Genomic DNA, 56195 nt, shown 5'->3' with positions numbered 1-56195 from the left:
CCAAATCGAACTCACTGTCCATGACGGGGGCCACCTTCCCAGCCTCCAGCAATGGCCAGACAGCCTCGCGCAAATCCTGCGCAATCTTCGCCTTTGCCAGATCGCTTTGCGGGCGCAACGTGCTGCCCGTCAGGGTCAGGCGTTTGACCATCATCATCGCAAAGTTCAACTCGACCTTCGGACCTTGCAGGAAAGCGATCTGAACCAGACGCCCATCCTCGGCCAGAGCTTTCACGTTGCGCGGGATGTAATCGCCGCCGACCATGTCGAGGATCAGGTTCGCCCCACCCTCAGCCCGCATGACGCCCACGAAGTCCTCATCCCGGTAATTGATCGCCTTCTCGGCCCCGAGGTTCACACAGGCCTCGCATTTCTCAGCAGATCCCGCGGTTGCAAACACCCGCGCACCAAACGCGTTCGCCAGCTGGATCGCAGTTGTGCCAATGCCGCTGGACCCGCCATGCACCAGAAAACGCTCACCTGCCTTCAGACCGCCGCGCGTGAAAACGTTGGACCACACAGTAAAGAAGGTTTCGGGCAGGCACGCGGCCTCTTTCATCCCCATTCCCGAAGGAACTGGCAGACAATGCGCAGCGGGTGTGACCACATATTCCGCATATCCGCCACCGGGCAGCAAAGCACAGACCTGATCGCCGATGGCCAGACCCTCGACCCCGGCACCAACGGCAACAACCTCACCCGATGCTTCAAGCCCCGGCAAATCGCTGGCGCCCGGCGGCGGATCATAGGCCCCGGCACGCTGCAGCGCATCCGGGCGGTTCACACCCGCATAGGCCACTTTCAGGATCACCTGTCCGGCTTGTGGTTCCGGCACCGGGCGTTCCGTCAGTTGCAGAACATCCGGACCACCGGGTTTGGTGATTTCGACAGCGCGCATCATCTGGGTCATGGGCAAATCTCCTTTGCCCAATGCCTAGCAGGCAATTTCTGGAAGGCCCAGACGCTTACTTGCGCGGGTTCAACATACCCGGCAAATCAGCCCGCATCCTCGTCGGCGCTTTTACCTGACCAGCCAACCAGTTCGGCACCGCCAAAAACGGTTTGAACAACGGGTTGTCATTGACCTGCGCCTTGATCTTTTCGAACTGCATGACGTTGTCTATCCGCCGATCCAGAAACTCCCAAGTTTTCTGGTGATCGGGGGAATCGTCGCCCAGCCAGAACAGCAGAGTCGTGGAATAGACGCCCGACAACGTCGCCCGTTTCGTGTACCAGTTCACGTCTTCCGAGGAATCGCCCAGCGTGTCCCAGATCAGATCGCAGGTCTTCCACAAGGCTTTTGCCCCATCGGCTGCGTGGGTCGGCAGCGAAAACAACGTCATGCCCCGGCGAACAAGCTCTTTGTCCGGAACCGCCTCAAGCCGGAACCGAACTGCAGCGGCGATTCGCTCGCGGAACTTCAACTCGCTCAGGTCCGAGGACTTCAGCCGATCCTCCATCGCCGCGTCGCCGCGCGCGTGAAAGGCCAGTGCCAGATCAACCGCGCCACGGGGACAAATCGCGCGCGCCAGCGTGTCATCCATATTGCAATCTAAGATAGCTGCACGAAAGCTGGCTTCGGACCAGCCGTCAAACGGCACATGGATCAAAATCGCGTCCAACAACTGCTGCTTGGAGTCTTCATATGTGGTGGTCATGGCGGTTCTCCGGTTCTGGGGACCAGTACTAGACAAGATAGAACGGCTTTGCTATACGGCCAATTCCTGCAATTTCCTTGCAACTCTATCTAGAAAGGTGGTGACAACCACATGCAGGTTAGTGTTCGCGACAATAACGTCGATCAGGCGCTTCGTGCCCTGAAGAAAAAGCTGCAGCGCGAAGGCGTGTTCCGCGAAATGAAGCTCAAGCAACATTTCGAGAAACCGTCCGAGAAAAAAGCGCGCGAGAAAGCTGAAGCGATCCGCCGTGCCCGTAAACTGGCACGTAAGAAAGCACAGCGCGAAGGTTTGCTCTAAAACCTCGTTCGTCCAGCTTTGGATGACACTATTTGACGACCCCCGAGGCATCGCCCGGGGGTTTGTCGTTTCTAGGGTCGGATGATTTACGCCGACTCGAGCCGCCCACGCGCGACAAGCTGCCATTTCCCCCTCAGCAACATTTTGCCCGGCATTTTGCAGCGCAGCGAATCCCGTGGCGGTAGCACTGACCCGCCAAAACTCGCCTCTGAACACGCCATCCCTATGAAGGTCGTATCGAGCCTTTGTAACTGGCGCCGTCTACCACGACAAAAAACCAATCGGAGGCAAAAATGTCGACTGCAAGTAGTATCGAACAAGAAATGCTGGCGCTGATTAACCAAGAGCGCACATCCCGCGGGCTGGACCCCCTACAGCTTGAAACGCGGCTGAACGACTCGTCTGAGGATCACAGTGAATGGATGCTGGAAACGGACAGGTTCAGCCACACCGGCTCGGGTGGTTCCAGCGCCACGCAGCGGATGGAAATGGCCGGGTTCGACTTCTCGGGCAACTGGCGGTCAGGTGAAAACATCGCCTGGCAATCCGAGCGCGGCGCGCCAGGCATCAGCGATGACGTCGCCCAGCTTCATCAGAACCTGATGAACAGCCCCGGTCACCGCGCCAATATTCTGAACCCGGATTTCAAATACATCGGAATCGGAATTGAAACCGGCGACATGCAGGGTTTCGACGCTGTGATGGTGACGCAGAACTTTGCTGCCACCCAGGGTGAAGTCATGCTGGACAACGGCTCTGCCACTCCGCCGGCGCCGACGCCACCGGTTGAAGAAACCCCGCAGCCCGAAGAGCCGGTTGCCGAAGTGCCAGAACCCGAGGTTACCGAGCCTGAGGAACCGGTGGCCGAAGTACCTGACCCCGAAGTTACCGAGCCCGAGGAACCGGTGGCCGAAGTGCCTGACCCTGAAGTTACCGAGCCCGAGGAACCGGTGGCCGAAGTGCCTGACCCTGAAGTTACCGAACCCGAGGAACCGGTGGCCGAAGTACCTGACCCCGAAGTTACCGAGCCCGAGGAACCGGTGGCCGAAGTGCCTGATCCTGAAGTTACCGAACCCGAGGAACCGGTGGTCGAAGTACCTGACCCAGAAGTTACCGAGCCCGAGGAGCCTGTGGCCGAAGTACCTGACCCAGAAGTTACCGAACCCGAGGAACCGGTGGCCGAAGTACCTGACCCCGAAGTTACCGAGCCCGAGGAGCCTGTGGCCGAAGTACCTGACCCAGAAGTTACCGAGCCCGAGGAGCCTGTGGCCGAAGTACCTGACCCAGAAGTTACCGAGCCCGAGGAACCGGTGGCCGAAACGCCCGGAACGGAAGAACCCGAAGAGTTTGCCTGTTTTGACGTTCAGGAGTTTCTTGCCGAGATCCGGACATTCGTCCAATCGATTCAGGCGCAGTTCGACCAGTTTGATTGGAACGACACAGACTATGCCGATGCGGAACCCGAAACCGACGATTTCGATATGGTGATGACCGGCGATGACAATCCTGTGGACGATGTCGAGACTTGCTCTGACATGACCGGGGACAATTCAGGTGATGTCTTTGTGTTCAACTATTATGATTTCGACTGCATGATGGACGCCGCTTAACGGATACCATGGTGCGGGGCGGGGGCGACCCTGCCTCGCACCAATTTCAACTTCAATAGTTCAATAGACCTTTGGAACATACAGATCGTCAGGCAAAATCCGGCGTTCATATTCCGGGTTGTACTTTCGATCCGGCAGATCGACCTTTTCCTGCGGCACATCCGAATACGGGATCTTGGTCAGCAGGTGTTCAATGCAATTCAGGCGCTCGCGCTTTTTGTCATTGCCTTCGACGATGTACCAGGGCGCTTCGGGTATGTTCGTGCGAAACAACATGTCCTCCTTGGCCTTGGTGTAGGATTCCCACCGAATGCGCGATTCCAGATCCATCGGCGACAGCTTCCACTGCTTCATCGGATCGTGAATGCGCATCAGGAATCGCAACTGCTGTTCTTCGTCGGTGATCGAGAACCAATATTTTAGCAGGATGATACCCGACCGCACCAGCATCCGTTCGAATTCAGGAACGTCCTGAAAGAACTGTTCGACCTGATCTTCACTGGCAAAACCCATGACCCGTTCGACACCCGCACGGTTGTACCAGGACCGGTCGAACAGAACGATTTCGCCAGCTGCTGGCAGATGCGGCACGTAGCGTTGGAAATACCACTGGCTTTGTTCCCTGCGACTGGGTGCGGGCAACGCAACCACACGTGCAACACGCGGGTTCAGGCGCTGGGTAATCCGCTTGATTACCCCCCCTTTACCGGCACTGTCGCGACCTTCGAACAGGATGCACACTTTGGCACCGGTGTGTTGCACCCAATCCTGAACCCTGATCAGTTCGGCCTGCAATCGCAGCAAGTTCTGGAAATAGACCTTGCGGTCCAGCATGTCCGGATGCTGTTCCTTATAGATCTTGCGAACTTCCATCGACAGCATCGGCTCGCTGAATTCGATTTCGAAATCTTCGTCCAGCGTGTCTTCGAGCTCGGCTTCCAGCCAGTCTTTTGGGGCGTCATTTTGTTGGTAAGCCAAGATCTGCTCCTTATCAGTCAACGGGTTCCGACCATACCCAGAGAGTGTGACCGCCTGATGTCATCAGATATAATTGATGAACGCTCCGCGCCGGTTCAATTTCAAGTTGGTGCGGGGCCGTAAAACAGGCAGACGTTCGGTCATTCCTATAATTGAACCGACCTGCGCCTAGATACAAGCGTCTGATTTGACGCAACGCTGGCAGTAAGGCACAGGCTAACCCTTGCACGGCCTTGCCATTTGGGGGCGTCCGACGGCATCAATACGCACCTGAATACATGAGAGAGCCGTGGCGTATTTTTTATCCCTTCTGCCATTGATATGGCCCTGGTCCATACTGATCGCCGGCATGGTCAGTGCGGCCTCGGGCCGGCGGCAACTTGGCCTGACGCTGCTGTTGGTGTTTGGTCTTACCGCCCTCGCCCTAGGGCTGGTCACACCTTTGGCTGTTGGAGTTGTTGCTGCCGGATTGCTGGGGGCTGCGGCCCTGAACCATCTTACAGGCACCGGCGCGGCGGTTGGCCACGTGATGTTGATCGGCTGGTGTCTTGCATTGGGCGCACATCTGGTGCCCGGATTTCAAAACCTGATGGTACTGGACCGGGTCTACGCCGGACCGGACAGTTCGGCGTTTTCAATGTACTTGAATCTGGACAAGCCAATGGTGCTGTTTGCGGTCCTGCTGGCCTGGCCGGGAATGACCGATTCAGCGAGACCTGTCCGAAGAACACCGTTGCTGGTGGGCCTTGCGACCTTGCCCGCCCTCTTCGCCGTTGGGCTGGCCGCGCAGGCCATCCGGCCAGAACTCAGCCTACCGCCTTGGTGGCTGATTTTTGCATTGTCGAACCTGTTTCTGACCTGCCTGACGGAAGAGGCTTTTTTCCGCGGGTATCTGCAGTCGCTTATTGCGTCCAAACTTGGTGCAGCACTTGGTGTGACTCTGGCCGGCCTGCTGTTTGGTCTAGCTCATTTTCCGGGCGGTCCGGCCCTAGTCGCTTATGCCGCGATTCTTGGTGCCGCCTGTGGCTTGGGATTTTATGCAACCGGTCGGTTGTGGGTACCCGTTCTGATGCATTTCGGCTTCAATGCAGTGCATCTGTTCCTGTTCACCTACCCGACCCCAGCCTGACGGTCACACCGGTAAGGCCGTCGTCTTGAACACAGTGCGCAAAGCAAATGAGCTTTGCATTTGCGCCACGCCGGGCAAGCGCGACAGGTACTGACGGTGAATTCGGGCGAAATCCTCGGTATTCTCGGCGACAACCTTCAGAATATAGTCCGCCGTCCCCGCCATGAGATGACACTCCAGAACGTCAGGAATACGCGCCACCGCCTTTTCAAACGCGTCCAGAAGCTCTTCGGCTTGCCCCTGCAAGGTGATCTCAACAAACACGGTGGTCGGGACGTTCATCTTGCGTGCATCCAGCAGCGCAACATAGTTTCGGATGTACCCTTCGGCCTCAAGCCGTTGGACGCGCCGGTGACACGCCGACGGCGACAGATTCACCTGATCTGATAACTCGGCATTCGACATCCTGCCGTTTCTCTGCAGGGCGGCCAGAATCTTTCTATCGGTCGTATCGAGGCTCATACGCGCAAGTCCTTTGCAAGAAACTCCAATAATACCGAAGATTCTCGCAAAGAAAACCCGAATGACGGGCAGAGTTTCACAGAAATTGCATCCCGAATTGCACATAATTTGGGCAGTTTATGAATGGAGGAGCGAGAAATGAAAATCGGTTGCCCCAAGGAAATCAAACCCCAGGAATTCCGTGTTGGGATGACCCCCAACGCTGCGCAAGAAGCTGTTGCGCGCGGCCACGAGGTCATCATTGAAACCAATGCCGGCATGGGTTCCGGCTTTGACAACGACTCGTATGTCGCTGCAGGTGCGCGCATCGTCGACACCGCAGAAGAAGTTTTTGCGACCGCGGACATGATCGTAAAGGTCAAAGAACCCCAGGCGGTCGAGCGCAAGATGCTGCGTGAAGGCCAGCTGCTGTTCACCTACCTGCACCTGGCACCTGATCCAGACCAGACCCACGACCTGCTGGCGTCGGGCTGCACGGCGATTGCCTATGAAACCGTAACAGATTCCAAAGGCGGCCTGCCGCTGCTGGCGCCGATGTCCGAAGTTGCCGGTCGTCTGGCACCTCAGGTCGGTTCGTGGACCCTGCAAAAGGCCAATGGCGGCCGCGGTGTTCTGATGGGTGGCGTTCCCGGCGTTGGCCCGGCCAAAGTCATCGTGATCGGCGGCGGCGTTGTTGGTACCCACGCAGCCAAGATCGCGGCCGGCATGGGCGCTGACGTCACCGTTCTGGACCGGTCTCTGCCACGCCTGCGTTACCTCGACGACGTCTTTGGCGGCACGTTCAAAAGCCAGTACTCGACAGCCGGCGCAACGGCCGAGCTGATCCAGGAAGCCGACATGGTCATCGGTGCGGTTCTGATCCCCGGCGCTGCGGCACCCAAGCTGATCTCGCGCGCGCAGCTGTCCACCATGAAACCCGGTGCGGTTCTGGTTGATGTTGCGATCGACCAGGGCGGCTGCTTTGAAACCTCCAAAGCGACCACCCATGCTGACCCGATCTATGAAGTGGACGGCGTCATGCACTACTGCGTAGCCAACATGCCGGGCGCGGTTGCGCGGACTTCGACTATCGCATTGGGTAACGCGACCATGCCGTTCCTGCTGGCACTGGCGGGTAAAGGCTGGAAGAAAGCATGTCAGGACGACCCGCATTTGCTGGCAGGTCTGAACGTCCATGCCGGTCAGCTGACTTACGAAGCTGTTGGTACGGCGCTGGGTCTGGACGTTGTCTCGCCCGAGGCAATCGTCAACGCCTGAAGCACTCCCGCCCCTGTAAGGAGCCGCTGAAGCGGCTGCTTTGCAGCGTTGGGTATGGCGGCGTGCCTTTGGCGCGCCGCTTTTCTTTTGATCGAACGACTTTTGCACCAACAAAAAAACGCCGCGCTAATAGCGCGGCGCCGGGCCCAACCGGAGGAGGGCATTTCCAATGCCCGCTCGACGGGCGGGAGAGTTCAGCCCTCTTTCCGAATTTCCACGGTATGTGGGTACGGAATCGACACACCCTTGGCGTCAAACGCCTCTTTCACGGCCTTAGTGATCTCAAACTTCAGGTCCCAGTAATCCGCGGCGTTGCACCACAGGCGTGCGGTCAGATCTACCGAGCTGTCACCCAGGTTGGTCACGCGCACCCACGGCTCTGGATCTGAGTGAATTCGGTCATCGGCCTTCGCGACATCCAGAATGATCTTCATCGCCTCATCAGCGCTGTCACCGTAATCAATGCCGAACACCAGATCGACACGCCGCGTGTCATGCGCCGAGTAGTTTGTGATGATCGATCCCCAGGATTGTCCGTTGGGAACGATGATCTGCACGTTATCCGGCGTCACCAGCTCGGTCGTGAACAGGTTCAGATCCTTAACAGTGCCTGCGGTGCCGCCGATATCAACATACTGACCCAGCTTGTAAGGGCGGAAGACAACCAGCATAACGCCCGCAGCAAGATCGCTCAGCGTTCCTTGAAGGGCTAAACCAATGGCCAGAGAAGCAGCACCCAAAATGGCGACGATGCTTGTCGCCTGAATGCCAAAGATGCCCAGCACTGCAACCAGTACCATGGCCAATATGACCCATTTTACCAGACTGGCGACGAAATTCCCAAGCGTCTGATCAATATGCGGTGTCGCATTGATCCTGCGCCGGACTACACCGGCAATGGCGCCAGCAATGATCCATCCAAGGATCAGTACGACCAGCGCTTTGACTGCGCTTATGATCAGCGGGGCAAAGGCACCCACCTGTGTTACGACATCATCCACGCGCATCTCCTTTCGATTCACGGCAAACCCGCGTCTCTCAGCGCGGGATTGGCGGAATAGTGATCCATAAGCGCGCTTCGGTCTAGGTGTGAGATACGCAGGTTTTCCCCGTTGTTCTCACGCACACAGCCCCTGACCTTGTATGCACAGCCCGGATACTGGCAAGACTGGGCAGGTGTACCTAACTATTGCTGGCAACCCATGACAGGAGCCCCCCCCATGCTGGACACCGCCTCTCACCCGATAACAGCCCGCTGGCCTGCGCAGTTTCCCGACAGGATTCAGCTCTATTCTTTCCCCACGCCGAACGGCGTCAAAGCGTCGATCATGCTGGAAGAAACCGGCCTGCCCTATGAAGCCCATCGGGTTACGCTTTCGGACTCGGATGTCAAAAGCCCCGAATTCCTGTCATTGAACCCCAACAACAAAATCCCGGCGATCATCGACCCGAATGGTCCGGACGGAGAATCCATTGGTCTGTTCGAAAGCGGAGCGATCCTGATATATCTCGCCGAGAAAAGCGGTAAGTTTCTGGGTCAGACCAAAGCCGACAAATATCGCGTGATCCAATGGGTGATGTTCCAGATGGGCGGCATCGGTCCGATGTTCGGGCAACTGGGCTATTTTCACAAATTCGCAGGCAGCGAGATCGAAGACCCGCGCCCCCGCGAACGCTACGTGAACGAGGCCAAGCGATTGCTGAATGTCCTGAACCAACAGCTTGAAGGCCAGGATTGGATTGCCGGAGACTATTCGATTGCCGATATCGCAATCGCGCCGTGGCTGCGCGGGCTCGAATTCTACAATGCCCACGACCTTGTTGGTTGGGAAGACCACGCCAATCTGGTGGCGTATCTCGACCGGTTCCTAGAGCGGCCCGCGGTGCAAAAAGGCCTGGTTACGCCGCCCCGGGACTGATTGCTTCGGCGATCTTTTCAGCAATCATGATAGTGGGCGCATTGGTATTGCCGCCGACCAAAGTCGGCATGACTGAAGCGTCCACCACCCGCAGCCCCTCGACCCCATGAACCCGACCTTCGGTATCGACAACGGCCATATCGTCGATCCCCATCTTGCAGGTGCCCACCGGGTGATAGATCGTGTCGGCACGGCTGCGGATATCAGCCTCCAAGGCCTGATCACTGCCGTCATGGGCATAGAGTCGCTTTTTGCGCCAGGGTTCCAGTGGTTCGGATTCGAGAATTGATTCCATGATACGAGCCCCACGCTTCAACAGATCCAGATCGCGGTCATCGCTGAGATAAGCCGGATCAATACGCGGCGCCTCTCCGGCCCGGTCCGAGGTTAGACCCACGCTGCCCCTGCTGAACGGGCGCAACACACAGACATGGCACGAAAACCCGTGCGGCAAGTGAATCTTGCGCATGTGGTCGTCAACGATTCCGACAACAAAGTGCAGCTGAAGATCCGGTTTGGAAACGGATGGATCAGATTTGAAGAACGCGCCGCCTTCGGCAAAGGGAGTCGCAAACAGCCCCTCTCCAGTGCGGCGCCAGTCCAACCCTGCCTTGGCCAGGTTCCATAGCCCGCCCGGGGTCAGCCCGATGACATCCTTACGTTTCGAATGATAGCTGAGGACATAGTCCAGATGGTCCTGCAGATTCTGACCAACGCCGGGCAAGTCGTGCAGAACAGGAATACCGTGCTGTTTCAACTCGTCTTCGGGCCCGATACCGGACAACATCAGCAATTGTGGCGAACCAAATGCACCCCCCGAAAGGATGACTTCCCGGCGGGCGCGAATTTCGACTTCTTTGCTTTTCTGACGCAGCAAAACCCCGGTTGCGCGCTTTTTGTCAAAAAGGATCTTCTGGGCTTCTGCCCTTGTCATGATTGTCAGGTTCGGCCGCGATTTGACGCCCCGCAAATAGGCCGCAGCTGCCGAGCAACGTTCACCCTTATGCGCCCCGTCGTGGAACTGCGTGACCTGATACAGGCCTGCGCCTTCCTGCTCCGGCCCGTTGAAATCCTTTGTCTCGCGAATTTGTTGCTGGCCGCAGGCTTCGACAAACGCATGAGAGATGGCACGCGGCTCAGACTGGTCCGACACCTGCAAGGGACCATCACCGCCGTGGAGATCATCCGCACCGCGCGCATTGCCCTCGGTCTTGCGGAAGTAAGGCAGGACATTCTTCCAATCCCAACCTTCGCACCCCAAATCTGCCCATTCATCATAGTCGCTGGGATGACCGCGCACGTAAAGCATGGCATTGATCGCCGATGAGCCCCCAAGCGCTTTGCCGCGTGGCTGAAACCCTTTCCGACCATTCAACCCGGGCTGGCGCACCGTTTGAAAGGCCCAATTGTTCAGCTTGGGTCGCCCCGAAACCATGGCCGCCACCAGGGCCGGAGCCCGGATCACCAGATCCTCACCTGCCCCGCCCGCCTCGATCAGGCAAACGCTTGTGTCTGGTTGTTCGCTCAGCCGCGCGGCCATCACACAACCAGCGGACCCGCCGCCCACGATGACGTAATCGAATTCCATGGCTGCTCTCCCCCACTGTCCTATCGGACGGTAGAAAGCGCCCTGAAATCAGGCAAGCGGAACGTAGCGTGAGTTATTTTGGCAGGGCGCCCGTCAGAACATAACGCAGCACATCAACCACTTGGCCCGGGTGCTCGGCCACAGCCAGCGCCGCAGCATCCACTTCTTTCAGCGCGTGCTGGTGATCAGGACCGTGCAGTACGATCAAGGACTTTCCCAAAGCCGCAGCATAACCCGCATCGAAGGCTGCATTCCACTGTTTGTACTTCTCGCCGAACCGGACCACGACCACATCGGCATCCGCAATACCCTTGCGGGTGCGGATCGCGTTGACCATCGCGCCCTTGTGGTCATGCCAATACTTGTTCGACTCGGCCCCCAAAATGGCTACACCGCAATCGTCGCTGGCCGCGTGATCGGTGACCGGACTGTTGAAAGTGACATCCAAACCCTGAGCACCCTCAATGATCTGTTCCCGCCAATCAGTGTGGATTTCGCCAGATAGGTAAACGTTCAGCATCTTTTGTCCTCCGCAAAAACAGAAAGGGCGCGACCGCCCCTTCATCTTTTCAAAAACACTCCCGCCAGCGGCGGCCAAGCATCAACCGCGTAATGTACCGCCTGTTGCCTTGGTAACCTTGGCGATGATCTTTTCGGCGACCGCTTCGATGTCTTTTTCCTTCAGCGTCGCATCCGTCGGCTGCAGGCGCACGGTAATGGCCAGTGATTTCTTGCCTTCACCCAGGCTGCCGCCGATGAATTCGTCAAAGACGCGGACGTCCTCGACCAGGGCTTTGTCGGCGCCGGCTGCGGCATTCACCAATGTCAGCGCCTCGACACTCTCGTCGACGACGAATGCAAAGTCACGCTCGACCGCCTGCAAATCACGCAGTTCAAGCGCGGCGCGGGTAGCGCCGGATTTACGCGGCAGAGGCACCTCTTCTGGCCAGATGGTGAAGGCCATCGCCGGGCCTTTGATGTCCATCGCCTGCAACACCTGTGGATGCAGTTCGCCAAAGACACCCAACACCTTTTTGGGACCCAGACAAATTTTGCCGTGACGACCCGGATGCCACCAGGCGTCACCGTCGCGCAGGACCTGCACCTTGGCGGGTGCACCAATGGCCGTCAGCACGGCCTCGGCATCTGCTTTGGCATCGAACACGTCAACTGGGCGTGAGGCACCGTGCACGTCCTTGGGGCCGTTGCGACCGACAAGCAGCCCGGTAATCTGGGTTTTCTGATCGCCAGGTTCGCCGTCATGGAAAACCGGGCCAACCTCGAACAGCGCGATATCTGCATACCCTCGCGCCTGATTACGGGCGGCGGCCTGCAGCAGACCGGGCAGCAGATCCGGGCGCATATGGCTCATCTCGGACGAGATCGGATTTTCCAACTGCGTCGCTTCATCCCCGCCACCGAACAAGGCAGCCGAAGCCTGATCGATGAACGTATAGCTGACGCATTCATTGTACCCCAGCGCCGCACAAGTGCGACGCGCCATCGACTGCCGCCGCTGCGTCGGGGTCATCACCGCCTTGGGAATACCATCCGTCACACGCGGCAGTGGCTTGCCCTGCAGTTTGGTCAGGGATGCGATACGCGCGACCTCTTCCACCAAATCAGCTTCGCCCATGATATCGGGGCGCCAGCTGGGGACATGCGCCATCTCGCCTTCCAGACGGAAACCTAGGCGGGTTAAGGTCTGGCGTTGCTCGCTTTCCGGAATGTCCATGCCCACCAACGACTGCACACGTTCAGCATCCAGCTTGTAGGCGCGCGAGTGATCCGGTGCCTTGCCAGCTTCGACCACTTTCGAGGCTTCGCCACCGCAGATATCCAGGATCATCTGCGTCGCATGTTCTAACCCTTCCAGCGTGTATTCAGGGTCCACGCCACGTTCGAACCGATAACGCGCGTCCGAGTTGATCTTGAGCGCACGGCCGGTCAACGCGATCTGCACATGATCCCAAAACGCGCTTTCAAGGAACACATTCACAGTGTCCTCGGTACAACCAGTTTCCTCACCGCCCATGATCCCGGCAATCGACTCCGGGCCCTTATCGTCCGAAATCACCATCATACCGGGCTGCAGAGTGTATTCTTTCTCGTCCAGCGCAACCAGCTTTTCACCGCCCTTGGCACGGTGAACACGCAGGTTGCCCTGCACCTTTTCCGCATCGAAAACGTGCAGCGGGCGGCTCTGGTCGAACGTCATATAGTTGGTGATATCCACCAAAGCCGAGATCGGACGCAGGCCGATTGCCTTCAACTGATCCTGCAGCCATTGCGGGCTGGGGCCATTCTTGACCCCTTTGATCAAGCGGCCGGTGAAATGCGGCGCACCGTCCAGCGTATCTTCGTCGATCGTCACCTTGATCGGGCTTTCGAACTCACCCGGCACCGGTGTATAGCCGCGTTCTTTCAGCGTACCGACGCCACGTGCAGCCAAATCGCGAGCGATCCCGGCCACGCCCAGCGCGTCGGGGCGGTTCGGCGTGATCGCGATTTCGATCATCGTATCGACTTTCGCCGGCTCGTTCTCGGCCAACCAGTCGACGAATTTGTCGCCGACTTCGCCCGAGGGCAGCTCGATGATGCCGTCATGTTCTTCTGACAGCTCCAGCTCCCGCTCCGAGGCCATCATGCCAAAGCTTTCGACGCCGCGGATTTTGCCCACGCTGATCGTAAGATCCAGACCGGGGATATACATGCCCGGTTTACAAACCACGACCGTGATACCTTCGCGTGCGTTGGGCGCGCCGCAGATGATCTGCAGATCGCCTTCATCAGTCGCGACCGTGCAAACGCGCAGCTTATCCGCATCCGGGTGCTTTTCCGCGTGCTTCACATAGCCCAGCGTAAAGCCTGCCAGACGGTCCGCCGGGTTCACGATCTCTTCGACTTCCAGTCCAAGATCGGTCAGCGTCTCTGCAATCTCATCCACCGACGCATCGGTATCGAGGTGGTCTTTCAGCCAGGAAAGAGTGAATTTCATTGCACGGGGCCTTTTTTGGCAAACATCCAGTCGGCACAGGCAATGGCAAAGATTACGCCAAGGTGCAAGCGCTGTAAGTCACGGATAGGTAGGGGTGCGGCCCAAAAGCTCGTCGAGTTGCCGCCCAATCCAGCCATGCGGGATGAAGTGCCCGCCGGGATGCGTATCCAGCGAAACCTGTCCCTGTGCGCAATCGGTCCATTCCACCCGGCTGAGTGTCAGGATCGGCACGACGCTCCAATCCCCGCGCGGCGTCGCTGTTTCACACCCGAACTTCTGCCGCCACAGTGCCACCGGATAGGTCGTATCCCCGCCCGGCCCAAAGGGGAAATCCATTACGGTATCGCTGGTTCCGTGCACATGTCGCACTTCGGCCGGGGCCTGCGGGCAGTCCTCGGTCTGCCGGATCGAGCCTGCGACCGCCAGCAAAGCGGCCGTGTCATTGCCCGACTGGCACACATAGCGCCACGCCATCGCACCGCCAAAGGAATAGCCCGAGACATAGATGCGGTCCGGGTCAATTGGATAGCGTTGGGCCACATCCTCAAGCACACGATCAGCAAAAGGCACGTCGCCGGTGTCCGAGGTCCAGAAATCCCAGCTTTTGCCCAACCCGTTCGGGGCCACCAGCAATACGCCGCGCAGCTTCGTGGCCCCGGCGATACGTTCGTGGTTCACCACCACCGTCCCCTGCCGCGCCCAGCCGTGAAAATGCAGCAACACTGGCAAAGGCGTTTCACCGTCCCAGCCATCGGGTTCCAGCACATGGTATGAGCGGTCACCGACCTCACAGGCGGTATCGCCATGGCAATTGGATTTCCAAGGCCCCATTGCAATGGCCGGAGCAGAGGAGAGCAGAAGCAGGCAGAGCAAACGATAAATCATTGGACGGAGCCTAGCTGCCTAACACCACCTGTCACGTCACAACCTCGTGGGGGAGTGTAACAAGCAGCGCCGTCGCTAGACGGAGGGATGTCCAGGGCGCGGCTTATCGATTTTGCTCAGCCCTGCCTTGCGCAGGCAAAACCGATGGTTAGCTCACTTGAAGCGGCCGATTAGCTTTTTAGTCTTCTGCAATTGATTTTGCTGGTCGCGCCAGATTTCATCACGTTCTTTCCAAACGCTGTGATGCGCTGCGCCAAAAACACTGACCGGGCCACACACGATCACCCAATAGGTAAACAACACCCAATTAGGCGCAAGTATGGCCACTGCGATAAAGCCTAAGGCAGCTAAAATCTCAATAACGTAACCTTGCCAGCGCGGCATGCTTTCAGCGCGAGTAAGGCACCAGTTGTAGCACCAAGCCATTACCGCGCTGAGCTGATACACTTAACGGCTCAAACCACCATGCAGGTTCGGCATATCCAGCGCGGCAAACCCGTAGTGCCGCAGCCAGCGCAGGTCGGAATCAAAGAAAGCTCGCAGATCAGGGATACCGTATTTCAGCATCGCCAGACGGTCGATGCCGATGCCAAAGGCAAAGCCCTGATAGACATCCGGATCAATTCCACCGGCGGCGATCACCTTGGGGTGGACCATGCCCGAACCCAGAATCTCCATCCAGTCGTCGCCCTCGCCGATCTTCAGCTGACCGTTATCCCAGGAACAGCGGATATCGACCTCAGCCGATGGCTCGGTGAACGGGAAGTGCGAGGCGCGGAAGCGCAGTTCGACATCGTCGACCTCAAAAAACGCCTTCACGAACTCTTCCAAAACCCATTTCAGGTTCGCCATCGAGATGTCCTTGTCGATGGCCAGCCCCTCGACCTGATGGAACATCGGCGTGTGGGTCTGGTCATAGTCGGCGCGGTACACACCGCCCGGACAAATGATGCGGATCGGCGCGCCCTGTTTCTCCATCGAGCGGATCTGGACCGGCGAGGTATGGGTGCGCAGCACATGCGGCGGGCGATTGTCGCCCTCGGCGCGGTGCATGTAGAACGTGTCCATCTCGGCCCGCGCGGGGTGGTGGCCGGGGATGTTCAGGGCGTCAAAGTTGTACCAGTCGTCTTCGATCCGCGGCCCTTCGGCCACCGAAAAGCCCAGTTCGGCAAAGATCGCGGTCAGCTCCTCAGTCGCCTGGCTGACCGGGTGGATCGAGCCCTGACGGCGGGCGCGGGTCGGCAGGGTGACGTCCAACCATTCTGTGCGCAGACGCTCATCCAGTGCGGCATCGGCCAAAGCGGCTTTCTTGGCGGACAGGGCCGAGTTGATCTCATCCTTCAGGGCATTCAGCGCGGGGCCCGCAACTTGGCGTTCCTCGGGCGTCATCTTGCCCAGCTCGCGCATCTTCAGCGCGACTTCGCCTTTTTTGCCGACAGCCGCGACACGGATCGCTTCGAGCGCGTTTTCGTCGCCTGCATCGGCGATCTGACCCAGATATTTTGCCTTAAGATCGTCCATGACGGTTCCCTGAATGCTGTTGAAGCTCTGCTATCACAGCAGTCTGCGAAAGCAAGAGGGGCGGATCAGATCGCCCGCAGCATTGCCACTTGTGGGCCGCACCGGACCGGGCGAACAGTCGGGCCATAATTTTGCGGCTGATCCAAAAGCTCGGGGAACAGGGCGAACAGCTCGTCTGCGGCTTCGCGATCAAGGCTCGACAAGCCCTGCGCCCCGGGAAAGAAGCTTTCCGAGATCAGGCCAGAGGTCGACACCAGTTGATGCCGGTCAAAGAACAGGTGGACATAGTGGACAAGGTCGCAAGGCGCGGATGTGATGGTCGTGTCATTGACCATTGATTTGGCCGCCACAAGAACCTCATCTTCTCCGAACAGCAGCTGCGCCTGCCAACCTGAGACCAGCAGGCGGTGTTGCGGCGAGACGTAAATGTCCCTTTCCGCCCCCAACGCGCCGGAACGGATGCGAACGGGCGCAAAACGACCCCGTCCTGAAACAGTGCAGCCACCGGTCCAGCGAATGATGCAAGCGCCATCGTCCTGCGTCAGCACCAGGTCACCCGGCCCCAGAGTTTCAACCCTGCGCGGACCATCCGGCGTGTCGACCAACGTACCAGCCGCGAAACACGGCGCGCCTGAATCGCCGGGCGAGAGCGGCGCATGCACCAGTGTGTCCGGTTTGGGCTGATTGAATTGCAGGGTCGTTGTGGTTTGGTTCGGCCCGACAAGAACCGGCAGATTTTCCGAAGTTTCCCCGGCGGCCAACCCGTTTTGAGCGACGATATCTGTGGTTCCGCCACCGATATCGTAGAAATCAATGACCTCGCCCGTCGACGTATTGGTCAGCGCATAGGCTTCATAGTTGGTAGAGCCACCGCCATTGGGATCGGTCAGCAGGATCGGAAAGAAATCCGCTGAAATCACAAAGACCTGTTCGTTATTGTCAGGGTCTGTCGAGACCTGAACTGACGGGTGATCCAGCGGAATTTCGATCCCGACCTGACCATTCGCCTGATAGAAGGACACAGTGAAATTGGCCGGATCCTCATCGGATCTCAGCGCAACCTCTAGGAACTCGGACACACCGCTTTGGGCGGCGTAGGCATTGGAATAATGCAGTTCGCTGATACGGGCCATGACGCCATCACGCTCGGGAATATCCCGCCAATCATACTCGCAAGACCCTGCCACATGGCAAGGTCACATCGCGTTAGTTGGCAAATACTCTCCTAAAAAGGCAACAGACCTAAAAGACAGTCAGTAACTGAAATCGGGGTAAATCCGGGTCAGATCGCCGTTCCAGTCGCCGTTATAGTGATCCAGCAGTTCATCCGCCGGAACCTTGCCTGTTTCGATACTGTCCTTGAGCGCATTCAGGAAATGCGTCTCATCCGGTACCAACCCACCTGCACCGGGAAAGGCGCGGGATTTCAGGCCGGCTTGGGCGATCGAAACCACCTCACCAGCCAGATCGTGCATGTTGATGTCGCCGACCTGCGCCTGCAAACCGTCCCGGGCCGCGGCAACCCGCAGCTCTTCGCGCGTTTCGGCGTCCCAGCCTTTGACCAGATCCCAGGCCGCATCCAACGCACCCTGATCATAGGTCAAACCCACCCAGAATGCGGGCAAGGCACACAGGCGCCGCCATGGGCCACCATCGGCCCCGCGCATCTCCATGAACTTCTTGATCCGCGCCTCGGGGAAGGCTGTGGTCAGGTGATCCGCCCAGTCTGACAAAGTCGGCGTTTCGCCCGGCAATGCAGGCAGTTTGCCTTGCAGAAAGTCACGGAAGGATTGGCCCAGCGCGTCGATATACTTGCCGTCGCGATAGACGAAATACATCGGCACATCCAAGGCGTACTCGACCCAAGCCTCGAACCCGAACCCGTCTTCGAACACAAAGGGCAGCATACCGGTGCGCGCATCATCCAGATGACGCCAGATATAGCTGCGCCAGCTTTTCTGACCGTTTGGCTTACCCTCAAAGAACGGCGAATTGGCAAACAGTGCGGTTGCCACCGGCTGCAACGCCAGCGCGACGCGCAGTTTCTGCACCATGTCGGCCTCGGATCCAAAGTCGATATTGACCTGAACCGTACACGTCCGGCGCATCATCGACCGGCCCATGGTGCCGACCTTTTCCATGTAGTCATTCATCAGCCGGTAACGCCCCTTGGGCATCAGCGGCATTTCTTCATGGGTCCAGATCGGGGCGGCCCCAAGGCCGATAAATCCGACGCCGATCTTGTCAGCGATATCCTTCACGTCGCGCAGATGCGCGTTCACCTCGTCACAGGTTTCGTGAATGGTCTCAAGCGGCGCGCCTGACAATTCCAACTGCCCACCGGGTTCCAGCGAGACATTGGCGCCGTCTTTTTCCAGCCCAATCAGCTTGCCGGCCTCTTCCACCGGGGCCCAGCCGTGCAGATCGCGCAGCCCCTGCAGCACCGCAAGAATGGAACGCTCACCCTCAAAGGGCAGCGGTTTCAGCGTGTCCTTGCAATAACCGAACTTCTCATGTTCGGTTCCGATACGCCAATCCTGTTTGGGCTTGCAGCCCGATTCCAGATATTCGGCCAGTTGCTCATGGCGTTCGATCGGTCCGCCGCCGGACTGGGGAATGGACATGAACCGTGCTCCGATCCTGATGTGTCTGTCGTTTGGTCAGTCGTGGTCTTAAACCGCGCCAGTGTCAATGCAGCCTCAAATGGGCCGGACGCAGAGGAGTACGTTCCCAAATAACCACAGGATGCGTCGCACCACCGTTCAGTTCCGACAGCATTTGTTCGGTTTTCAAGCCCGGAAGGGCCGAGAACACATCGAACAGCGCTTCGGCACCTTCCGCATTCACAGGAATGTGAAGCGTCGGCTGCCCCTGTTGATCCAAAATCCAATGCGCCGGGGACGATGTCGGGTCCAGCGCAAGGCGCTCGATTTCACGTGTCGCAACGATGCCGCCTGTCAGCGGCCCTAGGTAAGTGATCTGACCTTCATCGATTGTCACCAGACCGGGGCCACCTGCACCGGAACGGAACCGGGCGCGCTGAATGCCAATAACGGCCAGCGCCACCGAGACCGCGATCAGAACCCAGCCCAGCCAACCGAGCAATCCACCGGGTCCGCCGATCCAGCTGAGGCCGACCAACAAGACGACCCCTGCCACCAGCACTTCGCGCCAGCGCCACAGGGCCAGTTTGGCTTCGGGTCGGATGAAACTCATGCCGTGTCCTCGGGGTTTTTGAACAGAATCAGGGAATAGTGGCCTGCTGGCCGGAACCCAATTGCTATATAGGCACGCGCGGCAGCATCGCTAGCGGCAAACAGAACAGCGCGGGTTGCGCCGTTGCTGTGCGCCTCGCGTAGATGCAGCGCCACTGCCAGTCGCGCGTATCCATGCCCCCGAAGATCGGGCGGCGTGTACACGCCCCCAATCTGGACAACCTCTGGCAAACGCGAGTTGAACCCGGTCATTCCTACCGGCTGGTTATCCATCAACAAGGCCCGATGAGAATCGCGTTCGATATAGGCAGCGATATCTTTTTGTGCCTGAGGTTGCGCGCGTTCGGGGTCAAAGCCCATTGCTTCGATCAGATAGTCTTGCCGCCATCCCACTGTTGTAGATCGGTCCAGTTCATCCAGCGGCACCAGTTTCGCGCCGGTGGCGTCCGGCATGACAAGTCGATTCAGATCCAGCGAGAACCCCGGCTCGTCGCTGTTTAGGGTTGCAGGCCGGTCTTCCCATCCCGCAAGCTGCATGATCCGACCGGCTTGAGTGGCCTCAGCCGCCAGACCGAACAGCTTGCGCCCCCGGATCAGGCGAATCGCATGGCTCAGTTCATTATCCGAACATTCAGGGCATTGCGGCAGGACCATACCTTCGTTGGTAATTCCAAAAACCGCCCGTGGGCCATCACCCAATATCCACAAGTTCACGGCGCGCGGGTCTGAGCCGCGCAAGCCGAAATCCCGCAGGTTCGCCAGAGGGAACATGGACGTCTGGATGTGTTCGAACAGGAACCTGTCGATCTTTGGAACGTCTGCGCCTTGCGCTTCTTGCCAGTTCACACCCAGTCTCCCAGCGCCTGCTGCCACATGGTCAGCGCCGCTACGGCAGCAGTATCGGCGCGCAGGATGCGCGGGCCAAGGCTGACCACATGTGAATAAGGCAACGCGGCCAGCCTCGCGCGTTCACGCTCGGAAAAGCCGCCTTCGGGGCCGATGAGAATAGCCCAGGGTTGGTCCGTTTCATTGGCAGCCAACCGCAGGGCCGAGCCTACCTCGGCCTCATCGCAGAACATCAGTTGCCGCCCCTCGGGCCAGCTTTCCAAAACGCGATCCAATCGCTGCAGATCAGCCACCTCGGGCACAAATGTTCCGCCGCATTGCTCGGTCGCCTCAACGGCGTGCGCCTGCAAGCGGTCCTGACGAATGCGTTCCGAATTGGTGAATTCCGTCTGCATCGGCATGATCCGCGCTGCGCCCATTTCCGCTGCCTTTTCAACGATAAAGTCAGTGCGCGCCTTTTTGATCGGCGCGAACAGGAACCACAGGTCTGGTGGCAGTTGCAGCGGTTTGGATTGCTCAACGCATGACAAGACACCGCCCCGCTTGCCTGCCTCTATTACCTCGGCCAGCCACTCTCCGTCCTGCCCATTGAACAGCGCGACCTGTCCACCAACGGACAGGCGCATGACGCCAAACAGGTAATGGGCCTGCTCGCGCGTCAAAGGAACCGATTGCCCCTGACCCAGAGGGTGCTCTACATACAGTCTGATCTTTGCACTCATGAGACCTTACATATGCAAGGCAATGCCCCAACACCAGACGGTCAGGTTGCCGACGCTGTCAGCGGCAACTGGGTCGATACATATGCGCCGGCGTTCACCCGTCCCTACCTGCGCCTGAGCCGCGCTGACCGGCCCATCGGCACGTGGTTGCTGTTGATTCCCTGCTGGTGGGGATTGGCACTGGCCATCCTCAGTGACGGCACCCCGCGGTGGGAGGATCTGTGGATCGCCATCGGCTGCGCCTTCGGAGCCTTTCTGATGCGCGGTGCGGGCTGCACATGGAATGACATCACCGACCGCGAATTTGACGGTCAGGTGGAGCGCACCCGATCCCGCCCGATTCCATCGGGTCAGGTCAGCGTGCGGCAGGCAGTGATCTGGATGGGGCTACAATGCCTGCTGGCGCTGATGATTCTGTTGACATTCAGCCAGGCCGCAATTGCGATGGGCGTACTGTCGCTGTTGCCGGTGACGATCTACCCCTTTGCCAAGCGATTCACCTGGTGGCCGCAGGTGTTTCTGGGGCTGGCCTTCAACTGGGGCATCCTGCTGGCCTGGGCTGCCCACACGGGAACCGTGGGTATACCCGCAATCACGCTGTACCTAGCCGGGATCGCATGGACGCTGTTCTACGATACGATCTATGCCCACCAGGACGCCGAAGATGACGAACTGATCGGGATCAAGTCCACCGCCCGGCTGTTTGGCACCGACACTGCGCGATGGTTGAAGTATTTCCTGATGGCCACAGTGGCGCTTATGGGACTGGCAATCATCGACGCCGCGACGACCCAGGCGTCAATCATTGCCTTGGTAGTGGCCCTTGGCGGGCCTTGGGCGATGGGGTGGCACATGGCATGGCAATTGCGGGGGCTTGATATTGAGGACAACGCCAAACTGCTGCAATTGTTCCGCGCCAACCGCGACACCGGCCTTATTCCGCTGATCTTCCTTTGCGTCGCCTTGCTGCTCTGATTGCACCCGGGCCTAGGCCTCTGTAAGAGTTCTGAACACTCACCCGAGGAGTCGATAGTTCGCACATGCGTCTGCCTTATTTCTTCGTCGTTGCCTTTGTCTTCCTTGCGTCCGTCGGGCTGTCTCTGCTGGCGGCAAGCTTTGCCGTAACAAAGGTCGAAGAAGCCTCGGAATTCGCCGTTCGGCGTGCGCTGGACCTGAAAGGCCATAACTGGGCCGAGGTCCAGTCAGACGGGCTGCGGGTGGTTCTGACCGGCACCGCCACGGATGAGGCCACACGATTCAACGCTCTGACGGCGGCGGGGACCGAGGTCGACACCTCGCGCGTGATTGATGAAATGGAAGTCGCGCCCTCGACGCAGTTGGCCTCCCCGCGCTTTTCAGCCGAAATTCTTCGCAATGACAGCGGTATCTCGGTTATTGGCCTGATCCCGGCCAGCGAAGACCGCGACGCACTGACGAAAAGATTGCGCACGCTGAATGACGGGCCGATATCTGATTTGCTGGAAACCGCCGACTATCCAAAGCCCAAAGGCTGGGACGATGCGATCGCTTTTGCTGTTGAGGCGCTGACCCGACTGCCGCGGGCCAAAATCTCGGCCAGCCCCGGGCTTGTAAAGGTGACAGCAATTGCCGACAGCCAGCAGGAAAAAGAACGGCTGGAGCAAGAGCTGACGCGCGCGGCACCGCCCAGCCTGCGCATTGGCCTGTCCATTTCCGCGCCGCGCCCGGTCATTACACCCTTCACCCTGCGCTATCTGATCGACGAAAATGGCGGGCAATTCGACGCCTGTTCGGCCCAGGATGAAAAGGCGCGGGACCGGATCGTCGCAGCCGCCCAGGATGCTGGTCTGACCGGGCCTTATTCCTGCACCATCGGTCTGGGTGAACCCTCGCCTCGCTGGCCCGACGCCGCCGTGTTAAGCATTCGGGCGCTGTCGGAAATCGGCCAGGGTACGGTGACTTTGTCAGATGCGGATATCACTCTGGTCGCGGCCGAAGGTACTGGTGCCGCGCTGTTTGATCAGGTGATCGGTGAACTGGAAAACGCGCTGCCCGAGGTCTTTGCCCTGCACGCGGTTCTGCCGGAACCCGAAACGGAAAACCAATCCGGCCCGCCCGAATTCTCAGCAACACGAAGTCCCGAAGGCCTGGTGCAAATGCGCGGCCGGCTAGGGGATGAAACCCAGCGCGACATGGTCGACAGTTATGCCCGTGCAGCCTTTGGTTATGAACACGTCTATACCGCAACCCGCGTGGCCCCTGACCTGCCCGCTGATTGGCCAATTCGCGTCCTCAGTGGGCTTGAAGCGTTGTCGCAACTGCACAATGGCGCGCTGACCGTGACACCGGACGAAGTGGTTCTAAACGGCATCAGTCACGACCCCAAAACCCGGGCCTATATTTCGGGGCTCTTGTCGGAAAAATTGGGCGAGGCACAAGATTTCAGCCTGTCGATCACCTATCAAAAGCCACCCGAGCCCGCAGACAAGCTGCCCGACCCTGATGTTTGCGAAGAGCGCATCGCCGAGGTTCAGGCGGGTTCCAAAATCGCCTTTGAACCAGGTTCTGCCACGGTCGCCGCCGAATCGCGCGATACGGTCAATCAGATCGCCGACATCCTGCGGGAATGCGGACCCATCCGGCTGGAGATTCAGGGCCACACTGACAGCCAAGGTCGCGAAGAGATGAACCAGCAGCTCAGCCAGTCGCGTGCACAATCCATCTTAAATGAACTGCGCGCGCGGCGCGTGCCCACAGCCAGCTTTACCGCCTTGGGCTATGGTGAAACCCAGCCAATCGCCGACAATGACACCGAAATCGGGCGGGAAGAAAACAGACGCATCGAATTCCGCCTGATCCGGCCCGAATCCACCGCCGAATCTCAAACCGCGCTGGAAGCGATGGAAGACGAAACAGAGACGTCACAAGACGCAGAGCCAGAGGCCGAAGCCGCGGAAACGGATGCGGAAACCGACTCGGGCGCAGGGGACCAGTAAATTGAACAGAATCGAATTCATTATCGCGACCGCCGTCATATTGTTTGCCGCCTTTAGCATGGGATGGTTCGCCAACTGGCTGGCCCATCGCCTGTCGCGCGTCCGCCAAAGCGACGTCGCCGATCTGGACCGCATGAGCCAGGAGCTGCATGAGGCAGAAGAAACCCGCGACCAGGCCATCACCTATCTGCAGCAGCGCGAGGCCGAACTGACCAACCAGCTGACCCAGACCGAGGCCGAATTGGCCGCCGCCATGGACGGCCTGCGCGCCGCCCGGCAAGAGGCGGAAGAACTACGCGGGCGTATCAACAACGCGGATTGATCCCAGCCCCGGGCTTAATAGCTGACCCCGGTTGGGGCCGACTGCACCTTCGGCACAAATCAGCCGATCCGAGGCAATCGCCTTCAATTCTTACAACAAATTCAATATTAGGAATTGGTGCATTTTTTACACATGCACATCACTGTTCACTATCCAGAAAATTGGAGTGTACTATGAATTTCAAATCATCATTAACAACCGCTGCGACTCTAAGCATCTTCTCTGCTGTAGCCGCTTGGGCTTCAAGTGACGTCATACCGTCAGAGAACGATACCTTCACCAACTGGGGCGAAGAATCCGGTTGGACTATCTTTGTGGATGACTCCCGCGGGTCCTGCCTGATCGAGCGTATGGACGAAAACCAGAACGTCGTTCAGATGGGTCTGACCAAGGACCACGAGATGGGCTATCTTGGTGTGTTCACGAAGAACGACATTGGCCTGAAGGGTAAGAAGGAAAAGATCTTCCTGTCACTCGACGGCAACGTCTACGAAGCTGAGGCGCACAAGAAGACTAAGCATCTCGCCGACGGATATACAGGCGGATACATCCTTGCGAACAACGCCCAGTTTGTGGATGACGTCATGAACAAATACGAAATGACCGTGTTTCCGAAGAAAGAGTTCGCATTCACCGTTAGTCTGGATGGTACTAAAAAAGCCATCGAAGCGGCACGGCAGTGTAACACCGAACAAAGCACCTAACTCGCTATGATAGACCCGGCACCAGATAATCCGGTGCCGGGCACAGAACCTACCACCGCGTCAGCGCATCTTCATCCTCATCCTTGGCTGCGACCCATTCCGCGCCGGATGTGGTGATTTCCTTTTTCCAAAAGGGAGCGCGGGATTTCAGGTAATCCATCAGGTATTCTGCCGCCTCAAACGCATCCTTGCGGTGCCGCGCGGCAGTGGCCACCATCATGATCCGATCCCCCGGGGCAAGGCGCCCGTGGCGGTGGATCACCAGCACATCGCCCAACGACCAGCGCTGCTGTGCCTCTTCGGCGATTTTGGTTAGCGCCCGTTCGGTCATACCGGGGTAATGCTCGATCTCCATCACATCCAGATCGCCGGATGCCAGATCGCGCACCACGCCGGTAAAGGTCACAATGGCGCCGTTGGCATCGTCTCCGGCGGCGAAGGTATTGGCTTCGGCCCCAAGATCAAATTCTTCTTCCTGAACCGCGATGCGCATGGATTTAGCCGCCGGTCATCGGCGGGAAAAAAGCCACTTCGCGCACGCCAGAAAGCGATGCGTCAAAATCGGACAGTTCCTGATCCAGTGCCACGCGCAATGCGGACAGGTCCGCAAATGCGGCAGCATAGCGGTCTTCACGCGCGCTCAGCTCGGCGACCAGATCGGATACGGTTGCGGCCTCGGTTTCGATCCGCTCTTTCGGCAGGCCGATCCGTTCGCGTACCCATGCAAAATACAGCACGTCCATCCCTTAGCTCTCCTTCAGATGGGGCATGGCTTTACGTAGGTAGTCATAGCCGGTGATCAATGTCAGCGCTGCCGCGATCCACAACAGCCACAGCCCAATGCGACCGGACCAGAACATCGCCTCAAGGTGCCAGCGCATATGATTCAGGTCTTCCAATTGACCCGTCAGAACTTGATCCATCGTTGCGGCATCCATGCCGAATGTAGCCATCACAAAATAGTGCTCGAAAATCCCCTGCGAAAACAGAATGGCAATCGCCACCATCTGCGCGGTCGTTTTCCATTTCGCCAGCTTTGTGACCTTCAGCGTTCCGGCCGTATCGCCCAGATATTCCCGCAGGCCCGAGACAAAAACTTCGCGGAACAGGATGACCGTCGCTGGCAGCACTAGCCAGGGCGTCCAGTGCTCAGCGGAGTAACCCACAAGGATCATCAGCGCGATCACCACCATCGCCTTGTCCGCAATCGGGTCCAACATGGCGCCGATCTTGGTTTCCTGTTTCCACGCGCGCGCCAAGTACCCATCAAACCAGTCGGTAATGGCTGCGGTCAGAAACAGGATCAGCGCAAACCAATCCGCATAGGGTCTGGTGAAATACAGAAACATTACGGCCAGACCGGGCGCGGCCAGCAGGCGCAGGACGGTCAGGATATTCGGCAGGTTCCACTTCATGAAGCAGACCCTACATCGCTGGCCGGGGACAGGAAAGACGGGGCGGAAAAAAACTGTACCGATCACAGAGGCTTGGTCAAAGCGCCGCAGTCCGGCGCGGCACCGGTTATTGGCCTTGGCCCCGGGTCGGATTGTCGTCAGAGTGCAGCCGACCAAGCCCAATGGCAAAGACGAACCGATGACCCCGAATATTGAGACCGACGCGCGCGCCAACCTGATCGGTAGCGCATGGATGATCGGCGCGATGGCATGTTTCGCACTGGAAGACGCGCTGCTGAAAGCGGCGGCGGTTGCCTTGCCCGTCTGGCAAATACTTGTCCTGTTCGGATTGGGTGGCGCGCTCATCTTTGCCTGTGTCGCAATGGCACGTGGCACGCAGCTGCTGCAACCGGATGTGCTGTCGCCTGCAATGAAGATCCGCGCGGTTTTCGAGATTCTTGGGCGGCTGTTCTACGTACTGGCCATCACATTGACGCCCTTGTCATCAGCAACTGTTATCCTGCAGGCCACCCCGCTTGTGGTCGTCGCCTGTGCCGCGCTTCTATTCGGAGAGACTGTTGGCTGGCGGCGGTGGAGTGCCATTCTCGTTGGCCTGATCGGCGTTGTGATCATCATCCAACCAACCGGAGACAGTTTCACCATCTTGTCTCTGTTGGCCGTGCTGGGGATGTTGGGATTTGCTGGTCGCGATCTGGCCAGTCGGGTCGCACCCGCCAGCCTTGGAACCGAAGTTTTAGGGTTCTATGGCTTTGTCAGCGTGATTGTCGCCGGGTTTGCCTACAGCTTTTGGGAACAGGCCCCCATCGCGCCTGTGCCGTTGCTCACAAGCCTGCATATCGCCGGAGCTGTGGGCCTTGGCGCAATCGCATACACATCCCTGATGAAGGCCATGCGAACCGGAGAGGTGTCCGCCGTCACGCCCTTCCGCTATTCCCGCCTGCTGTTCGGTGTTGCCTTGGGCGTGATCTTTTTCGGCGAGGATCTGGACCAGACAATGTGGATCGGTAGTGGTCTGATCGTGGCCTCCGGCCTCTACATCCTGTGGCGCGGGCGCAAGGTCTAGCCCTTGTCGTGGAAGAAATCATAAACTTTCTGCGCCAACCCGGCTGAGATCCCCTCGACCGCTTTCAAATCCGCCAGATTGGCCCGGCTAACAGCCTTGGCACTGCCGAAATGCGCCAGCAATGCCCGTTTGCGCGCAGCACCAACTCCGGGGATTTCGTCCAACGGCGTCGCGCCGACCGCTTTGGCCCGTTTGGCACGGTGAGTACCGATTGCAAACCGGTGCGCCTCGTCGCGCAGACGCTGAATAAAATACAGCACCGGGTCATTGCGTTTTAAGGCAAAGGGGCGCTGGCCGGTACGATGGAACTCTTCCTTGCCGTGATCGCGATCAACGCCTTTTGCAACACCCACCATAGGAATATCTTCGACCCCATGTTCCACCATGATCTCGCGCACAGCACTCACCTGCCCCGCGCCGCCGTCGATCAGTAACAGGTCGGGCCACAACCCCTTGTCACGATCCGGATCCTCTTTTTGCAGGCGAGTAAAGCGGCGGGTCAGAACCTCTTTCATCATACCAAAGTCGTCACCGGGGGTCAGGTCATCACCCCGAATGTTGAACTTTCGATAGGCGTTTTTCATGTACCCTTCTGGGCCTGCCACGATCATCCCACCAACGGCGTTGGTGCCCTGGATATGAGAGTTATCGTAAACCTCAATCCGGTTCGGTGGGCTGTCCAGATCAAACGCTTCGGCCACACCACGCAGCAGCTTGGCCTGCGTGGCACTTTCCGACATCCGACGGGCCAGGGATTCCCGCGCGTTGCGCAAGGCCCCTGCAATCAGTTCTTGTTTCTCGCCGCGCTGAGGCACCAGGATTTCGACCTTGCGGCCCGCCTTCTCGCTCAGCGCCTCGTGCATCAGATCGGCATTTTCAACCGCATCCGAAAGGATCAGCTGCCGGGGCGGTTCCTTGTTGTCGTAGAACTGGCCAAGGAAGGCCTCCATCACTTCAGCCGCGGACACATCCACACCGACACGAGGATAGAAATCTTTGTTCCCCCAGTTCTGATTTGCGCGGATAAAGAACACCTGAACACAAGCCTGCCCACTGTCCATATAGAGGCCGATTACATCCGCCTCAGCCACGCCGCGCGGATTGATACCCTGGGACGTCTGCACCTGCGTCAGCGCCCGGATGCGATCTCGTAGCCCGGCGGCGCGTTCGAACTCCATCGCCTCGGACGCGGCCATCATCTGTTCGGCCAGCTCCTCTTGCACTTTGGTCGACCGCCCCGACAGGAACCGCTCGGCATCTTTGACGCTTTCGCCGTATTCGTCTTCCGAGATCAGGCCAACGCATGGCCCCGAGCACCGCTTGATCTGATAAAGCAGACAGGGCCGCGTGCGGCCGTCAAACATGGAATCCGAGCAATTGCGCAACAGAAACGCCTTTTGCAGCTGGTTCAACGTTCGATTGACCGCGCCAGCACTGGCGAAGGGGCCAAAATAGGTCCCCTTCTCTTTCTTCGCGCCACGGTGCTTTTTGATCTGCGGAAAGGCATGGTCCTTGGCGACCAGAATATTGGGAAAACTTTTATCGTCCCGCAGCAGCACGTTGTACTTGGGCTTGAGCTGCTTGATCAGGTTCTGCTCAAGCAGCAGCGCCTCGGTCTCGGTCCGCGTGGTCAGGAACATCATCGAGGCTGTCGCCGCGATCATCCGCTCAATCCGCCCCGAATGCCCCGGCCGCGCATAGTTCGACACCCGCGCCTTGAGGTTGCGCGCCTTACCGACGTACAGCACCCGGCTGTCCGCATCCAACATCCGATACACACCGGGTGAGCTGTCCAGCGTCTTCACGTACCGCAAAATGCAGGCATAGCCGGTCAATTGAGTGTCAGGGGTCGAGTCGCTGTCTGTTGTCATTTGCTTGAGATATGATTCTCTGACCATGGCTGCAATCTTGTGGCCCCCAGATCAAGAGAAAACAAATCCACGGTTTCTGTGGATAAGTGTGAAGATAAGTTTCTGAGCGTGGCGAAATTCCCTTGATTCATTAAGGAATCCTTGATTTGCACAAAAAATAAGCAAATATTTAACTCATTGTTTTCATTGTATATAATTTCATTCACAAGGCAAGTGTATGAAAAAAAAGACATTTTTGTAACGCGAAGGTAACAGAACCGAGAGCGGTGCAAAACTTGCAGCAGTTTTACTTATTCAAGCCCCAGAACATCCGGTGTTTTCCACCCCAGATGCTGACCTCCGTCGACGCACAATAGTTGGCCTGTGACCGCATGCGCATCCAGGAAATAACCCAGAGCCGCGGTGATATCGGATGGGTTTGACCCGCGCTCCAGCACCGTGTTCGCGCGCTGCGCATTGAAGTGTTCTTGGCTTTGCCGATGACCCTGCATCGTTGGACCAGGCCCGATCGCGTTAACCCGGATCGCTGGCGAAAGCGCCTGCGCCGAGGTGCGCGTCAAGGCCCACAGACCCATCTTGGCAATCGTATAGGTCATGAACTCTGGCGTGAGCTTGCGCACCCGCATATCCACCATGTTCACGATCAGCCCGGTGGCAACAGGCTCACCCGCCTCGTCCGTGCCCGGCTGCAGCCCCTGCTCGGCCATGGCCTGCGTAAGTACGAAAGGCGCGCGCAGGTTGCTGTCGAGGTGTCGATCCCAGCTTTGCCGCGTGGCGGACTGAAGGCTGTCGTATTCAAAGATCGACGCGTTGTTCACCAGACAGGTGATTGGTCCGCCCAACGCCTCTGCCGCACGGGGCAGCAAGGTCAGGACCTGCGCCTCATCCAGCAGATCGGCGTGCAAGGCGACCGCCTTGCGCCCAAGCGCCTGCACCTCGGCAACGGTTTCGGAGGCAGGTTGTTCAGACGTCGCATAGTGCACGGCGACGTCATATCCCCGGTTTGCCAGATACAGGGCCATTGCCCGACCAAGACGAATACCTGCACCGGTCACCAACGCTCGGGCCATCGATTTCCCCTATCTTCAGGTCACGCCAACAGCGAGACGATGTAGACGGCATACAGCAGCGTCAACACCAGACCCCAGCCGCGTGTGATATCTTGTTTCAAGAACACGAACGGGATCAACAGAAGCGATGCGCCCAGCATGACCCACAGATCGAAACGCAGGAATTCCGGGTCCACCGGGATACGTCCAAACAAAGTGGCGATACCGACGATGGCCAAAAGGTTGAACATGTTCGACCCGATCACGTTACCCAAGGCGACATCCGCTTGCCTACGTAAGGCCGCCATCACAGTCGTTGCCAGTTCCGGCAGGGATGTCCCAACTGCGATCAGCGTCAGTCCGATAATCGTTTCGCTGACGCCGTATGTGCGGGCAATGATCGTGGCGTTGTCGACCAATAGATGCGCACCCATCGGCAGGCCTATCAGGCCCAGGACCAGATAGATCGATAGTTTCCAATAGGGCATGTCCGGATCGGCCTCTTCCAGACCTTCCAACTCATCCTCTTCCGCGCAGGCTTCACCGCAGGCTTTGCGATGCGCGCGCGCATCGCGGAACGCGTTAAGCAGGACCAATCCCAAAGCAGCCAGCAAGATCGCACCACTGGCAATGTTGAACACGCCGCAAAATGCCAGGCCGATGAACAGCACCGTGGCCAGCAGCATGAAAACATAGTTTCTTCTGGTGTTGCATTCGCTGGTGTGCAGCGTGGCAAGCAAGGCTGGCAAACCCAGAACCAGCAAGATGTTTGCCGTGTTCGACCCGACCACGTTACCCAGCGCAATCCCCGGCGCGTTTTCCTTGATCGCACTGATCGCGATTAACAGCTCGGGGGCCGAGGTGCCAAAGGCCACAATGGTCAGGCTGACGATCAGGGCTGGTACACCCAGGCGCAGGCTCAGGTTCACTGCGCCGCGGACCAGAGCATCACCTGCGAGAAGCAAGATCAGCAAGCCGAGGCCGGATAACAGCCATGCCGTCATGTACGGCCTCCTTTTTCGCAGGAGCAAGGCCCCTTACCGATACTGAACCGTCCACAGCGCGGACATCTTGCAGATTGCAACTTCTTCTGCCCCGGAAAGCGCAGCTTGCCGAACATAGCCAAGACACCCATGGCAATCAGGAAAAGGGTGACAATCTTGACAATCACGTCACAAACCAAAGCGCGCGTAAGCCGCCCGCTCCTCAATTCCGGTTATGGCGTCTTGCGCAAGTGTGGCACCGAACCGCGACCAGAACGGTTTGCGCAGGCCATAGCGGCGGAACTTCACCTTGTCGCCGAACCGCTCCTGCATTTTCGGCCTCAGGTGCGCGACGCCGTCAATCAGGCCCAGTTCCTGCGCACGCCTGGCAAGCCAGACCTCGCCGGTGAACAGATCCGCACTTTGATCCAGCTTGTCACCGCGACGGGCTTTGACATGGTCAATGAAGTTCGCGTGGATATCACCCAGCAACCCTTGCAGCCGCGCGACATCTTCTTCTTTCTCCGGCGAAAACGGGTCGAGCATTGATTTTGATTTGCCCGCCGTATGTACGCGCCGCTCGATGCCTTGCCGCGCCAGAAGGACATGCGCGCCAAACCCAGCCGAAATCACACCGATCGAACCCAGGACCGAGCTGTCATCCGCCCAGATTTCGTCGGCGGCAGCGGCCAGCCAGTAGCCGCCAGACGCTGCAACGTCTTCGACAAAGGCGATAACGGGGATCTCAAGCTCTTCCGACAGCCGCCGGATTCGCGACCCGATCAGAGAGCTTTGTACCGGCGATCCACCGGGCGAGTTGATCTCAAGCGCCACGGCCGCAGGTTTACCTTTGCGAAACGCCTTTTCCAGAACGGGGGCCAGCGCGGTGTCGTTCAACGATCCACGCCCCGCCATTCCGATGGCGCCGGACAGGCGAACCACGGCCACGAGGGGCTGCTTTTTGACAAATGGCAGGCTGAGCTTCATGGGTGCCGATGTAGAGTGCAGCCGGGCCCTAAACAAGGGACCGTTCGGGCCTTAGACGTGACGTGAACCAAATTCACACACATGGCGGGCAAAAATGCAACGCCCTAGCTGCGAATGCGCCAACCGGTTTTGAAGATCCAGCCGATCACAGCCAGACAAGTCCCCGTGAAGACCAGAATCGCCAACAGGCTGAATCCGATCGGGACATCGGCCAACCCGTAAAACGACCAGCGGAACCCGGAAATCAGATAAACAACCGGGTTGAACAGGGTGATCGTCTGCCACACCGGCGGCAGCATCGAGATCGAATAGAACGTGCCGCCCAGAAATATCAGTGGCGTGACAACCAGTTGGGGCACCAATGATATCTGTTCAAAGTTGCTGGCCCATATCCCGACGATAAAGCCTAACAGCGAAAAACTGAGGCAGGACAGGATCAGGAACGCCGCCATCGCAAAGGGATGTTCTATGCGTATGTCCACGAAGAATGTGGCTGTCACAAGGATTACCAGCCCGACAAATAGCGACTTGGTGGCGGCGGCCCCGACGTAACCTATTACGATCTCTATGAAATTCACCGGCGCCGACAACAGTTCGTAGATCGTACCAAGGAATTTCGGGAAGTAGATCCCGAATGACGCGTTCGAGATTGCCAGCATCACAACGGACAACATGATAAGCCCCGGCACGATAAACGCGCCATAAGATACACCCTCGACCTCTTGGATGCGGCTGCCGATCGCAGTGCCGAAGACCACAAAATACAACGAGGTCGACAGGACCGGCGACAGAAAGCTCTGCGCCAGAGTGCGGAAGAACCGGGCCATTTCGAACCGGTAGATTGCAGCGATGGCAGACCAGTTCATGCGGGTTCTCCGGATACCAGGTTCACGAAAATCTCTTCCAAGCTCGACTGCCGGGTCTGCACGTCGCGCAGAACAAGCCCCGCCTGCGCCACATCGTTCAGCAAAGTGGTGATCCCAGTGCGGTCCGCGTGCGTGTCATAGGTATAGACCAGCGCATCGCCATTGCCGTTCAGCGTCAGGTTATGCACAGCCAGACTATCGGGAATGGCCTGGATAGGATCGGCCAGCATAACCTCGATCTGTTTCTTGCCCATCTGGGCCATCAGGGTGTTCTTGTCCTGCACCAGCCGCAGCTCACCCTTGTCGATCACACCTACCCTGTCGGCAATGGCTTCGGCCTCTTCGATGTAATGTGTCGTCAGGATGATGGTGACCCCGGCCTTTTTCAGCTCGGCCACGATCTCCCACATGTCCTTGCGCAGTTCGACATCTACGCCGGCGGTCGGCTCATCCAGGAACAGCACGCGCGGCTCATGTGCCAGGGCCTTGGCAATCAGCACGCGGCGCTTCATGCCACCGGACAGTTCCTTGATCGCGTTTTTACGCTTGTCCCACAGAGACAGCTTGCGCAGGATCTCTTCGATCCGGGCATTGTCGCTGCCATATCCGAACAGGCCGCGAGAGAACCGGACCGTGTTCCAAACTTTCTCAAACGGCTCAAGCGCGATTTCCTGCGGCACCAGCCCGATCATCCGGCGCGCGGCACGAAATTCGGTCTGGATGTCATGCCCACCTACGGTAACGGTGCCCGAAGTCGGCGTGGTAATGCCACACACGGTGGAAATCAGCGTTGTCTTGCCAGCCCCGTTTGGGCCCAGCAACGCCAGAATTTCGCCCTGCTCGATATCCAAGGACACTCCTTTGAGCGCCTCGAATCCGTCGGCATAGGACTTACGCAAATCCCTAATGGACAGAATAGTTGTCATGCACATTCCCTGTTCTGGCGGGGACACTACCCCGATGGCCCGTCACAGAACAGGTCAATTCCGCACATTGTTCTGCGCTTTTTTGTGGGCGCGCGGCTGGGTCAGGTCTGACTATGCTGCTGCAATTCGGCCACCCGTTTTTGTACAAGTTCGACATGCAACCGCGCATCGTACAGTCCTTGCCGATAGGCCGCGGGCAGCCGCAACGTTGCGAGGCGTTCATCTAGGGCGTTCAGATGCGCCTGCATCTCGCGCAGCTCGTTGACACCGGGATTGTTGGCCAGTTCCTCCTCAATTTCCCGGATTTCGGGGTAGTGCTGCCAAACCCGCCACCGCATCGCGTAGGCATAGGCCATAGGCACAAGTCGGATCAGAGGCACGACAATGAAAAAGAACGGCAGCAACAGCAAAAGAACCCGGTTAATCTGTGCTGCGATCCAATAGGGCAGCCAATTATGCCAGGTCGAAGGACCATCAACAATTAGCTGCCGGGCCGTATTGTTGATCGTCATCCCTGCACCTTCGAGGTTGGGGAATGCCCCCGGATCGGCGATAATTCCGCGGGCACTGTGCAATTCAATCGCCGCCATCGTCAGACGGTTGATCAGCGCAGGGTGCAAATCCGGTCGCACGACCAGACGGGCTTCGATCGCTATCAACTCTACCGGTCGCGGCGGAAGAACTGGGTCCAACGACATTCCTCCCGCCGGAACTGTCACCACCGTCGCGTATTCCAACCGCCGCGAAATCGCCTGAACATGAGCCAGCGCCAGCACGCGAAGCCCCGGCTCTGCATATGCGGCCTTCAGATAGGGAGCTTCGATGGGCGCAACATAGACAGCGATATCCAAATCTCCGTCCAACAAAGCGGCCGCGGCTTTTGCATAGGGGATTGAGAAATGTGTATTATCCCCCTCATTCAAGCCGACCGCCTTTTCGAAATCCCGAAAAGCCGCAGCCGTACCTGAGCCTGGTGCGCCGCTGTTGATCCTCAAACCGGTCCACAAGGCGGGGTTTTTGGGGATAGTTGCGCCTTCGTTGACCAAAAAGATGATGGGTTCAAAAAACGCTGCCCCGACGGCCTCAGCCTTTTTTGGATCAACCCGGATACCGCCTTGTAGAAATGCAGCGTCGACATCGCCCGCGCTAAGCAGTTCAGCATTTTCGACCGAACCAGCGGTATCCAGTATTTCCAGTTGAATATCATCGCGCGCCAGAATTTCGGCGTAGTCCCGCGCAACCGTTTCATAAGCGCCGCCTTCTGGACCCGCCGCCAACATCATACTGCCAGGGGGATGCAGGCGCGAAAACACGCCTACCAACACCGCCAGCGCAACGGCGCCACCAAAAAGGAACCACAACCGCATCCGAGCCTCGCTCTCCATCCCATTCGGAACGCTAAGGATCGCGTGACCATCTGGCAAGCCAACAGAATCCGGGCTTGCAATCCCCGGGTATCCCCGAAAACCTGCGCAGAAAGGAGAGGGCTCATGCTCAGCGGAATACGGATCATTGAAATTGAAGGTTTGGGGCCAGGTCCGTTCGCCGCCATGCTGCTGGCCGATCTGGGGGCGGACGTCATCACGATCCACCGCAAAGGCCAGCCTGCCGTACCGGGTATGCCCGAGCAATCCGTCCTGGACCGCGGCAAACGCTCGATTGACTTGAATCTGAAGGATGCCGCCGATCTGGACATCGCAAGGAGTCTGATCTCTTCGGCCGATGCGCTAATCGAAGGGTTCCGCCCCGGCGTGATGGAAAAGCTGGGACTGGGTCCCGACACGTTCAACGCGTCGAACCCCAAACTGGTCTATGGTCGCATGACCGGATGGGGTCAGAACGGCCCGTTGTCTGAAACTGCAGGGCACGATCTGAACTACATCTCATTGTCCGGGGCATTGTGGTATGCATCAGCAGCGGGCCAGCCCCCGCAGACCCCGGCGACCCTGGTCGGGGATATAGGCGGCGGTGCCATGTATCTAGTTGCCGGTATTCTTGCCGGGCTTCTCAACGCGCAGCGGACCGGACAGGGTACCGTGGTTGATGCCGCCATTTATGACGGATCGGCCCACATGATGAACTTGTTGATGAGTATGCGCCAAACCGGAAACCTGTCAGAAGCGCGCGGTCAAAGCCTGCTGGATGGCCCACATTGGAGCCGCACTTACGTGTGCCTGGACGGGGGCTTCATGTCCGTCCAGTGTCTTGAGCCCAAGTTCTACGCCGAATTCCTGCAAAAACTGGGACTCACCAACGATCCCGAATTCAAAAACCAATATGTTCCGGCACTTTGGCCCAAACTCACGCAACGGCTCACCGAATTATTCGCCAGTAAACCCCGCGCCCACTGGGCCGATATATTCCAAGGTTCCGACGCCTGCGTCGCGCCCGTACTCGACCCGGTCGAGGCGCAAGCCCATCCCATGAACGCCGCGCGCCATACCTGGATCGACCATGACGGAGCGCTGCAGGCTGCGGCTGCGCCCCGCTTTTCGACCGAGACATGGCAGCCCAAAACCAGCCCACGCCGAGGCGAACACAGGCAGGATATTCTGGATCAGCTGTCTACCAACACGCCTCCTGACCCCTCACCTGGCTAAAAATCTCCCTGGGTGAGTTGGCCAAAATCCGAGTGGGGCTGGCCCCTCTACGCGTCCCGCCACGACCGCACCGTGTCGATCATCAGTTGAACGTTTTCAGGATCGGCATCTGGCGTGATCCCGTGGCCCAGATTAAAGATATGCGGTCCTTTCGAGAACGCCTCGACAATCTGACGCGTCTCATCCACCAGCGCCTGTCCGCCGGTCACCATGTGTGACGAGGCCAGATTGCCCTGAACGCAACCATCCACCTGCACATGCTCGACCGCCCAATCCGGCGACACGGAGTTGTCCAGCGCAACGCAATCCACGCCGGTGGTCTTGGCAAAACCTATGTAACCATCACCTGCCTCGCGCGGGAAACCGATCACCGGGATGCCCGGATGGCGCTGCTTGATGGCCTGCGTGATCACACGGCAAGGCTCGACCGCATATTTCTGAAAGGCATCGCCCTTCAGCGACCCGGCCCAGCTGTCGAAAATCTTCACCACCTCGGCACCGGCCTCGATTTGGGCCGAGAGATATTCGATGGTGGCCAGCGTGATCCGCTCCAGTAGCGCTTCGAACAGGGCGGTGTTTTCCTCGCGCAGCGCATGAGCCGGTCCCTGATCGGGCGTGCCGCGACCGGCGATCATGTAGGTCGCAACCGTCCATGGCGCGCCTGCGAACCCGATAAGGGTGGTCTCGGATGGCAATTCTCGCGAAAGGATTCGGACAGTTTCGTACACCGGCGACAGGGTTTCATGGATATCCGATACCGGTTTCAGCGCATCGAAATCGGATTGCTGAGTGATCGTCGACAACCGCGGCCCCTCACCTGTGACAAACCACAGATCCGCACCCAGAGCTTGCGGCACCAACAGAATGTCAGCAAACAGAATAGCCGCGTCAAAGCCATAGCGGCGGATCGGCTGTAACGTCACCTCGGCCGCCAACTCGGGGTTATAACACAAAGACAAAAAGTCCCCGGCCTGCGCCCGGGTTGCGCGGTACTCCGGCAAATAACGCCCCGCCTGCCGCATCATCCAGATTGGTGGCACGTCCTGTACTTCGCCAGCCAGCGCCCGCAGCAGTTTCTTTGTCTCGGCCATCTTTGTCCCCACTCGTCTGGTTTGCGGCAAACGGGTCTGCCTTCGGCGTCAATTTGTCAAGGTCTGCCCCCATTGTCAGGGCAATGTGACGCGACTAAAGCTGTGCATATGACACTGACCCTGCCAACCCCCGCATCACCGCTCAAAATCGGCACTCGTGGCTCACCGCTGGCGCTGGCGCAAGCTTATGAAACCCGTGAGCGACTGGGCAAAGCCTTTGATCTGCCCGAAGACGCGTTTGAGATTGTGGTGATCAAGACCACCGGTGACAACCGCGCCATGATTGATGCGGACCGCCCGCTGAAAGAGATTGGCAACAAGGGCCTGTTCACCAAGGAAATCGAAGAGGCGATGCTGCGCGGAGATATCGACATCGCGGTGCATTCAACCAAGGACATGCCAGCTGAACAGCCAAAAGGTCTTGTCCTGGACACGTTTCTGCCGCGCGAAGATGTGCGCGACGCCTTTATCTCACCCAGCCTGAGCTCGATCCGTGACCTCACGCAGGGTGCAGTTGTGGGCACCTCATCGCTGCGGCGGCGGGCACAATTGTTGAACCGTCGCCCGGACCTGAACGTGGTCGAGTTTCGGGGCAATGTTCAAACGCGCCTCAAGAAGCTGGCAGATGGTGTGGCCGATTGCACGTTTCTGGCCATGGCCGGCATCCGGCGTCTGAATATGGAGGAGGTTCCCGCAACCGCCATCGCCGTCGAAGATATGCTGCCCGCCATCGCCCAAGGCACGATCGGCATCGAACGCCGTGGCGATGATTCCCGTGCGGCCGAAATGCTCGAGGCCATCCACCATGCTGAGACCGCGCAGCGATTGGCAGCAGAACGCGCGTTGCTGGCCGCTTTGGACGGCTCTTGCGAAACGCCGATCGCGGGTTTGGCAGAAAAAAAAGGTGATCAACTACGCCTGCGCGGTGAGGTTTTGCGCCCCGACGGGTCCGAATCCATATCCGAGGACACCACTGGGTCGGTCGCAGATGGCCCGGAAATAGGTCGCGCCATGGCAGAATCCCTGCTGAAACAGGCAGGCCCAGGCTTTTTTGATTGGAAGAAATAAAAAAGTTTATGAAAAGTGAACTACTTCACTGAGACAGCACCGTCGATGGTGCATAAAGTATTCATACCGGTTGTGAAGTCGGGTCGGTCTCGAAATAGTCGAAAGTTTTTTTAGTCCGTTCTCTTTTAAGTGGTATTCGAGGGGGCGAGACCAGACCCTGAAATCCAACCAGTTAGGGCCGCTGTCAGAAATGACAGCGGCCCGCTTACTTTTATGGCCTTTTTGACCCTCAGGCTGCGCTGATCGCCTGAACCGCTTTCTCAACGGCCATCCGCGTCTGATCCAGATCTGCTTGGGTCACAGCCAGAGACGGATAGAGTTTGCCGGGGGCTTTGAAAATCCCGTGTGCGCGCAGCGAATCGTTGTAGACAGCGTTTCGTCGGGGGTCGTCATGTTTGGCGCTGCGGTAATCACGACAGTCCGTATCGGTGAAATAGATGTCGAATAGGGTTTCGTCCCCGCAGATTTGATGCGGAATGCCAGCCCCGGTCAGAGCATCCATCTGCATCTGCTGAAGCTCGGCGCCGATTTCACGCAGATGGTCATACATGCCGTCGCGCCGCAAAACCTCCATCGTCTTCAACCCGGCAGCCGAAGCGACGGGGTTACCCGACAGCGTGCCCAACTGCATCAGCCAGCCATCCTCGCCTACTTTCGCTTTGTCGAAATGCTGCATGATCTCGGCGCTTGCGCCCAGCGCGGCCAAAGGGAAGCCGCCGCCGATGATTTTGCCCAGGGTGCAGATATCGGGCGTTACGCCATATTTCTCTTGCGCACCGCCATAGGCCAAACGGAATCCAGTGACGATTTCATCGAAAATCAACAGGACATTGTGTTTGTCGCAGAGATCGCGCAATCCCTGAAGGTATCCGGGTGCCGGAGGGACAATTCGTTGTAACGGCTCAACCATGATCGCGGCAACGTCATCATGCTCGGCCAGCAGGTTGGCAACGGCTTCCAGATCATTGAAAGGCGCGATCAGCATCTGCTCGGCCACGCTGTCCGGAATGCCCGCGCTGTCCGGGACCGCCTGTGGGAAGTTGACGTGGCGGCTGGGGGCCAGACTCATCTGTGCCTCGGCGCTCATCCCGTGATAGCCGCCTTCGAATTTCAGGATCTTGCTACGGCCAGTATAGGCACGGGCCAGACGAATGGCGTACATATCAGCCTCCCCCCCCGCAGCGACAAAGCGGACCTGCTCGCAACACGGCACCGCGTCAACGATGGCCTCGGCCAGTTCGATGCCCCGGGCGTTGTTGGCAAAGAAAGTCATACCCTTGGGCAGCTGTTCCAGCACGGCTTCTATGACTTCGGGGTGACCATGGCCTAGCAACATCGGGCCCGAACCGATCAGGTAGTCCACATATTCGTTGCCATCCTCATCCCAGACATGGCTGCCCTCGCCGCGCGCGATGATGATTCCGGGATCGAAATTACCAAACCCACCGGCGGGCAGTACCTCATTCGCGCGGGCGATCCATTCGGATTGGGTGTTGATTTTCAGCATCTCAAACGATCTCCAAAATTGGCGGACCAAGAACCTCTGGGTCTGGCACAACACCTAACCCCGGTCCGTCGGGCGGGGCAATCCGGCCGTTTTCACGGTTTGGTGCGTCGGGGCAAATGCGAGGCGCCACATAAGATGACAGGTCACATGTATTCATCAGTGACCCGTGCGGGGTCGAGGCCGCAAAATGCAGCGATGCAGCGGTGACAATATCCGAGCCCCAGGTACATTCGGCACAGATCTCGGCCCCGAAATGCACGGTCAGATCGCGCGCCCGGCGCATGGCCGACAAACCGCCGAACTTCGACAGTTTCAAAGCGACAGCATCCATGCAGCCCAGCTCATATGCGCGCCGCAGCGACGCCAGATCATGGGCGTTCTCGTCTATCTTCATAGGTAAGCCGGTGGCCCGTCGAACCGCGGCACAATCCTCCAGCGTTTTGCAGGGCTGTTCCAGCATCACATCCAGCTGCGCGACCGCCCTGCCCGTTCGCGTAGCTTGCAGGCGTGACGCACCACAATTCCAGTCACCATAGACCAGAGGCCCCGGTCCCACGGCCTCACGCACTTTGGTCAAACGCTCGGCGTCGGCCTGCCAGTCGCCTTCGACCCCTAGCTTGACCTGAAACTGGCGAATGCCGGTCTGGTAAGCCGTCTTAGAGATCCGCGCCATATCATCCGGCGCGACGCAGGTGATCGAGTGGTACAGCGGCATGTCCTTCCGCGTCCGCCCACCCAGCAGCGCATAGACCGGCTGGCCCGTTGCCTGCCCGAACAAATCCCAAAGCGCGATGTCGACGAGAGACTTGGCATAGAGATGCCCCTGCAGGAACCCGTCCAGCTTTCTCATCGGCGCATCTACCCCGAAAGGGGACATGCCCAGAATCTCGCGGCCCATCTCTGTCACTGCGCCCGGCACTCCGCCTGCAAACGCTGGCAGGTAGTGCGGGATCGGGCAGACCTCGCCCCAACCCCTCAAGCCTGTATCTGTCTCAAGGCACAGGATATGAGAGGTCACGGTCGCGCAGGTCTTACCCTCAGCCATGTGATAGGTCTCATGACTCGTCAGATCGACGGCCCAGAGCGTTATCCTGATGATCCTCAATGATAAACTCCGACGGGATCGCCCAACGCACCTTCGTCAGGGTGCACACCAAGTCCCGGCGTTTTCGGCAAATGCAGGTGGCCGTCGATATTGCGGGGGCCTCGCCCACCAGCGACATCGACGGTGATCATATCCTGGCACGCCCAGACCGCGTGACAATTATCGTCCGGAATGGTGGCCGCCAGATGCAGCGCCTCAGTATCGGCCAGAACCGAACCACCGGTGGCCATCACGAACATGTCGATTCCATGCGCCAACGCGATGTCCCGCATCCGTGCCGCCTTGGTCAGGCCACCGACACGGTTCAGCTTTATTCCGAACACCTCAGCCAACCCTTCGCGGGCAATGCGGGCGGCGTCTTGCAGGGTCACAAGACTTTCATCCACCGAAACGGGTGAGGCATGGCGGCCCGCGATCGCGGCGATATCGTCCAGCGACTCGCAGGGCTGTTCAAACATCACGTTCAGATCCTCACAGGCGCTCATCACCCGCAGGGCTTGCTGCCGGGTCCAGCCACGGTTGACGTCATAAAGGACGATCTCGCCGGGGCGTCGGATGCTTTCCACGTCACGGACGCGGGCAATGTCGCGTTCTACATCCCCACCGATTTTAACCGAATGCGCAACGTAGCCTCGGCTGCGATAGCGCTCCATCACTTCGCGCGTTTCTTCGACGGTCTTCGCACCGACCGACGAGGCAATCGGGCGCGGCGTGCGAGACCCGCCGCCCATCAGATCGGCAATTGGCAGACCGGCGGCCTGACCCGCAATATCCCAGCAAGCCATATCAATGGGGCTTTTGGCATAGAGGTGGCCTGGCAGAGCGATATCCATCGCCCGTTCGACATCCAGCACCCGACGCGGATCAAGGCCCAGAATGAACGGTGCCATCGTCTGAATTCCGGCGCGAATACCCGGACCGTGGGCTGGAACATATGTGTGGCCCCACGGGGTACCCTCGCCCCAACCGGTCAGACCTGAATCGGTTTCGATCTTTACAATCGTTGCGTCGAGCGTTTCAAACTTCAACCGCCCACCAGACAGCCAATACGGGTGCTCAAGCGGTAGGTCGACATGGTAGACTGAAAGACGAGTGATTTTCATTTCAGTTCCACTTCAACAAAGGTCATCGGCGCGTCCCCGGCATTGATCACGTTGTGTTCGACACCCTCGTCGCGGCGATAAGTTACTCCCGCAGCAACTGTCACTTCATTGGCCGAACCATCGGGCAGTTCCAGCCGCATATGGCAATCCGTTATGGCGGTGATGACGTAATCCATTGCATGACGATGCCATCCCGTTTCGGCCCCCGGTGCAAAGTCAAATCGCGTCACACGCACGCGGGCGTCGTCAATCATCTGAGTGGCTTCGGCTTGCGGTCTCATAGACGGAACTCCTCAATGGCCATACTGGGCCATTTCGCAAAACAGGCCCGCCCACATTGGGGTGACCAGATATGTATCGGGATGGTTTTCATGCCGCATCCATTTGTGGCAAGTCGTTCAATCCTTGTCCTCGCCAAAGAACGAAAGCCAGAATTGGCTCGTCGGTTGTTGTCATGGCGTGGCTTTGCCAGCTGCAGTGATGTCGTGTCTGATTGGGGCCGACGTAAGTCTCGTCTTCTTCGACGCGGAACATCGCCCCACCGCCTACGATCAGATAGAGTTCTTCGGCCTGATGGCTGTGCCAATCATAATTCAGGCCCGCCCCCCAGTAAGCGACGTAGCCGCGCATTTGGGTCGAGTGGAAATGCCCAGTTGGGCCGAACAGCTCATAATAGCCATAGCGATTAAGGAAATCGGCTCCGACCTCTTCCTCAGTATAGGTGTGTTTCCACAGCGCCAGATGTGCGGTTGCCCTGATCGCGTCTGAAAGGGATCGCGTTGCATCCCCGGTCCGGAAACCGGTCCGCTGAATCAGTTCAACGGCAGGGATTTGGTTTGGCTCCTGATCCGTTGGCGCCAGGTCATCAGGCCAGACTCCGAAATCTGAAAGCTCAGGATGTGATTGATGCAGCTGTCGGGCAGCTTCGAGAACGTCGTCCAGCGTCATGGGATCACCACGATGTTGCCGGTGTGCTGCTTGGCAATGAATGCGGCTTGTGCCTCGCGCAACTCTTCCAGGGGATAGGTCGCGGCCAGGGCGGGCTTGATCTCACCGGCCTCGATATACTGAACGATGTTACGCATCACCTGCGGATCAATCACAGTAGAGCCGGTGAAGGTCAGATCACGCAGGTAGAACGTGCGCAGATCGAATTCGACCATGGGCCCGGCAATCGCGCCCGAGCAGGTGTACCGCCCGCCGCGCTCCAGAACGTCGATCAGGTTTGGCCAGTAGGGACCACCAACCACATCGGCCACAACGGTGACCTTTTCATCGCCAAGCGCCGCGCGCAGATTTTCCGGGGCACGAGACAAGATTTTGTCGGCACCCAGTTCGGCAACGTCTGCGTGTTTTGCATCCGACGCCATCGCGATCACCCGTGCACCCCGGCGTTTGGCAAGTTGCACCAAGGCACCGCCAACCCCGCCCGAGGCTCCGGGCACCAGAACCGTGTCAGTGTCAGTTACATTTGCGCGGGTCAGCATGCCTTCGGCGGTCGAATAGGAACACGAGAACGTGGCCAGTTCGGCATCCGACAGGTCGGACCGGATCGGCACCGCGTTAACCGCCAGAGTCGTGGCGTATTCAGCAAAACCACCGTCCCGTTCCGAGCCGAAATAACCCGTTTTGTCCTTATTGCCCGGATCAGACGGGTCGCGCAGCCAGCCATCGGTGATGACGCGCTGGCCGATCAGCCCGGGATCGACACTGCCACCCACGGCGACGATTTCCCCGCAGATATCAGCCCCTTGGATTCGGGGAAAAGTGATGGGCGCGCCGCCCCATGTCGGATCCTCGTCACTGACTTCCTCGAACGCGTCGCCCGTCGTCGCATCGGTCACGGCTTTTGAGTACCAGCCGGACCGCGTATTGACGTCCGTGTTGTTTAGCCCGCAGGCAGCGACTTTGATCAACACCTCGCCGGCCGCGGGTTCCGGGCGCGGCCAGTCTTTGTGCAGCACCATTTGTTCCAAGCCGCCATGGCCCATCGTGACCATGGCCTTCATTTTGTCAGGCAAGCTCATTATGCAGTCTCCAGAATAGCGTCGGTGCGGGGCAGCAGGCTTTGCGGATCATAAGCAGGTTCGCCCAGAACACAGGCCGCGCGGGGTTGGCCATGCATCACGACCTGTAACTCAGTGCCCGGGGCAGCAGCCTCGGGATTGATGTACGCAAAGGCGAGTATCTTGCCGACCGTGTGCCCATAGACGACCGAGGCAGTTGAGCCCACGACACGACTATCCAGCATCACCGCTTCTCCACCGTGGCCATCAATTTCACCATCCGGCTCAATTTCGAGATAGGCACACACCCACGGCAAGTCAGTGTTCAGGGTTTTGTCTTTGCCCAGATACTCTTTGTCCGTACGCGCAAAGCGCAACACATCAGCCTCGGCCAAAGTGACCTCGTTGGTCAGCTCGCCCGCGCCCTTGAACCCCTTCTCCATCCGCATCACGTTCATGGCAAAGCTGCCATAGTCGGCGATGCCATGCGGTTCGCCAGCGGTCCAGAGCGCGGTGTAGACATCGAGGCAGGCGGCATTGGGCATGTGCAGTTCCCACCCCAACTCGCCGGCATAAGACATGCGGAAGGCCCAGATCTTGTGACCTGCAATGGTGATTGCCTGTGCTGACAGCCAGCGGAAACCAGCGTTGGTCAGATCGGCATCGGTGCACTGCCCCAACACGTCCCGCGACCGGGGGCCGTTCAGCGACAGGGCGGACCAGTCGGAAGACAGGGCCGTGACCTGAACATTCTCCTTCGTGCGTTGTTGCGCGAGATGGTCCAGCAGACGCTGCTCAAAGAAGGCAGCGCAGACCAGATAGAAGCGGTCTTCGGCCATCCGAACGATGGTTGTTTCCAATTCGATCCGGCCACGGCGGTTCAACATGTGCGTCAGAGTGATCGAGCCGACCTTTTGCGGCATCCGGTTGGCGATCAGCCGGTCCAGCAGCGCGTAGGCATCAGGGCCCGAGACTTCGACCTTGGTGAAGGCGGTCACGTCCATGATGCCCACGCGTTCGCGCACCGCTTTGACCTCAGCCGCGACCATGTGATCCGCAGGGGTCCGGCGGAAGGAGTAGTGATCACGCTGCTCGACCTCATCCCGCGCGAACCAGCGGGGGCGCTCAAAGCCATAAACCTCTTCATGTACTGCACCCTTGGAATTCAACAGATCATAGAGAGGCGACGGCTTGATCGGACGCCCTTCCAAACGGTTGAAATGCGGGAACGGGATCTCGTGGCGAAGGCAGTAGTCTTCCTCAGCCTTGATCACCTGCCAATCCTTGTTCGCGTAGCTTCCGAACCTGCGTGGATCGAACTCACGCATCGAGATATCGGCCGCGCCATGCACCATCCAGCGTGCCAACTCGCGGGTCAGACCCGGCCCCCAGCCGATGCCGATCTGCGTCCCACAACAGCACCAATAGTTCCGCACACCTGGCGCCGGCCCGATCAGAGGGTTGCCATCGGGCGGATGCGAAATTGCCCCATGCACATCGCGCTGAATGCCCAACTCGGCAAAGATCGGCATGCGGTTCAGACTTTCCTCAAGCCACGGCATCACCCGGTCGTAATCGGCATCGAACAGCCAGTTCTCGTATTCCCAGGGGCAATGATCATGCCAGACCGAGTTCGGGTTCTCTTTCTCGTATATCCCGATCAGGCCGCGCTGCTGCTCCATCCGGATATAGCCCGAGACCTTGCGGTCATCGCGAATCACCGGCAGTTCCTTGTCCAGATTCTGGAATTCGGGCACCGGTTCCGTTACAAAATAATGGTGCGTCATCGAAGTCATGGGCAGTTGCAGTCCCGACCACTCACCCATCTGACGGGCATACGTGCCGCCAGCGTTCACCACGTGCTCGCAGGTAATGGCGCCCTGCTCGGTTTCGACCACCCACTCGCCGTTTTCGGCCTGGGTGATGTTGGTCGCACGGCAGCTGCGGAAGATGCGTACACCCTTTTGCCGCGCTCCAGTTGCCATTGCCATGGTGACGTTGGTCGGGTCCACATGCCCGTCATCAGGCGTGTGCAGTGCACCCAACACGCCTTCGAGATTGTAGAACGGGTGCAGTTCGGCCACCTTTTCAGGTCCGACCAGCTCAATGTTGAACCCCAGCGACCGGCCCACCGACAAGGTGTGGCGCAGCCAGTCCATCTCATCCTCGGTATAGGCCAGACGGAAAGACCCGCACCCATGCCATGTCACCGGCTGGCCGGTCTCAGCCTCCAGCAGGCCGGAATACAAACCGATGTTGTAGTCGACGCATTTGCCCAACCCAAAACTGGACGTCGAATGCGTGATCTGCCCAGCGGCGTGCCAGGTGCTGCCACTGGTCAGCTCGGCCTTTTCAAGCAGAACCGTGTCGTCGCCCCAGCCTTCGTGCGCCAGATGATAGGCCAGACCGACCCCCATGACGCCGCCACCGACAATCACCACGCGGGAATGGGACGGCAGATTCTTCTCGGACATGATTTTTCCTCTCCCGAGTCGCGTTTCTGCTCGACAGGCTAATTCCACAAATGTACCATCGTCAATCATGAATGACACAAATGTATCATCGATCGTTCTGGAACGCTTGTCCGAAGAATGGGACGCCCTGACGCCCGAGGCGCAGAAGGCCGCGCGCTACGTGCTGGAAAACCCGACGGACGTTGGGGTTTCTACTGTGCGCGAGATTGCCGAGGCCGCCAGAGTAAAACCGAACACCTTCGTGCGGATGGCCCAGCAGGTGGGGTTCGAAGGCTACGAAGATTTCCGTGCCCCGTTCCGGGATGCGATCCGGCAGGGACGTGTGTCATTTCCGGACCGCGCCCGCTGGTTGCAGGACATCGGCAAGTCAGGGGAACTGGGCGGTCTCTATGCCGATATGATCGGCGCCGCGATCCGCAATATCGAAGAAACCTTTGCCGGGATCGACGCCGCAAACCTGAAGGCCGCGGCCGAGGATATCTGGAATTGTCGCCAGATTTTCACACTGGGCGTTGGCGTCAACAATTCTAACGCGCGAAACTTCACCTATCTGGCCTCAACCGGCATGAAGCAGTTTCACGCCATCCCGCGCCCCGGCTCGACCCCAGTCGACGATCTGGCTTGGGCGGATGAGCAAGACGTACTGATCGCGATCACCTGCCATCCCTACCGCACTGAAGTCATCGACGCGATCAAACTGGCCCGCCAACAGGGGCTGACCGTCATCGGCATTTCGGACAGCCCGGCCAGCCCGGTGATCCTGAACGCACAGCACGGTTTTGTCGTTGCCGCCGACACACCGCAGTTCTTTCCGTCCTCGGTTTCGACCATCGCCTTGCTGGAAACGCTGCTGTCCTTTGTGATCGCCGTTTCCAGCGATGAGATCGTCGAGCGGGTGGAACGATTTCACCAACGTCGCCACCAGCTTGGCCTCTACGCGGAGGAACCCGAATGAACGCACCTCTGACGCATTCACTGGACGCGCGGTATTATACCGACCCCGCGATTTTCGCGCAGGAGATGCAGGGGCTTCTGGCCCGCACATGGCAATTCGCCGGGCATGTGGCGCAGGTTCGGGAATCGGGCGATTACTTTGCTTTTGAAATCGCCGGGCAAAACCTGTTCTGCATTCGGGGCCGAGACGGCGAAATTCGAACGTTCTATAACGTGTGCCAGCACCGCGCGCATGAAATGGTCACCGGTGCTGGTAACACCCGCGTCGTGGTCTGCCCCTATCACGCCTGGACCTATGAGCTGTCCGGCCAGCTGCGCGCGGGACCCAATATCAAATCCGTCCCCGGTTTTGACCGCAGCGCCATCTGCCTGACTTCGGTTCGGACCGAGGTGTTCAACGGATTCATCTTCGTCAACCTCGACGACAACGCCGCCCCGATGGATGAATGGTACCCCGGCGTGCGCGAGGAAATCCGCGCGTTCGTTCAGCATATCGATGATCTGGAACCGCTGGAATGGGTCGAAATCCCGGAAAACTGCAATTGGAAGGTCAGTATCGAGAATTACTCGGAGTGCTATCATTGCCCGACCAACCACCCGACCTTTGCCGAAGGTGTGGTCAAGCCCGAGACCTACGACGTCCAGCCCGATGCAGGCGGCGGTTACGTGCTGCGCCATACGACCGAATGCCAAAGCCTCGACAAGATGACCTACCCGGTCGACCTGTCGGTGCCGCATGCGGGCGACTACCAGTCATGGTTCCTTTGGCCGATGTTCTCGTTCCAGTGTTACCCGGGCAATGTGCTGAACACCTATCACTGGCGCGCGGTCGATGCCGATCACTGCACCGTCTGGCGCGGCTGGTACACCGAGGGCGGCTCGGAAAGTGCGGTGATCCGGCAACTGGCTGTACAGGACCGTGAAACCACGGTCGAGGAAGACATCCATCTGGTTGAAAGCGTCCATCGCGGCCTGAAATCCCGCGGCTACCGCCCCGGTCCGCTCGTACTGGACCCGGGTTGTGGTGTGATGTCGGAACACTCGATTGCCCGTTTGCAGCAATGGATGCGCGAGGGGGTGGAGTAATCTGTGTGCGCCCAAAAGTGACCTGCAGGATCGGATCGAACGGGTACAGTTCAAAACGAACCCACATTATGATCGCATTTACGAACACCGCGCAAAGCGATGAAGAACCGGAGACCATAGATGGCTGATATTTTCGACGAAGACCTGTTCCTGAAAGGCCTGGAGCAGCGCAAGAACACGCTTGGTGCGGAATATGTAGAAAAGAACCTGGCGGCGGCCGATGACTTTACCCGCCCGTTTCAAGAAGCGATGACGGCGTGGTGCTGGGGGTTTGGTTGGGGCGATGACGTGATCGACCCTAAGACGCGATCGATGATGAACCTGTCCATGATCGGCGCGTTGGGCAAAATGCATGAATGGGAAATTCACTGCAAGGGCGCGATCAACAACGGCGTCTCGCCCGAGGAAATCCGAGCCATCATCCACGTGATTGGCATCTACTGTGGCGTCCCGCAAGCGCTGGAGTGTTTCCGCGTTGCCCGCAAGGTGCTGGGCCACACCTGACCCAGAGACCGTCTTATCCTACAAAAAAGCGGCCGCTGGGACCGCTTTAATTCATGCCTTGTGCGTCGCGCTTATTCGAGTGACACCCACAGCACTTTCGCATCTTCCTCACTGGTTGAAATGCACCCGTGCCCCATCCCGCTGTCATAATAAAGCGAGTCACCAGCCTTCATCGGCAGGGGGCGATAATGCTCTGATACAAAGATCAGCTCGCCGCTGATGACATACATGAACTCTTCACCCGTATGCCGGATCCAGTTTTCGAACTCTGACAGGTCGCGGGCTTTGATTGTCGCGATATAGGGCAGCATCCGCTTGCTGGTCAGCTCGGGACACAGCAGTTCGTGCAAATAGGTCGGTGTGCTTTTTATCTCGCCTTCACCTTTCGGCGTAAAGTCGCGCCTTCCCGAAATCCCCGATTGCCCGGACTGCAGAAACAGCTGCGGCGTGCTCATATCCAGCGCCTGTGTCAGCCTGCGCACGATGTCGAAACTTGGCCGCGTCTGGTTGTTCTCGATCTTCGACAGGGTGGACCGACCGATTCCCGCCGCGCGTCCGGCTTCCTCCAAAGTCCAGCCTTTTGCACGTCGTGCATCGCGGATGGAACGCCCCAGAACCTCACCTTCGTCCTGATCTTCCGGTGAGGAAACATCACCGCGAGTCTCGTCGCCCATAAATATCTCCCTGTTTTACCGGAGGTTACAGATTTCCCTCAAACCACACAACTTCACAAATGTGAGATATATGTTGCTTTAGCTGCACGAATTCCACTATAGGAAACAAAATTTCGTACTGAGGATTCGGTGCCTGAGGAGGAAACCATGTTCAAAACGTCGCTTACCGAAGCAGATCCGGTTGTCGCCGCGTCAATTGCGCGAGAAGGCAAACGTCAGGCTGAACAGATCGAATTGATCGCGTCCGAGAATATTGTCTCGCAAGCTGTGATCGACGCGCAGGGGTCAGTCCTGACCAACAAATACGCCGAAGGGTACCCTGGTCGTCGCTACTATGGCGGCTGCGAATTTGTAGACGAAGTTGAATCCGAGGCCATCGATCGTCTGAAACAGTTGTTCGGTTGCGAATACGCCAACGTACAGCCGCATTCGGGCGCGCAGGCAAACGGCGCCGTTAAATTGGCCCTGCTCAGCCCCGGCGACACGATCCTGGGTATGTCACTGGATGCAGGTGGCCACCTGACGCACGGCGCCAAACCAGCACAATCCGGCAAGTGGTTCCGCCCGGTTCAGTACGGTCTGACAGACGCAGGTCTGATTGACTATGATCAGGTCGAAGAACTGGCGAAAGCCGAAAAGCCGCAACTGATCATCGCTGGCGCATCCGCCTATTCGCAAAAGATCGATTTCGCCCGCTTCCGCGCCATTGCGGATGAGGTCGGCGCTTGGCTGCTGGCGGATATGGCACATATCGCCGGTCTGGTCGCAACCGGGCTGCACCCCTCGCCTATCGGCCACGCGCATGTGGTTACCTCGACCACACATAAAACCCTGCGCGGTCCGCGCGGCGGGATCATTCTGACGAATGACGAGGCGCTGGCGAAAAAGATGAATTCGGCCGTATTCCCCGGCCTTCAGGGCGGCCCCCTGATGCATGTGATTGCCGGTAAGGCTGTCGCGTTTGGCGAGGCGCTAAAGCCCGAATTCAAGGACTACATGCAACGCGTTGTGGATAGCGCATCGGCGCTGGCAAACGTCATGATGGCGCGTGGATGTGACATCGTTTCGGGCGGCACGGAAAACCACCTGATGCTGGTCGATCTGCGCCCGCTGGGCGTGACCGGCAAAGACGCAGAAGCCGCGCTGGAGCGTGCCGGTTTCACCTGCAACAAGAACAGCGTGCCGGGCGATCCGCAAAAACCTACCGTGACCAGCGGTATCCGGCTGGGTACCGCAGCAGGCTGCAGCCGCGGGTTTGGACCGGAAGAGTTCAAACAGATCGGTCACCTGATCGGCGACGTGCTCGAGGCCTTGGCCCAATCCCCCGAGGGCGACGCGAAGATCGAAGCCGAAACCCACGAAAAAGTCCGCGCACTCTGCGCCAGCCACCCGATCTACTGAAAGACCGTTCAATGAGTATCTACGACCTAATCGTCATCGGGGGCGGACCCGGCGGATATGTTGCAGCAATCCGCGCAGCACAACTGGGCATGAAAGTCGCCTGCGTTGAAGGCCGCGGTTCGCTTGGCGGAACCTGTCTGAATGTGGGGTGCATACCCTCCAAAGCGTTGCTGACCTCCTCGGCTAAGTATGCCGAGCTTGCACATCTCTCCTCCCATGGCATTGCTGTCGAGGGGGCCAGCATCGACCTGAGCTCGATGATGGGTCGCAAGGACAAGATCGTCGGCGATCTGACCAAGGGCATTGCGTTTCTGTTCAAGAAAAACGGCGTCGATCTGGTTGAGGGCTGGGCCAGTATCCCCTCTGACGGGCAGGTCAAAGTTGGCGACGATGTTTATGAAGCCAAAAACATCCTGATCGCCACCGGTTCCGAACCAACCCCGCTAAACGGGATCGAGATTGACGAGCAGGATATCCTAAGCTCGACCGGAGCGATCGCGCTGGATGCTGTTCCCAAACATCTGGTGGTCGTCGGTGCTGGCGTGATCGGCCTGGAACTTGGACAGGTCTGGTCCCGATTGGGCGCGAAGGTCACGGTTGTTGAGTATCTTGACCGCATTCTGCCCGGAATCGACGGCGAGATAGCAAAACTCGCACAGCGCGCCCTGTCAAAGCGTGGCCTGAAGTTTCAGCTGGGGCGCGCACTGAAAACCATCGACAAAACCAACGTTGGGCTGACGCTGACATTGGACCGGGTCGGCAAAGACAAGGAAGAGGTGATCGAAGCCGACAAGGTTCTGATCGCCGTCGGACGCCGCCCCGTATCGCGCGGGCTTGGGTTGGAAGATCTGGGGATAACCCTTGACCCGCGCGGCTTCATTCAGGTGGACACGTCGTTCCGCACCTCGGTTCCCGGCATCTATGCGATTGGCGACTGTGTCCCCGGCCCGATGCTTGCCCACAAGGCCGAAGAAGACGGCGTCGCCTGTGTCGAAATGCTGGCCGGTGAAACCGGGCATGTGGACTACAATACCGTTCCTGGCGTTGTGTATACGGACCCCGAGGTCGCTTCGGTCGGTTTGACCGAGGAAGCGCTGAAAGAAGCCGGGTCCGAATACGCTGTCGGCAAGTTTGCCTTCATGGCCAACTCACGCGCGCGTTCGACTGGCGAGACAGACGGAGCCGTCAAAGTACTGGCCGACCCAAATGGCAAAATCCTGGGCGCGCATATCTGCGGCGCACATGGCGGTGACCTAATCGCCGAACTGGTTCTGGCCATGACCAAGGGCGCAACCGTCGCCGAAGTCGCCTCAACCTGTCATGCGCATCCGGCAATGGGCGAGGCCGTCAAGGAAGCCTGCCTGGACGCCATGGGCCGCGCAATTCACGCCTGAGAGGGAACAGCCAGATGACCATCCAGCTTCGCACCCGCCATCCGGAAAAAGCCAAAAAGGCTGACAGCGTCATCCCGCGAAAGCCCAAGTGGATTCGCAAGAAAAAGGTCGACGGGCCCGAATATTACGAGACCCGCCGCCTGATGCGCGACCACAATCTGACGACGGTTTGTGAAGAGGCTGCATGCCCCAACATCGGCGAATGCTGGTCCAAGCGCCACGCCACCATGATGATCATGGGCGAAGTCTGCACCCGCGGCTGTTCCTTCTGCAACGTCTCAACAGGACGCCCCAATGCACTGGACCTGTTCGAGCCGGGCCGTGTTGCTGCAGCGGTTATGAAACTAGGCTTGCGCCACGTAGTGATCACCTCGGTCGATCGCGATGATCTGGCAGACGGCGGGGCCGAGCATATCGCGCAAACCATCCGTGCCGTGCGTCATCAGAACCCCGGCACCACGGTCGAGGTGCTAACCCCCGATTTTCTGGGCAAAGGCGATGCGGCGGATGTGGTGTTCGATGCTGCCCCGGACGTGTTCAACCACAATCTGGAAACCGTTCCGCACCTGTACCCGACCGTTCGCCCCGGCGCACGCTACTATACTTCACTGCGACTTCTGGATGATGCCAAGCGCGCAAACCCAGAAATCTTTACGAAATCCGGCTTGATGGTTGGCCTGGGCGAGAGCCTGAATGACGTGCGTCAGGTCATGGACGATCTACGCGCGGCTCAGGTCGATTTTCTGACCGTGGGTCAATACCTGCAGCCGACCCCAAAACACCATCCAATTGACCGGTTCTGGTCACCGGAGGAGTTCGCCCAACTGGAACAGATCGCAAGGTCCAAGGGCTTTTTGCATGTGTCGGCGACGCCGCTGACACGTTCCTCGTTCCACGCCGACGAAGATTTTGCCGCCCTCAAGCAGGCCCGCCAGCGGGCCATCGCCAACGGGGCATAAACCAAACGCAAATGGGAGGGAAACCATGGAAGCGTTAAATTCAATCGTAGGAGCCATCAATGGCGTCGTATGGGGGCCGCTGATGCTGGTCCTCATCCTTGGCGTCGGCTTCTTCCTGCAGGTCGGGCTGAAATTCATGCCGATCCTGAAAGTTGGCACCGGCTTCAAGCTGCTGTTTGCTGGCCGCGAAGGCCAAGGTGATGGTCAGATCAGCCCGTTCAACGCGCTGATGACGTCGCTGTCGGCAACCATTGGTACCGGCAACATCGCCGGCGTGGCCACTGCTGTCTTCCTGGGCGGTCCGGGCGCATTGTTCTGGATGTGGATGACCGCCCTGGTGGGCATGGCCACCAAATATGCCGAAGCCGTTCTGGCGGTGAAATACCGTGAAAAAGACGAGCTCGGTAACTTTGTTGGCGGCCCGATGTACTACATCAAGAACGGCCTCGGCGCGAAGTGGGCCTGGCTGGGCGTTGCATTTGCCCTGTTCGGCGCAGTTGCAGCCTTTGGCATCGGAAACGGCGTGCAGGCCAACGGCGTGGCGCAGGTTCTGGAATCGAACTTCGGCGTGAACACTTCGGTCACCGGCGTTGTTCTGATGGTCCTGACCGCAGCCGTTATTCTGGGCGGCATCACCCGCATCGGTGCGGTTGCTGGTAAACTGGTTCCGGCCATGGCAATTGCATACATTGTTGCAGGCCTTTTGGTTCTGATCATCAACATTGGCGAGATCGGCAACGCGCTGTCGCTGGTCTTCACCTACGCCTTCACGCCGTCCGCCGCCGAAGGTGGCTTTGCAGGTGCAGCCGTTTGGGCCGCCATCCGTTTTGGTGTGGCACGTGGTGTGTTCTCGAACGAAGCCGGTCTGGGTTCGGCTCCGATTGCTCACGCGGCAGCCGAGACCAAAGGTCCGGTCAACCAGGGCCTGATCGCGATGCTGGGTACGTTCATCGACACCATCATCGTGTGCTCGATCACCGGTCTGGCGATCATCTCCACAGGTGCATGGACCTCCGGTGAATCCGGTGCGGCCTTGACCTCGCTGGCATTCGCCACGTCGCTGCCGGGTGGCGGTGCTCTGATCGCAATCGCTCTGTCGATCTTCGCCTTCACAACCATCCTCGGCTGGTCGTTCTACGGCGAAAAATGCGTCGAGTTCCTGCTGGGTGTCAAATCCCTGATGCCGTACCGCATCCTGTGGATCATCGCGATCTATTTTGGCGCAACCGCGGATCTGGGCTTTATCTGGCTGCTGGCGGACACGCTGAACGCCATGATGGCCATCCCGAACCTGATCGCCCTGGCCCTGCTGAGCCCGATCGTCTTCAAACTGACGAAAGAGTTCTTTGCCTCGGGCGGCAAATCCGAAGAGCCGGGCGGCACGCCTGCCGAATAATCCGGCCCTGAAGAATACGGGGGGCCATTCCGGCCCCCCGCCTTTGAAATAGAATTCCATATCTCGAGGAGAGACGTGATGGCCACGAAAATCCTGCTGCCTATTGACCACACCGACGACCGCTCGTGGAAACTGGCCCTGCCGGTCGCACTGGAACAGGCGAAGTTCTACGGTGCCGAACTGCATGCAGTTGCCGTCATCCCCGAGATCATCCAATTGCCGAACCTGCCTGCCAACTACGGCGCTGGTGCCAAAGACCACGTGCGCAATGCGGTTCAGGCCATACTGGATCACGGCAACGCCTCTGACGTGCAAGTGCATGTCGAAGAAGGCAGCGTCTACCGCGAAATCCTGAAGCTGGCCTACAAGGACGGCTTTGATCTGATCGTCATGGCGTCGACCAAAGGCGATTTCCCGAATTATGAGATTGGCCCGAACCTGGCCCGTGTCGTGCGCAACGCGCATTGCACCGTCATGGTCGTTCGTGACCAATCTCGCTGATCGAAAGGCTAGAGATATGACCGAATTAAAACGCACACCGTTGTATGATCTTCACGTTGAGTTGGGGGGTAAGTTGGTTGATTTTGCTGGGTGGGAGATGCCTGT

At 58.6% G+C, this 56195-nt stretch carries 55 protein-coding genes (1 of these 55 running past the window's edge); 20 read left to right on the top strand and 35 right to left on the bottom strand.

All coding sequences use genetic code 11. The features are described from left to right. On the bottom strand, positions 1-910 hold the 5' portion of the coding sequence (locus AC2FID_RS13355) for an NAD(P)H-quinone oxidoreductase (protein WP_496837233.1). It extends 77 nt beyond the left edge of the window; only the first 910 of its 987 coding nucleotides appear in the window; its start codon is at positions 908-910; its stop codon lies beyond the left edge, outside the window. Positions 911-965: 55 nt separating this feature from the next. Beyond that, the gene (locus AC2FID_RS13350) at positions 966-1658 is read right to left on the bottom strand and encodes a COQ9 family protein (protein ID WP_496837231.1); all 693 of its coding nucleotides are present in this window, start codon (positions 1656-1658) and stop codon (positions 966-968) included. A 111-nt stretch (positions 1659-1769) separates the two neighbouring features. On the opposite strand from AC2FID_RS13350, the gene rpsU reads away from it, so the two are divergent. Both rpsU and AC2FID_RS13340 read left to right on the top strand, forming a co-directional pair. Further along, on the top strand, positions 1770-1976 hold the full coding sequence (gene rpsU, locus AC2FID_RS13345; RefSeq protein WP_005614280.1) for a 30S ribosomal protein S21: 207 nt from the start codon (positions 1770-1772) through the stop codon (positions 1974-1976). Positions 1977-2269: 293 nt separating this feature from the next. Beyond that, positions 2270-3586: a CAP domain-containing protein gene (locus AC2FID_RS13340; protein ID WP_496761075.1), complete on the top strand. Its 1317-nt coding sequence runs from the start codon at positions 2270-2272 to the stop codon at positions 3584-3586. A 60-nt stretch (positions 3587-3646) separates the two neighbouring features. On the opposite strand, the gene ppk2 is transcribed toward AC2FID_RS13340, so the two are convergent. Then, positions 3647-4564, bottom strand: a complete 918-nt coding sequence (gene ppk2 / locus AC2FID_RS13335) for a polyphosphate kinase 2 (RefSeq protein WP_109313013.1) — start codon at positions 4562-4564, stop codon at positions 3647-3649. A 289-nt stretch (positions 4565-4853) separates the two neighbouring features. Here ppk2 and AC2FID_RS13330 point away from each other — a divergent pair, with 289 nt between their 5' ends. Then, on the top strand, positions 4854-5693 hold the full coding sequence (locus AC2FID_RS13330) for a CPBP family intramembrane glutamic endopeptidase (RefSeq protein ID WP_496758413.1): 840 nt from the start codon (positions 4854-4856) through the stop codon (positions 5691-5693). Positions 5694-5696: 3 nt separating this feature from the next. Here the strand turns inward: AC2FID_RS13330 and AC2FID_RS13325 are convergent, their stop codons facing one another. Next, positions 5697-6155 carry an Lrp/AsnC family transcriptional regulator gene (locus AC2FID_RS13325; protein ID WP_058278916.1) on the bottom strand — a complete coding sequence of 153 codons (459 nt, stop codon included), beginning with the start codon at positions 6153-6155 and terminating at the stop codon, positions 5697-5699. A 138-nt stretch (positions 6156-6293) separates the two neighbouring features. Here AC2FID_RS13325 and ald point away from each other — a divergent pair, with 138 nt between their 5' ends. Continuing rightward, positions 6294-7412, top strand: a complete 1119-nt coding sequence (gene ald / locus AC2FID_RS13320; RefSeq protein ID WP_108860695.1) for an alanine dehydrogenase — start codon at positions 6294-6296, stop codon at positions 7410-7412. A gap of 194 nt (positions 7413-7606) precedes the next feature. Here the strand turns inward: ald and AC2FID_RS13315 are convergent, their stop codons facing one another. Beyond that, positions 7607-8419: a mechanosensitive ion channel family protein gene (locus tag AC2FID_RS13315; RefSeq protein WP_472724642.1), complete on the bottom strand. Its 813-nt coding sequence runs from the start codon at positions 8417-8419 to the stop codon at positions 7607-7609. Positions 8420-8632: 213 nt separating this feature from the next. On the opposite strand from AC2FID_RS13315, the gene AC2FID_RS13310 reads away from it, so the two are divergent. Further along, a complete protein-coding gene (locus AC2FID_RS13310) occupies positions 8633-9331 on the top strand; it encodes a glutathione S-transferase family protein (RefSeq protein ID WP_282169853.1) in 699 nt (232 codons plus the stop codon). On the opposite strand, the gene AC2FID_RS13305 is transcribed toward AC2FID_RS13310, so the two are convergent. The 11 genes from AC2FID_RS13305 to AC2FID_RS13255 all read right to left on the bottom strand — a co-directional run bounded on the left by AC2FID_RS13305 (position 9312) and on the right by AC2FID_RS13255 (position 21106). Continuing rightward, positions 9312-10919, bottom strand: coding sequence for a GMC family oxidoreductase (locus tag AC2FID_RS13305; protein ID WP_496837228.1), 1608 nt, complete (start codon positions 10917-10919; stop codon positions 9312-9314). The genes AC2FID_RS13310 and AC2FID_RS13305 overlap by 20 nt on opposite strands. Before the next feature lie 73 nt (positions 10920-10992). After that, positions 10993-11439 (bottom strand): YtoQ family protein, encoded by a 447-nt coding sequence (locus AC2FID_RS13300; protein WP_282121380.1) that lies wholly within the window; start codon positions 11437-11439, stop codon positions 10993-10995. Positions 11440-11520: 81 nt separating this feature from the next. Beyond that, positions 11521-13917, bottom strand: coding sequence for a phenylalanine--tRNA ligase subunit beta (pheT, locus tag AC2FID_RS13295; RefSeq protein ID WP_282169855.1), 2397 nt, complete (start codon positions 13915-13917; stop codon positions 11521-11523). Between the two features lie 78 nt (positions 13918-13995). Beyond that, positions 13996-14802, bottom strand: a complete 807-nt coding sequence (locus tag AC2FID_RS13290) for a CE1 family esterase (protein ID WP_496837227.1) — start codon at positions 14800-14802, stop codon at positions 13996-13998. A 153-nt stretch (positions 14803-14955) separates the two neighbouring features. After that, the gene (locus AC2FID_RS13285; protein WP_496837225.1) at positions 14956-15249 is read right to left on the bottom strand and encodes a hypothetical protein; all 294 of its coding nucleotides are present in this window, start codon (positions 15247-15249) and stop codon (positions 14956-14958) included. After that, positions 15250-16323 carry a phenylalanine--tRNA ligase subunit alpha gene (gene pheS / locus AC2FID_RS13280; RefSeq protein ID WP_496758430.1) on the bottom strand — a complete coding sequence of 358 codons (1074 nt, stop codon included), beginning with the start codon at positions 16321-16323 and terminating at the stop codon, positions 15250-15252. Between the two features lie 65 nt (positions 16324-16388). After that, complete coding sequence (locus AC2FID_RS13275) at positions 16389-17456, bottom strand: Hint domain-containing protein (protein WP_496837223.1); 1068 nt, start codon at positions 17454-17456, stop codon at positions 16389-16391. A 120-nt stretch (positions 17457-17576) separates the two neighbouring features. Further along, on the bottom strand, positions 17577-18947 hold the full coding sequence (locus tag AC2FID_RS13270) for a glutamate--cysteine ligase (RefSeq protein ID WP_058273615.1): 1371 nt from the start codon (positions 18945-18947) through the stop codon (positions 17577-17579). A 64-nt stretch (positions 18948-19011) separates the two neighbouring features. Next, the gene (locus AC2FID_RS13265; RefSeq protein ID WP_282169859.1) at positions 19012-19539 is read right to left on the bottom strand and encodes a hypothetical protein; all 528 of its coding nucleotides are present in this window, start codon (positions 19537-19539) and stop codon (positions 19012-19014) included. Next, on the bottom strand, positions 19536-20384 hold the full coding sequence (locus tag AC2FID_RS13260) for a GNAT family N-acetyltransferase (protein ID WP_496837220.1): 849 nt from the start codon (positions 20382-20384) through the stop codon (positions 19536-19538). The genes AC2FID_RS13265 and AC2FID_RS13260 overlap by 4 nt, the downstream gene beginning before the upstream one ends. Continuing rightward, positions 20381-21106 (bottom strand): 16S rRNA (uracil(1498)-N(3))-methyltransferase, encoded by a 726-nt coding sequence (locus AC2FID_RS13255; RefSeq protein WP_496837218.1) that lies wholly within the window; start codon positions 21104-21106, stop codon positions 20381-20383. The genes AC2FID_RS13260 and AC2FID_RS13255 overlap by 4 nt, the downstream gene beginning before the upstream one ends. Before the next feature lie 12 nt (positions 21107-21118). Here AC2FID_RS13255 and ubiA point away from each other — a divergent pair, with 12 nt between their 5' ends. The 4 genes from ubiA to AC2FID_RS13235 all read left to right on the top strand — a co-directional run bounded on the left by ubiA (position 21119) and on the right by AC2FID_RS13235 (position 25107). Beyond that, the gene (gene ubiA / locus AC2FID_RS13250) at positions 21119-22081 is read left to right on the top strand and encodes a 4-hydroxybenzoate octaprenyltransferase (protein ID WP_496698651.1); all 963 of its coding nucleotides are present in this window, start codon (positions 21119-21121) and stop codon (positions 22079-22081) included. Positions 22082-22146: 65 nt separating this feature from the next. Beyond that, positions 22147-24081: an OmpA family protein gene (locus tag AC2FID_RS13245; protein ID WP_496837217.1), complete on the top strand. Its 1935-nt coding sequence runs from the start codon at positions 22147-22149 to the stop codon at positions 24079-24081. Between the two features lies 1 nt (position 24082). Continuing rightward, the gene (locus tag AC2FID_RS13240) at positions 24083-24403 is read left to right on the top strand and encodes a hypothetical protein (protein WP_058278866.1); all 321 of its coding nucleotides are present in this window, start codon (positions 24083-24085) and stop codon (positions 24401-24403) included. Positions 24404-24576: 173 nt separating this feature from the next. Further along, positions 24577-25107, top strand: coding sequence for a hypothetical protein (locus tag AC2FID_RS13235; RefSeq protein ID WP_058278867.1), 531 nt, complete (start codon positions 24577-24579; stop codon positions 25105-25107). Between the two features lie 49 nt (positions 25108-25156). Here AC2FID_RS13235 and AC2FID_RS13230 read toward each other — a convergent pair whose 3' ends face one another. Genes AC2FID_RS13230 through pgsA form a run of 3 tightly spaced genes read right to left on the bottom strand, consistent with a single transcriptional unit; the run spans position 25157 to position 26522 of the window. Beyond that, the gene (locus tag AC2FID_RS13230) at positions 25157-25600 is read right to left on the bottom strand and encodes a molybdenum cofactor biosynthesis protein MoaE (protein WP_282121369.1); all 444 of its coding nucleotides are present in this window, start codon (positions 25598-25600) and stop codon (positions 25157-25159) included. A 4-nt stretch (positions 25601-25604) separates the two neighbouring features. Continuing rightward, positions 25605-25850 (bottom strand): molybdopterin converting factor subunit 1, encoded by a 246-nt coding sequence (moaD, locus tag AC2FID_RS13225; RefSeq protein ID WP_058278869.1) that lies wholly within the window; start codon positions 25848-25850, stop codon positions 25605-25607. Positions 25851-25853: 3 nt separating this feature from the next. Then, on the bottom strand, positions 25854-26522 hold the full coding sequence (pgsA, locus tag AC2FID_RS13220) for a CDP-diacylglycerol--glycerol-3-phosphate 3-phosphatidyltransferase (RefSeq protein ID WP_282121368.1): 669 nt from the start codon (positions 26520-26522) through the stop codon (positions 25854-25856). Between the two features lie 178 nt (positions 26523-26700). Between pgsA and AC2FID_RS13215 the strand changes: the two genes are divergently transcribed. Next, entirely contained in the window at positions 26701-27585 is an 885-nt protein-coding gene (locus AC2FID_RS13215) for a DMT family transporter (RefSeq protein WP_282121367.1), read from the top strand. On the opposite strand, the gene uvrC is transcribed toward AC2FID_RS13215, so the two are convergent. The 7 genes from uvrC to AC2FID_RS13180 all read right to left on the bottom strand — a co-directional run bounded on the left by uvrC (position 27582) and on the right by AC2FID_RS13180 (position 35691). Further along, entirely contained in the window at positions 27582-29456 is a 1875-nt protein-coding gene (gene uvrC, locus AC2FID_RS13210) for an excinuclease ABC subunit UvrC (protein ID WP_496837448.1), read from the bottom strand. The genes AC2FID_RS13215 and uvrC overlap by 4 nt on opposite strands. A 290-nt stretch (positions 29457-29746) precedes the next feature. Next, on the bottom strand, positions 29747-30526 hold the full coding sequence (locus AC2FID_RS13205) for an SDR family oxidoreductase (RefSeq protein WP_496837214.1): 780 nt from the start codon (positions 30524-30526) through the stop codon (positions 29747-29749). Positions 30527-30546: 20 nt separating this feature from the next. After that, the gene (locus AC2FID_RS13200) at positions 30547-31509 is read right to left on the bottom strand and encodes a calcium/sodium antiporter (protein WP_058273628.1); all 963 of its coding nucleotides are present in this window, start codon (positions 31507-31509) and stop codon (positions 30547-30549) included. 168 nt (positions 31510-31677) lie between these two features. Further along, the gene (locus AC2FID_RS13195) at positions 31678-32475 is read right to left on the bottom strand and encodes a S49 family peptidase (protein ID WP_282121365.1); all 798 of its coding nucleotides are present in this window, start codon (positions 32473-32475) and stop codon (positions 31678-31680) included. Positions 32476-32579: 104 nt separating this feature from the next. Beyond that, positions 32580-33341 (bottom strand): ABC transporter permease, encoded by a 762-nt coding sequence (locus tag AC2FID_RS13190; protein WP_058273631.1) that lies wholly within the window; start codon positions 33339-33341, stop codon positions 32580-32582. Continuing rightward, positions 33338-34267 (bottom strand): ABC transporter ATP-binding protein, encoded by a 930-nt coding sequence (locus tag AC2FID_RS13185; RefSeq protein ID WP_058273632.1) that lies wholly within the window; start codon positions 34265-34267, stop codon positions 33338-33340. Before AC2FID_RS13185 ends, AC2FID_RS13190 begins: the two co-directional genes overlap by 4 nt. 101 nt (positions 34268-34368) lie before the next feature. Beyond that, complete coding sequence (locus tag AC2FID_RS13180) at positions 34369-35691, bottom strand: TAXI family TRAP transporter solute-binding subunit (protein WP_496837211.1); 1323 nt, start codon at positions 35689-35691, stop codon at positions 34369-34371. Positions 35692-35757: 66 nt separating this feature from the next. Here AC2FID_RS13180 and AC2FID_RS13175 point away from each other — a divergent pair, with 66 nt between their 5' ends. Then, entirely contained in the window at positions 35758-36867 is a 1110-nt protein-coding gene (locus AC2FID_RS13175) for a CaiB/BaiF CoA transferase family protein (RefSeq protein ID WP_496761070.1), read from the top strand. Between the two features lie 47 nt (positions 36868-36914). Here the strand turns inward: AC2FID_RS13175 and hemE are convergent, their stop codons facing one another. After that, positions 36915-37958, bottom strand: a complete 1044-nt coding sequence (gene hemE, locus AC2FID_RS13170; protein ID WP_496761069.1) for a uroporphyrinogen decarboxylase — start codon at positions 37956-37958, stop codon at positions 36915-36917. A 108-nt stretch (positions 37959-38066) separates the two neighbouring features. Between hemE and hemC the strand changes: the two genes are divergently transcribed. After that, positions 38067-39026, top strand: coding sequence for a hydroxymethylbilane synthase (gene hemC / locus AC2FID_RS13165; protein ID WP_496837210.1), 960 nt, complete (start codon positions 38067-38069; stop codon positions 39024-39026). A 229-nt stretch (positions 39027-39255) separates the two neighbouring features. On the opposite strand, the gene AC2FID_RS13160 is transcribed toward hemC, so the two are convergent. The 7 genes from AC2FID_RS13160 to AC2FID_RS13130 form a co-directional block, all read right to left on the bottom strand. After that, a complete protein-coding gene (locus tag AC2FID_RS13160; RefSeq protein ID WP_496758462.1) occupies positions 39256-40533 on the bottom strand; it encodes an aspartate aminotransferase family protein in 1278 nt (425 codons plus the stop codon). A gap of 1 nt (position 40534) precedes the next feature. Beyond that, entirely contained in the window at positions 40535-41638 is a 1104-nt protein-coding gene (locus AC2FID_RS13155) for a mandelate racemase/muconate lactonizing enzyme family protein (protein ID WP_496837207.1), read from the bottom strand. Continuing rightward, entirely contained in the window at positions 41635-42741 is a 1107-nt protein-coding gene (locus AC2FID_RS13150; RefSeq protein ID WP_496837206.1) for a mandelate racemase/muconate lactonizing enzyme family protein, read from the bottom strand. The genes AC2FID_RS13155 and AC2FID_RS13150 overlap by 4 nt, the downstream gene beginning before the upstream one ends. Beyond that, entirely contained in the window at positions 42738-43022 is a 285-nt protein-coding gene (locus AC2FID_RS13145; protein ID WP_058278883.1) for a cupin domain-containing protein, read from the bottom strand. The genes AC2FID_RS13150 and AC2FID_RS13145 overlap by 4 nt, the downstream gene beginning before the upstream one ends. Positions 43023-43110: 88 nt before the next feature. Further along, a complete protein-coding gene (locus tag AC2FID_RS13140; RefSeq protein WP_282121356.1) occupies positions 43111-43689 on the bottom strand; it encodes a dimethylsulfonioproprionate lyase family protein in 579 nt (192 codons plus the stop codon). Continuing rightward, on the bottom strand, positions 43686-44768 hold the full coding sequence (locus AC2FID_RS13135) for an alcohol dehydrogenase family protein (RefSeq protein ID WP_496837204.1): 1083 nt from the start codon (positions 44766-44768) through the stop codon (positions 43686-43688). The genes AC2FID_RS13140 and AC2FID_RS13135 overlap by 4 nt, the downstream gene beginning before the upstream one ends. Then, positions 44768-47221, bottom strand: coding sequence for an FAD-dependent oxidoreductase (locus AC2FID_RS13130; protein ID WP_496837202.1), 2454 nt, complete (start codon positions 47219-47221; stop codon positions 44768-44770). The genes AC2FID_RS13135 and AC2FID_RS13130 overlap by 1 nt, the downstream gene beginning before the upstream one ends. A gap of 67 nt (positions 47222-47288) precedes the next feature. On the opposite strand from AC2FID_RS13130, the gene AC2FID_RS13125 reads away from it, so the two are divergent. The 3 genes from AC2FID_RS13125 to AC2FID_RS13115 all read left to right on the top strand — a co-directional run bounded on the left by AC2FID_RS13125 (position 47289) and on the right by AC2FID_RS13115 (position 49765). Beyond that, positions 47289-48176 (top strand): MurR/RpiR family transcriptional regulator, encoded by an 888-nt coding sequence (locus AC2FID_RS13125; RefSeq protein WP_496761064.1) that lies wholly within the window; start codon positions 47289-47291, stop codon positions 48174-48176. Further along, on the top strand, positions 48173-49261 hold the full coding sequence (locus tag AC2FID_RS13120) for an aromatic ring-hydroxylating oxygenase subunit alpha (protein ID WP_496837200.1): 1089 nt from the start codon (positions 48173-48175) through the stop codon (positions 49259-49261). The genes AC2FID_RS13125 and AC2FID_RS13120 overlap by 4 nt, the downstream gene beginning before the upstream one ends. Before the next feature lie 120 nt (positions 49262-49381). Continuing rightward, complete coding sequence (locus tag AC2FID_RS13115) at positions 49382-49765, top strand: carboxymuconolactone decarboxylase family protein (protein WP_282169880.1); 384 nt, start codon at positions 49382-49384, stop codon at positions 49763-49765. Positions 49766-49836: 71 nt separating this feature from the next. On the opposite strand, the gene AC2FID_RS13110 is transcribed toward AC2FID_RS13115, so the two are convergent. Further along, entirely contained in the window at positions 49837-50439 is a 603-nt protein-coding gene (locus tag AC2FID_RS13110) for a helix-turn-helix domain-containing protein (protein WP_058273647.1), read from the bottom strand. 147 nt (positions 50440-50586) lie between these two features. Between AC2FID_RS13110 and glyA the strand changes: the two genes are divergently transcribed. From glyA to AC2FID_RS13085, 5 genes are all read left to right on the top strand, one after another. After that, the gene (gene glyA, locus AC2FID_RS13105; RefSeq protein ID WP_496837199.1) at positions 50587-51840 is read left to right on the top strand and encodes a serine hydroxymethyltransferase; all 1254 of its coding nucleotides are present in this window, start codon (positions 50587-50589) and stop codon (positions 51838-51840) included. Between the two features lie 11 nt (positions 51841-51851). Further along, entirely contained in the window at positions 51852-53234 is a 1383-nt protein-coding gene (gene lpdA / locus AC2FID_RS13100; RefSeq protein WP_496837198.1) for a dihydrolipoyl dehydrogenase, read from the top strand. Between the two features lie 14 nt (positions 53235-53248). Next, positions 53249-54193, top strand: coding sequence for a lipoyl synthase (gene lipA / locus AC2FID_RS13095; protein WP_282121349.1), 945 nt, complete (start codon positions 53249-53251; stop codon positions 54191-54193). A gap of 25 nt (positions 54194-54218) precedes the next feature. Continuing rightward, complete coding sequence (locus AC2FID_RS13090; protein WP_496837197.1) at positions 54219-55589, top strand: alanine/glycine:cation symporter family protein; 1371 nt, start codon at positions 54219-54221, stop codon at positions 55587-55589. A gap of 78 nt (positions 55590-55667) precedes the next feature. Then, complete coding sequence (locus AC2FID_RS13085) at positions 55668-56090, top strand: universal stress protein (RefSeq protein WP_058273652.1); 423 nt, start codon at positions 55668-55670, stop codon at positions 56088-56090. Positions 56091-56195 lie beyond the last annotated feature (105 nt).

It is taken from the genome of Ruegeria sp. CDSC068 (assembly GCF_059610545.1).
The sequence above is the reverse complement of the archived record's forward strand: the minus strand, read 5'-3'. Positions and strand labels throughout refer to the sequence as shown.

What these genes read in the sequence shown, in the direction of transcription:
- AC2FID_RS13090 (WP_496837197.1), top strand. Translation starts at nt 54,219, where the DNA reads ATGGAAGCGTTAAATTCAATCGTAGGAGCCATCAATGGCGTCGTATGG.
- lipA (WP_282121349.1), top strand. Translation starts at nt 53,249, where the DNA reads ATGACCATCCAGCTTCGCACCCGCCATCCGGAAAAAGCCAAAAAGGCT.
- moaD (WP_058278869.1), bottom strand. Translation starts at nt 25,850, where the DNA reads ATGGACGTGCTGTATTTTGCATGGGTACGCGAACGGATCGGCCTGCCG.
- AC2FID_RS13175 (WP_496761070.1), top strand. Translation starts at nt 35,758, where the DNA reads ATGCTCAGCGGAATACGGATCATTGAAATTGAAGGTTTGGGGCCAGGT.
- AC2FID_RS13185 (WP_058273632.1), bottom strand. Translation starts at nt 34,267, where the DNA reads ATGACAACTATTCTGTCCATTAGGGATTTGCGTAAGTCCTATGCCGAC.
- AC2FID_RS13275 (WP_496837223.1), bottom strand. Translation starts at nt 17,456, where the DNA reads ATGGCCCGTATCAGCGAACTGCATTATTCCAATGCCTACGCCGCCCAA.
- uvrC (WP_496837448.1), bottom strand. Translation starts at nt 29,456, where the DNA reads ATGACAACAGACAGCGACTCGACCCCTGACACTCAATTGACCGGCTAT.
- AC2FID_RS13350 (WP_496837231.1), bottom strand. Translation starts at nt 1,658, where the DNA reads ATGACCACCACATATGAAGACTCCAAGCAGCAGTTGTTGGACGCGATT.
- AC2FID_RS13195 (WP_282121365.1), bottom strand. Translation starts at nt 32,475, where the DNA reads ATGAAGCTCAGCCTGCCATTTGTCAAAAAGCAGCCCCTCGTGGCCGTG.
- hemE (WP_496761069.1), bottom strand. Translation starts at nt 37,958, where the DNA reads ATGGCCGAGACAAAGAAACTGCTGCGGGCGCTGGCTGGCGAAGTACAG.
- AC2FID_RS13215 (WP_282121367.1), top strand. Translation starts at nt 26,701, where the DNA reads ATGACCCCGAATATTGAGACCGACGCGCGCGCCAACCTGATCGGTAGC.
- AC2FID_RS13270 (WP_058273615.1), bottom strand. Translation starts at nt 18,947, where the DNA reads ATGTCCATTCCCCAGTCCGGCGGCGGACCGATCGAACGCCATGAGCAA.
- pgsA (WP_282121368.1), bottom strand. Translation starts at nt 26,522, where the DNA reads ATGAAGTGGAACCTGCCGAATATCCTGACCGTCCTGCGCCTGCTGGCC.
- AC2FID_RS13130 (WP_496837202.1), bottom strand. Translation starts at nt 47,221, where the DNA reads ATGTCCGAGAAGAATCTGCCGTCCCATTCCCGCGTGGTGATTGTCGGT.
- AC2FID_RS13160 (WP_496758462.1), bottom strand. Translation starts at nt 40,533, where the DNA reads ATGCTGAAAATCAACACCCAATCCGAATGGATCGCCCGCGCGAATGAG.
- AC2FID_RS13325 (WP_058278916.1), bottom strand. Translation starts at nt 6,155, where the DNA reads ATGAGCCTCGATACGACCGATAGAAAGATTCTGGCCGCCCTGCAGAGA.
- lpdA (WP_496837198.1), top strand. Translation starts at nt 51,852, where the DNA reads ATGAGTATCTACGACCTAATCGTCATCGGGGGCGGACCCGGCGGATAT.
- pheS (WP_496758430.1), bottom strand. Translation starts at nt 16,323, where the DNA reads ATGGACGATCTTAAGGCAAAATATCTGGGTCAGATCGCCGATGCAGGC.
- AC2FID_RS13340 (WP_496761075.1), top strand. Translation starts at nt 2,270, where the DNA reads ATGTCGACTGCAAGTAGTATCGAACAAGAAATGCTGGCGCTGATTAAC.
- AC2FID_RS13125 (WP_496761064.1), top strand. Translation starts at nt 47,289, where the DNA reads ATGAATGACACAAATGTATCATCGATCGTTCTGGAACGCTTGTCCGAA.
- AC2FID_RS13115 (WP_282169880.1), top strand. Translation starts at nt 49,382, where the DNA reads ATGGCTGATATTTTCGACGAAGACCTGTTCCTGAAAGGCCTGGAGCAG.
- AC2FID_RS13255 (WP_496837218.1), bottom strand. Translation starts at nt 21,106, where the DNA reads ATGAGTGCAAAGATCAGACTGTATGTAGAGCACCCTCTGGGTCAGGGG.
- pheT (WP_282169855.1), bottom strand. Translation starts at nt 13,917, where the DNA reads ATGAAATTCACTCTTTCCTGGCTGAAAGACCACCTCGATACCGATGCG.
- AC2FID_RS13230 (WP_282121369.1), bottom strand. Translation starts at nt 25,600, where the DNA reads ATGCGCATCGCGGTTCAGGAAGAAGAATTTGATCTTGGGGCCGAAGCC.
- AC2FID_RS13300 (WP_282121380.1), bottom strand. Translation starts at nt 11,439, where the DNA reads ATGCTGAACGTTTACCTATCTGGCGAAATCCACACTGATTGGCGGGAA.
- AC2FID_RS13290 (WP_496837227.1), bottom strand. Translation starts at nt 14,802, where the DNA reads ATGATTTATCGTTTGCTCTGCCTGCTTCTGCTCTCCTCTGCTCCGGCC.
- ubiA (WP_496698651.1), top strand. Translation starts at nt 21,119, where the DNA reads ATGCAAGGCAATGCCCCAACACCAGACGGTCAGGTTGCCGACGCTGTC.
- AC2FID_RS13310 (WP_282169853.1), top strand. Translation starts at nt 8,633, where the DNA reads ATGCTGGACACCGCCTCTCACCCGATAACAGCCCGCTGGCCTGCGCAG.
- AC2FID_RS13305 (WP_496837228.1), bottom strand. Translation starts at nt 10,919, where the DNA reads ATGGAATTCGATTACGTCATCGTGGGCGGCGGGTCCGCTGGTTGTGTG.
- AC2FID_RS13200 (WP_058273628.1), bottom strand. Translation starts at nt 31,509, where the DNA reads ATGACGGCATGGCTGTTATCCGGCCTCGGCTTGCTGATCTTGCTTCTC.
- AC2FID_RS13135 (WP_496837204.1), bottom strand. Translation starts at nt 44,768, where the DNA reads ATGAGCTTGCCTGACAAAATGAAGGCCATGGTCACGATGGGCCATGGC.
- rpsU (WP_005614280.1), top strand. Translation starts at nt 1,770, where the DNA reads ATGCAGGTTAGTGTTCGCGACAATAACGTCGATCAGGCGCTTCGTGCC.
- hemC (WP_496837210.1), top strand. Translation starts at nt 38,067, where the DNA reads ATGACACTGACCCTGCCAACCCCCGCATCACCGCTCAAAATCGGCACT.
- AC2FID_RS13190 (WP_058273631.1), bottom strand. Translation starts at nt 33,341, where the DNA reads ATGAACTGGTCTGCCATCGCTGCAATCTACCGGTTCGAAATGGCCCGG.
- AC2FID_RS13145 (WP_058278883.1), bottom strand. Translation starts at nt 43,022, where the DNA reads ATGAGACCGCAAGCCGAAGCCACTCAGATGATTGACGACGCCCGCGTG.
- ald (WP_108860695.1), top strand. Translation starts at nt 6,294, where the DNA reads ATGAAAATCGGTTGCCCCAAGGAAATCAAACCCCAGGAATTCCGTGTT.
- AC2FID_RS13110 (WP_058273647.1), bottom strand. Translation starts at nt 50,439, where the DNA reads ATGGGCGACGAGACTCGCGGTGATGTTTCCTCACCGGAAGATCAGGAC.
- AC2FID_RS13140 (WP_282121356.1), bottom strand. Translation starts at nt 43,689, where the DNA reads ATGACGCTGGACGACGTTCTCGAAGCTGCCCGACAGCTGCATCAATCA.
- AC2FID_RS13235 (WP_058278867.1), top strand. Translation starts at nt 24,577, where the DNA reads ATGAATTTCAAATCATCATTAACAACCGCTGCGACTCTAAGCATCTTC.
- AC2FID_RS13205 (WP_496837214.1), bottom strand. Translation starts at nt 30,526, where the DNA reads ATGGCCCGAGCGTTGGTGACCGGTGCAGGTATTCGTCTTGGTCGGGCA.
- AC2FID_RS13085 (WP_058273652.1), top strand. Translation starts at nt 55,668, where the DNA reads ATGGCCACGAAAATCCTGCTGCCTATTGACCACACCGACGACCGCTCG.
- AC2FID_RS13245 (WP_496837217.1), top strand. Translation starts at nt 22,147, where the DNA reads ATGCGTCTGCCTTATTTCTTCGTCGTTGCCTTTGTCTTCCTTGCGTCC.
- AC2FID_RS13150 (WP_496837206.1), bottom strand. Translation starts at nt 42,741, where the DNA reads ATGAAAATCACTCGTCTTTCAGTCTACCATGTCGACCTACCGCTTGAG.
- AC2FID_RS13315 (WP_472724642.1), bottom strand. Translation starts at nt 8,419, where the DNA reads ATGCGCGTGGATGATGTCGTAACACAGGTGGGTGCCTTTGCCCCGCTG.
- glyA (WP_496837199.1), top strand. Translation starts at nt 50,587, where the DNA reads ATGTTCAAAACGTCGCTTACCGAAGCAGATCCGGTTGTCGCCGCGTCA.
- AC2FID_RS13265 (WP_282169859.1), bottom strand. Translation starts at nt 19,539, where the DNA reads ATGAGTTTCATCCGACCCGAAGCCAAACTGGCCCTGTGGCGCTGGCGC.
- AC2FID_RS13120 (WP_496837200.1), top strand. Translation starts at nt 48,173, where the DNA reads ATGAACGCACCTCTGACGCATTCACTGGACGCGCGGTATTATACCGAC.